Consider the following 56,394-nt stretch of genomic DNA (forward strand, 5'->3'; position numbering starts at 1 on the left):
CGTCGGGGAACGCCAGGCGGTGCTCGGACGGGGAGAACTGGACGTCGATGCCCGGCTTGTTGCCCCGGGGGTCGAGCAGGACCCACCGGTCGTCCACCAGGGCGGCGGTGAGGCCGTGCAGGAAGCCGGACGACTCCTGGTAGCACAGGCCCGCCTGGACGCCTCCCGCGCGCAGCAGGGCGACGTAGGCATGGGCCTTGGCGTAGCAGAGGCCGGTCCGCTGCTCCAGGACGTCGGAGGCCCGCCAGACGACGCGCGGGTCGCCGCCGTCCATCGAGTGGACGACCTTGTCGCGGACGTGGTCGAACGCGGCGTGGGCGTAGGCGATGTCGTCGCCGGTGCGCAGCTCGGCGGCGATCGACTGGACGAGCGGGTGCTCGATGTCGATCGCCTCGGACGCGCCGAGGTAGTCCCAGGGGTCGGCGGCGAAGTCCATCACAGGCCGAGCAGCGTCTCGATGCCGAGGGTGAGGCGGTCCAGCTCGGGGACCTTGCGGACGGCGAGCAGCACGCCCGGCATGAACGACTCGCGGTTCATCGCGTCGTGCCGGATCGTGAACAGCTCGCCGTGGCCGCCGAGGACGACCTCCTGGTGGGCGACGGCGCCGGACATGCGGACCGCGTGCACGCGCACGCCGTCCACGTCGGCGCCGCGGGCGCCCGCGACCTCGGAGACGGTGGCGTCCGGGGACGCGCCCACCCCGGCCTCCGCGCGGGCGGCGGCGACCAGCTCGGCGGTGCGGTAGGCGGTGCCGGACGGGGCGTCGGCCTTGTTCGGGTGGTGCGTCTCGACGATCTCGACGGACTCGAAGAACGGCGCGGCCTGCTGGGCGAAGTGCATCATCAGGACCGCGCCGATCCCGAAGTTCGGGGCGATGAGGACGTTCCCCGACGAGTCGTCGGTCAGCCAGGAGCGGACCGTGTCGAGGCGGGAGGGGTCGAACCCGGTGGTGCCGACGACGGCGTGCAGGCCGCGCTCCACGCACCACTTGAGGTTGTCCATGACGACGCCGGGGTGGGTGAAGTCGACGACGACCTCGGCGGCGGTGAGCGCGTCGAGCGCGTCGCCCTGGTCGACGGCCGCGACGAGCTCCATGTCGCCGGCCCCCTGCACGGCACGGCACACCTCGGCGCCCATCCGGCCCTGCGCGCCCAGCACCCCGACCTTTGTCACGTGTTCCTCCCGGTTGGCGTCCCGCCCGAGCCTATCGTCAGAAGCGCTTGCCCAGCTCGTGCGCCTCGGCGTGGGCGGCGCGGCGCCCGGTCTCGGCGTCGGCCGTGGCGAGGTTGGGGCGGAACTCGACGGTGTCGAGGTCGGTGACCCCCGTCCAGCGCAGCCAGCCCTCCAGGAAAGGTGCCTGGTGGTCGCGGCCGAACGCTGGCGGGCGGCCCTCCCCGTAGACCGCGCTCGTGTACACGATGGCGGCCCTCTTGCCGTGGAGGAGCCCGCTGTAGCCCTTCTCCGGGTCGAACGCGAACACCCAGCCGGGCTGGGAGACCACGTCGATGAACTGCTTGAGGACGTACGGCACGCTGGAGTTCCACATCGGGACGCTGAACAGGTAGCGGTCGTAGGAGTCGTAGCGCTCGAAGGCGGCGCGGGCGGCCCGCCACGCGGCGGCCTGGTCGCCGGACGGGTCGCCTCCGGCGAGCACGGTCATCTTGGCGCCGGCGCCGGCCGGGCCGAACGCGGGGAGGGTGCCGTCCCACAGGTCGAAGTGGTCGACGGTGTCGCCGTGGACCTCGCGGTAGGCGTCCAGGAACGACTCCGCGATCGCCAGGGACTCGGACTCGGCGCCTCGGGGGGACGCGGAGATGTGCAGCAGGCGGGACATGAGGGGGTTCCTCTCGACGGAAAGCATACGGACCGCAGTCCGGTTACCCCGAGAACGGTAACGGACTCCGGTCCGGTTAACAAGCCTCCGTCAGTCGTCGGCGACGAACAGGTTGAGCAGCCAGCTCACGACGCCGATGATGATCCCTCCCCAGAACGCCGGCCAGAACCACTCCACATGGAAGGGCAGCCCGAGCTCGCCCGCGATCCAGCTCGTCAGCATGAGCAGCCCCGCGTTCACCAGCAGCGCGAACAGCCCGAGCGTCAGCACGTAGAAGGCGCAGCCCAGCACCTGGATCACGGGCTTCAGCACGGCGTTGACCACACCGAAGATCACGGCGACGCCCAGCAGCGTGAGCACGCGCTCGGTCGTGCTCCCCGCGGTGAGCTCGACGCCGTCGAGCGCCGCCTCCGCGACCCACAGCGCGATCGCGGCGATGACCACCCTGATGAGGATCTTCACGCGGCCCGGTCTACCCCGGGCGCGCCGATCCCTAACGGATCACGCGGCCCTCGCGAGTCACGAGGGTCGCGCGGGTCACGAGGGTCACGCGCTGAAGTCGCGGTCGCCGACCGGGCCGATCACGGTGAGGGCCTGCGGGCCCGCCAGCACCTCGCGGGCGATGGCGCGGACGTCGTCGAGGGTCACGGCCTCGATGCGGGCCAGCACCTCGTCCACCGGCAGCAGCGACTCGTAGACCAGCTCGCTCTTGCCGATGCGGCTCATGCGGGAGCCGGTGTCCTCCAGGCCGAGGACCATGGCGCCGCGCAGCTGCCCCTTCCCGCGCTCCAGCTCCTCGGCGGTCAGGCACTCCTCGGCGGCCCGGCCCAGCTCGTCCCGGCAGATCGACAGGACCTCCTCGGCCTTGGCGGGCTGGCAGCCCGCGTAGACGCCGAAGATGCCGGAGTCGGCGTACTGCGCGGTGTAGCTGTAGACCGAGTAGGCGAGGCCCCGCTTCTCCCGGATCTCCTGGAACAGGCGGGACGACATGCCGCCGCCGAGCGCGGCGTTCAGCACGCCGAGCGCGAACCGGCGGTCGTCGGTGCGCGACACCCCGGCGCCGCCGAGGATGATGTGCGCCTGCTCGGTGTCCTTGTCGATCACCACGCTGCGCGGGTCGACCGGCGCGGGCGTCCCGTCCAGGCGCGGCGCGGCGGGCTCGGCGTCACCGGTCAGGTGCTCGGCGAACGCCTCCGACACCAGCCGCACGACCTCGTCGTGGTCGATGTTCCCGGCGACCGACACCACCAGCTTGGACGGGACGTAGTGCTCCCGGTAGTAGCCGTGGATGCGGTCCCGCGACAGGGCGTTGATCGAGTCCTCGCTGCCGAGGATGGGGCGGCCGAGCGGGGTGTCGCCGTACAGCGCGGTGGAGAACTCGTCGTGGATGAGGTCGCCGGGGTCGTCGTCGCGCATGTGGATCTCTTCGAGGATCACCCCGCGCTCGGCCTCGACGTCCTCGGGCCGGTTGACCGAGTCGGCCACCATGTCCGACACGACGTCCACGGCGAGCGGCAGGTCGGCGTCCAGCACCCGCGCGTAGTAGCAGGTGTACTCCTTGGCGGTGAACGCGTTGAGGTCGCCGCCGACCGCGTCGACCGCCGCGGAGATCTCCAGCGCCGACCGCCGCCGCGTCCCCTTGAACAGCACGTGCTCCAGGTAGTGGCTGGCCCCCGCGTCGGCGGGCGCCTCGTCGCGGGAACCGACCGCCGACCAGATCCCGAACGCGGCGGACCGCACGGTCGGCATCGTCTCGGTGATGATCCGCAGCCCGCCGGGCAGCACGGTGCGGCGCACCGCGCCGGCCCCGTCGGTGTGGATCGTGGTGGTGGTGCCGGGCTCCTGCGCCCGCGCCGGCAGCGTCACGTGTCGCTCACATTCCGGTCGATGGAAGGTCGGAGAAAGCGGCCGACCGGCACGCCCCCGCCGAGGGCGTGCCGGTCGGTCGTCGCACGGGTCAGGAGTTGCGCTGGCCGGACTCGTCACCGCGGCGGGTGCGGCGGCGGCGCGGGCGGCCGCCGCCCTCGTCGCGGCGCTCCCGGCGCTCGCCGGAGTCGCCGTCGTCCGCGGCGGCCGGGGCCTCGCCGTCACCGGCGTCGCCCTTCTCCGCGGCCTCCCGCTCGACCACCTCGACCGGCACCAGCGACAGCTTGCCGCGCTGGTCGATCTCGGTGACCTCGACCTGGATCTTCTCGCCGACGCCCATCACGTCCTCGACGTTCTCGATCCGGGCGCCGCCGTGCAGCTTGCGGATCTGCGAGACGTGCAGCAGGCCGTCCTTGCCGGGCAGCAGCGACACGAACGCGCCGAACGTGGTGGTCTTGACGACGGTGCCGAGGAACCGCTCGCCGACCTCCGGCATGTGCGGGTTCGCGATCGAGTTGATCGCCTGCCGGGCCGCCTCGGCGGACGGGCCGTCGGTGGCGCCGACGTAGATGGTGCCGTCGTCCTCGATCGTGATGTCGGCGCCGGTGTCGTCCTGGATCGAGTTGATCATCTTGCCCTTGGGGCCGATGACCTCGCCGATCTTGTCGACCGGGACCTTGATCGTGATGATCCGCGGCGCGTTCGGGCTCATCTCGGCGGGCGCCTCGATGGCCTCCTGCATCACGTCCAGGATCGCCAGGCGGGCGCCCTTGGCCTGCTTCAGCGCGGCGGCCAGCACCGAGGCGGGGATGCCGTCGAGCTTGGTGTCGAGCTGCAGCGCGGTGATCAGGTCGCGGGTGCCGGCGACCTTGAAGTCCATGTCGCCGAACGCGTCCTCGGCGCCGAGGATGTCGGTGAGCGTGACGTACTCGTCGCCCTCGTTGATCAGGCCCATCGCGATGCCCGCCACCATCTGCTTGAGCGGGACGCCCGCGTCCAGCAGCGACATGGTGGACGCGCAGACCGAGCCCATCGAGGTGGAGCCGTTGGAGCCGAGCGCCTCCGACACCTGCCGGATCGCGTACGGGAACTCCTCGCGCGACGGCAGCACCGGGATCAGCGCCCGCTCGGCGAGCGCGCCGTGCCCGATCTCGCGCCGCTTCGGCGAGCCGACCCGGCCGGTCTCACCGGTGGAGTACGGCGGGAAGTTGTAGTTGTGCATGTAGCGCTTGGTGCGCTCGGGGTTCAGCGTGTCGATCGTCTGCTCCATGCGGAGCATGTTCAGCGTCGTCACGCCGAGGATCTGGGTCTCGCCGCGCTCGAACAGCGCCGAGCCGTGCACGCGCGGGACGACGTGCGCCTCCGCGGTGAGCTGGCGGATGTCCTTCAGCCCGCGGCCGTCCATGCGCAGCCCCTCGCGGATGACCCGCTCGCGGACCAGCTTCTTGGTGACGGCGCGGTAGGCGGCGGAGATCTCCTTCTCGCGCCCCTCGAACTGCTCGGCGAGCTTCTCGGCGGCGGCCGCCTTGATCTCGTCGAGCCGGGTCTCGCGCTCCTGCTTGCCGGCGATGGTGAGCGCCTGCGCCAGGTCGCCGCTGACGGCGTCGGTGACGGCGGTGAGCACGTCGTCCTGGTAGTCCAGGAAGATCGGGTACTCGGCGGTCTCCTTGGCCGCGACGGCCGCGAGGTCGCTCTGCGCCTTGCAGAGCACCTTGATGAACGGCTTGGCCGCCTCCAGGCCCTCGGCGACGGTCTCCTCCGTCGGGGCGGTGGCGCCCTCGCCGACCAGCTTGAGCGTGTCGCGGGTGGACTCCGCCTCGACCATCATGATCGCGACGTCGCCGTCCGCCAGCACGCGGCCGGCGACGACCATGTCGAAGGTGGCGCGCTCCAGCTCGGGGTGGGTGGGGAAGCCGACCCACTGGCCGTCGATCAGCGCGACGCGGACGCCGCCGATCGGGCCGGAGAACGGCAGCCCGGCCAGCTGGGTGGACATCGAGGCGGCGTTGATCGCCACGACGTCGTACAGGTGGTCGGGGTGCAGCGCCATGATCGTCTCGACGATCTGGATCTCGTTGCGCAGGCCCTTGGTGAACGACGGGCGCAGCGGCCGGTCGATCAGCCGGCAGGTGAGGATCGCGTCCTCGGAGGGCCGGCCCTCGCGGCGGAAGAACGAGCCGGGGATGCGCCCGGCCGCGTACATCCGCTCCTCGACGTCCACGGTCAGCGGGAAGAAGTCCAGGTTGTCCTTGGGCTTCTTGGACGCGGTGGTCGCCGACAGCACCATCGTCTCGTCGTCGAGGTAGGCGACGGCCGAGCCGGCCGCCTGCCGGGCCAGCCGGCCCGTCTCGAAGCGGATGGTACGGGTGCCGAAGGTGCCGTTGTCGATCACGGCCTCGGTGCTCTGCGCTCCGTCGATGCGCACGGCTTCTGTCACGGGAAACCTCCTCAGGGTTCCATGTCGGTCCTCGCGGCCGTTTCCCGTGGCTTGTCACGCTGCCGGTCTTCGATCGAAGCACCCGGATCGAGACCCCCGCCGATGCGGCGGAACGGATCCGGAAGCCACTACCGAGGACCGGCCCGCACCAGCGGTGTCCGCGAGGCTTGTCTGCAGTTGTGCGGCCGGGGCCTGGGCGGGCCCGGCGGCCGGGTACCGGTCGGCGGCCGCCGACCGGTAAAAGGAAGGGAGTGGCCCGCGCGGGCCACTCCCTCAGCGTGCTAGCGGCGCAGGCCGAGTCGCTCGATCAGCTGCCGGTAGCGGTTGATGTCCTTGTTGCTCAGGTACTTCAGGAGGCGGCGGCGACGGCCGACCAGCAGCAGCAGTCCGCGGCGGCTGTGGTGGTCGTGCTTGTGCTCCTTGAGGTGCTCGGTCAGATCGTTGATGCGGCGCGTCAGCAGCGCGACCTGGACCTCCGGGGATCCGGTGTCACCCTCAGTGGTCGCGTACTCGGCGATGATCTGGTTCTTCGTGGCGGTGTCGAGCGACACGTGGCTCCTTCGATGGGATCGTCACCCGCAGATCCGGGCCCGGAGGGCGCACGGGTCCGCATGGTGCGTTTCAGAGGGTGGCAAGCCGCATGAGGGTGCAGCTCGCCGCGCCGGGGCCCTTCCCGGCGACTATTCACCGTACCATGCCGGAAACCCGCGCCGTCACGAAGCGAGAACCGGTGTTGTCGCAGGGTACGCGGCGGAAACGCGGGCTCCGCCCGGGTCACTCGGAGGTGATCTCCCTGGCGCGGTCCACGTCCCGGCGCATCTCCTCGATCAGCGCGTCGATCGAGTCGAACTTCAGGGTGTCGCGGATGCGGGCGGTGAAGTCCACGGCCATGTGCTCGCCGTACAGGGCGAGGTCGTCGCGGTCCAGCGCGTACGCCTCGACGGTCCGCTCCCCCGCGCCCTCGAACGTCGGGTTCGTCCCGATGGAGATCGCGGCGGGCCAGCGGAAGTCCGGGTAGCGCTCGGAGTCGCAGACCAGCCAGCCGCCGTAGACGCCGTCGGCCGGGATCGCGGTGTTCGCCGCCGTCTCCAGGTTCGCCGTCGGGAACCCGAGCGCGCGGCCGCGCCGGTGGCCGCGCACCACGATGCCCTCCACGCGGTGCGGCCGGCCGAGCGCCTGCGCCGCCGCCCCGACGTCGCCCGCGTCGAGCCGGCCCCGGATGTAGGTGGAGGAGATCGTGCCGCCGTTCGCCACGAGCGGCATGCCCTCGGCGGTGAAGTCGTACTTCTCGCCGAGCTCGCGCAGCAGCGCGACGTCGCCCTTGGCCTTGTGGCCGAAGCGGAAGTCCTCGCCGACGATCACGTGGGCGGCGTGCAGCCGGTCGACCAGGACCGACTGCACGAACTCGTCCGGCGGCACCTTGGACAGCTCAAGGGTGAACGGGACGACCGCGACCGCGTCCGTGCCGAGCCCCTCCAGCAGTTCCACGCGCCGCCGGGTGGTGGCGAGCAGCGGCGGATGGGTTCCCGGCCGGACGACCTCGTCGGGGTGCGGGTCGAACGTGATGACCACCGAGCGCAGGCCGCGGCGCCGGGCCTCCTCGGCCGCGGCGCCGACGATCCGCTGATGGCCGCGGTGCACCCCGTCGAACACCCCGATGGTGATCACTGAACGGCCCCAGTCCGCGGGAACCTCGTCGAGGCCATTCCAACGCCGCACCATTCTCTCCCTGCGTAGGGCATGCCTGCCGGTATTCTCCTGCCGCCCTCAAGAGTGCCATGACGGGGGCCGCGAGGTCGCACCCAGGGGTACCCGTCAGCCGGACTGGTAGACGACCAGCGACACCGCGATGTACTGCAGGACGTAGGCGGCGAGCGTGCAGGCGTGGAACACCTCGTGGAAGCCGAACCAGCGCGGCGACGGGTCGGGGCGGCGCAGCCCGTAGACGACGCCTCCGACGCTGTAGCAGATCCCGCCGGCCGCGACCAGCACGCACGCGGCGGTGCCGGCGCCGTCCAGGAACTGCGGCAGGAAGAACACCGCGACCCAGCCGAGGACGATGTAGAGGGTGACATAGAGGGCGCGCGGGGCGCCGATCCAGGCGGTGCGGAAGACGACGCCCGCGACGGCGCCCGTCCAGACGGTGATGAGGACGGCGAGCCGCACGCCGCCGTCCAGGGCGACGACCGCGAAGGGGGTGTACGTCCCCGCGATGATCAGGTAGATGTTGGCATGGTCGAACCGGCGCAGCACCTCGATCAGCCGGTGCGACTGCTGCCGGTGGTACGTCCCCGAGATCCCGAACAGCATCCCCGATGTCGCCACGTACACCGCCGACGCGAGCCGCGCGTGGACGCTCGGGCCGAGCGCCACCAGCACGAGCCCGGCGACCAGCACCGCGGGGAACGCGCCGAGGTGCAGCCAGCCGCGCAGCCGCGGCCGGGTGGGGGACGCCACCGGGGGGTGGTCCTTCACAGTGGTCACGGACACCTCCTGCCTCAGTAACTTACGCTCTCGTAGGTTACGCGCCCGTAGGTTTTCGCGCAGCACTTTCACCCGGTGATGCGCACCACGGGTGTATTGCCCGGGTCCGGGTCGAGGTAGAGCGCGTACGGGTAAAGGCCAGAAGGCGAGAAGGGTCGTTCCAGGTGGGTCAGGGGACGAAGACGGCGAGGGGCTTGGCCTGCCCGCCCTGCTCCTCGACGAGGGCGAGCAGCGTCCCGTCCGGCGCGAAGACGCCCACCGGCCCCGGGCCCAGCCCGGCCGCCGGCAGCCGCCCGCCGTGCGCGATCCTGCGGGCGTCGTCGGCCGAGACGTCCCGGCGCGGGAACACCGCGGCGACCGCCTCGCCCATCGGCAGGATCTCCGGCTTCTCCGCGAACTGGTCGAGGGTCCGCGCCATGGCCAGGTCGTAGGGCCCGACCCGGGTGCGGCGCAGCGCCGTCAGGTGGCCGCCGCAGCCGAGGGACGCGCCGAGGTCGCGGGCCAGCGCCCGGATGTAGGTGCCGGACGAGCAGGCGACCGACGCGTCCACGTCGATCAGGTCGCCCGCGCGCCGCACGTCGGTGACCGCGAACGAGTGCACGGTCACGGGCCGGGCCGCGAGCGCCACGTCCTCGCCCTTGCGTGCCATCTTGTAGGCCCGCTCGCCGTTCACCTTGATCGCGCTGACCTGCGGCGGGACCTGCTGGATCGGCCCGGTCAGCGCCGCGACGCCCGCGCGCAGCGCCTCGTCGGCCAGGGACGCGGCGGACGCCGTCGCGGTGATCTCGCCCTCCGCGTCGTCGGTGTTGGTCGACTGCCCCAGGCGGATCGTCGCGTCGTACCCCTTCTCCGTCAGCGCGAGGTGGCCGAGGAGGCGGGTGGCCTTGCCGACGCCGAGCACGAGCACGCCCGTCGCCATCGGGTCGAGCGTGCCCGCGTGCCCGACCCGGCGGGTCTTCGCCAGCCGCCGCATCTTCCCGACGACGTCGTGCGACGTCCAGCCGGCGGGCTTGTCCACGATGACGAGTCCCGAGTTGTCCACGCGCGCTCCGAAAGGTCAGTCGTCGAGGTCACCGGGCACGCGCAGCGCCGCGCGCAGCCGGTCGATGATGGCGGCGGGCTCCCCGCCCATGGTGAACGCGGCGGCCGTGCTGTGCCCGCCGCCGCCGAGCTCCACGCAGGCGCGGCCGACGTCGATCGCGCCCTTGGAGCGGGTGGAGACGTACCACTCGCCCCGGTCGTTCTCCTTGCACACCACCGCGACCTCGGCCTCGTCGGTGCGCCTGAGCTGGTCGATGACCCCTTCGAGCTGGTCGTACTCGACGTCGCGGGCGGCCCGGTCGGAGCGGGCGATCGTCGTCCAGACCAGGCCGAGGCCGGCGGCCGCGTCGCGCTCCAGCCGGGCCCGCGCCAGCGCGCCCGCGAGCACCTGCAGGTAGCCGAACGGGGCCCGGTCCCACAGCTCGCGGCTGACCGCGTCGGGCCGGACGCCCGCCGTCAGCAGCCGTCCCGCGAGGTTGTGCACCTCCGGGGTCGTGCACGGGTACTTGAACGACCCGGTGTCGCTGGCGAGCCCCGCGTACAGGCCCTGCGCGATGTCGCGGTCGAGCGGGACGCCGAGCCGGCGGATCAGCTCCTCGACCAGCACCGCGGTGGCCGCGGCGTCCGGGTCGACGAGCCGCACGCCGCCGAAGCCGGTGTTGGACGCGTGGTGGTCGACGACGACCAGCGCGCCGGCCCGGTCGGCGTGCCCGGCGAGGCCGCCGAGCCGCGCCCGGCCGGCCGCGTCCAGGGAGATCATCAGCTCCGGGGCGGCGGGCACCCGGGCGGGCTCCACCAGCAGTTCCTGCCCCGGCAGGAAGCGCAGGATCGCCGGGACCGTGAACGGCTCCCCGAACGAGGCCACGCACCGCTTGCCGAGCGCGCGGAGCGCCTGCGCGAGCGCCAGCATGGAGCCGAGCGCGTCGCCGTCCGGCGCCACATGGCAGACGAGGCAGATCTCCTCCGCCGCGCGGATCAGCTGGATCGCGCGGTCCCACTCCAGGTCGGCGGCCGGTGCGGCGGGGGCGGCCGGTGCGGCGGGGCCGCGCACTCCGCCGCCCCCGCCGCGCGGCACGATGTCATGGCCGCCCGCGGCGTGGCCGTCCGCGTCGTGCAGCCGGCACTCCTCCGGCCCCCCGGAGGCCGCGGCCTCCGCGCGGCCCTCGGGGCCGTTCACGAGGACGGGGGCCGGGAACGGCCGTCCTCGTCGTCGGCGTCCTCGTCGAGGTCGTCGTCGGCGGCGGGCTCCCGGTACGGGTTCGCCTCACCGGCCGGGGACGCGTCCTGCGCGGCGCGCGCGACCTCGGCGTCCCTCGCGCGGGCCTTGGCCAGCAGGTCGTCGATGTGGGCCGCGTTCTCCATCAGGGAGTCCATGACGAAGGTGATGCTGGGCGTGTGCCGGACGCCCGTCTTCCTGCCCACCTCCGACCTGATGACGCCCTTCGCGCTCTCCAGCGCGGCGGCCGTCTCGGCGCGCTCGCCGTCCGACCCGTACACCGTGTAGTAGACGGTCGCGTCGCGCAGGTCGTTGGTGATGCGGGTGTCCGTCACGGTCACGAAGCCGAGCCGCGGATCCTTGATCCGCCTCTCCAGCATCTCGGCCACGATCTGCTGGATGCGGTCGGCGAGCTTGCGCGCCCGAGCTGCGTCCACCATGATCGCACTCCCTTTCTATGGTCTGCCGACCCCTCTGTGGTCCGGCGCCGGCACCGAAGTTCCATTGTGGGGGCACTCCCCCACCCCCCGACCGGGAAGACCGAACGCCGTCCTCCACCCGGACGGCGGTCCGTACCGGACGCCGTCCGGTTCATTGTGGGGGACGACCCCCACACCCCGAACGGGGACTGAACGTCGTCCTCCACTCCGCCGGCGCTCCGTTGCGGACGCCGTTCAGTCCTCGTCGTGGAAGATCCGCTGGCGGGCGGACAGCAGTTCGATCTCCGGCCGTCCGGCCACCAGGCGTTCGCACTGGTCGAGCACCTGGGTGCAGTTGGCGGCCGAGCCCGAGACCACCGCCACCCCGATCTCCGCCCTGCGGTGCAGGTCGTTGCCGCCGGTCTCGGCGACGGCCACCGCCGGGAAGTGCTTGTGCACCTCGGCGATGATGGGCCGGACGACGGACCGCTTCTGCTTCAGCGAGCGGACGTCCCCCAGCAGCAGGTCGAGTGTCAGCGCACCCACGTACACCTGGTCGATCACCTCGGGATCTGTCTGGTTGGAACGACGGGGATCACCCGCCGTGTTCCCTGCCGCGCCGCCGGACGGCGGACGGGCCGGACATGCAGGACGCCAGGCTAGAAGATCCGCCTGGCGTCCTGTCATCCGATTTAACGATCACATCGGCGACGAGCCGGCCGCCGCCCGGCCCGCGCCCGGAGGGGCGGGGCCGGGCGGACGGGCCGCCGGGCCTCAGACGCGGGGCTTCTCCCGCATCTCGAAGCACTCGATGACGTCGCCGAGCTTGATGTCGTTGTAACCGACGCCGATGCCGCACTCGAAGCCCTCGCGGACTTCGGTCGCGTCGTCCTTGAAGCGGCGCAGCGACGACACCGTGAGGTTGTCGGCGACCACGACGCCGTCGCGGACGAGGCGGGCCTTGGCGTTGCGCTGGATGATCCCCGAGGTGACCATCGAGCCGGCCACGTTGCCGATCCGCGGCACCTTGAAGATCTCGCGGACCTCCGCGGTGCCGAGCTGGACCTCCTCGAACTCCGGCTTGAGCATGCCCTTGAGGGCCGCCTCGATCTCCTCGATCGCCTGGTAGATGATCGAGTAGTACCGGATGTCGACGCCCTCGCGGTCGGCCAGCTCCTGCGCGTTGCGCTCCGGCCGCACGTTGAAGCCGATGATGACCGCGCCCTCCTCGGACGCCAGCGACAGGTTGACGTCGTCCTGCGTGATCGCGCCGACACCGCGGCGGATGATCCGCAGGCTGACCTCGTCGCCCACGTCGATCTTGAGGAGCGAGTCCTCCAGCGCCTCGACGGAACCCGACACGTCGCCCTTGAGGATGAGCAGCAGCTCCTGCCGCTTGCCCTCCTGGAAGTCCTTGAACAGTTCTTCCAGGGAGCTGCTCTTGCGACTCTTGAGCAGCTCGGCGTTGCGCTTGCGCGCCACCCGCTTGTCGGCGATCTGCCGGGCGATCCGGTCGTCGTCGACGACCAGGAAGTTGTCGCCCGCGCCGGGCACGGCCGCGAGGCCGAGCACCATCACCGGACGGGACGGGCCCGCCTCCTCGAGGTTGTTGCCGTTCTCGTCGAGCATCGCCCGGACGCGGCCGTTGGCCACGCCGCAGACGATCGAGTCGCCGACCCGGAGCGTGCCGCGCTGCACCAGCACGGTCGCCACGGCACCCCGGCCCTTGTCCAGGTGGGCCTCGATGGCCGAGCCCTGAGCGGGCATGTCGGGGTTGGCCTTCAGGTCGAGCTCGGCGTCGGCGGTCAGGATGATCGCCTCCAGCAGCCCGTCGATGTTGGTGCCCTGCTTGGCGGACACGTCGACGAACTGCGTCGAACCGCCGAACTCCTCGGCGACCAGGCCGTACTCGGTCAGCTGCGCGCGCACCCGGTTCGGGTCCGCGCCCTCGACGTCGATCTTGTTGACCGCGACGACGATCGGGACCCCGGCCGCGGTGGCGTGGTCGATCGCCTCGGTGGTCTGCGGCTTGACGCCGTCGTCCGCGGCGACCACCAGCACCACCAGGTCGGTGGTGTCGGCACCGCGGGCGCGCATGGCGGTGAACGCCTCGTGACCCGGGGTGTCGATGAAGGTGATCTTGCGGTCCTCGCCGTCGACCTCGGTCTCGACCTGGTAGGCGCCGATGTGCTGGGTGATGCCGCCGGCCTCGCCCGCCTGCACGTTGGCGTGCCGGACGGCGTCCAGCAGCTTGGTCTTACCGTGGTCGACGTGGCCCATGACGGTGACCACCGGAGGACGCGACTGGAGGTTCTCCTCGCCGCCCTCGTCCTCGCCGTACTCGATGTCGAACGACTCGAGCAGCGCGCGGTCCTCGTCCTCGGGGCTGACGACCTGGACGTCGAAGTCCAGCTCGAGCCCGAGCGCCATGAGGTCGTCGGGGTCGACCGACTGGGTCGCGGTGACCATCTTGCCGAGATGCATCATGATCGCGACGAGCGACGCCGGGTTGGCGCCGATCTTCTCGGCGAAGTCGGTCAGGGTCGCGCCCTGCGGCAGCCGGATCGTCTTGCCGTTGCCGCGGGGAGCCGAGACGCCGCCGGCGGCGGGCGCCTGCATGTTCTCGAACTCTTGACGACGCGCGCGCTTCGACTTGCGCCCGCGGGCCGGCCGGCCCCCGGGACGTCCGAACGCGCCCTGCGTGCCGCCGCGGCCGCGACCGCCGCCACCCGGGCGGGGACCGCCGAAGCCGCCGCCGGGACGACCGCCGCCGCCCGCGCGGGGGCCGCCGAAGCCGCCGCCACCACCGCCGGGACGACCGCCGCCACCGGGACCGCGACCGCCGCCACCGGGACGACCGCCGCCGCCACCCGGGCCGCGACCGCCGCCACCGCCGCCGGGACCACCGCGCCCGGGGGCGCCGGCGGGCCGCGAGGACGGCATGTTCATCGGGCTCGGCCGCGGGCCGCCCGGCCGGGGCGGCATGCTGCCCGGGCTGGGCCGCGGGCCGCCCGCACCGGGCGCGCCGCTGCGGCCGCCGGGACGCGGGCCGCCGGCGGGGCCGCCGCCGGGACGGTCACCGCCCGGACGGTCGCCGCCCGGACGCGGACCGGGACGCGGGCCCGGCTTGGGCGCCTGGCCCATGCCGGTGTTGGTCGAGCTGAACGGGTTGTTGCCCGGACGCGGCCGGCCGCCGCCTCCGCCGCCCTGGCGCGGGCCGGGACGCGGGCCCGGCTTGGGCGCGCGGGGACCCGGCTTCGGGCCGCCGGGGGCGCGGGTGCCCGCGCCGTTGCCGGCCGCGGGACCGCCGGTCGCGGGACCCGCCGCGGGCGGGGCGCTCGGCGCCTGCGCCGCGGGCGCGTTCACCGGCGTGCTCGGCGCCGGCGGGACGGGCGGGCGCGGGCCCGGCTTGGGCATGCCGCCCTGGCCCGGACCGCTCTGGCCGCCGGGACCGCCCGGGCCCGGCTTGGGCGCGGGCGGGCGCGGCGCGGCGGGCCGGGGGGCCTGCGGGCGCGCGCCCTGTCCGTCGGAGGCGCCGCCGGGCGGACCCGGACGCGGCGCGGCGGGACGCGGACCCGAAGGTCGCTTCTGCGCGCCCCGATTGTCCCCCTGCTTGGAGGACGAAGAAGAATTTGAGAAGGCTTCCTTCAGCCTGCGTTCGACCGGCGCCTCGATCGTGGAGGACGCCGACCGTACGAACTCGCCCATCTCCTTGAGCTTGGCCATGACGACCTTGCTCTCAACACCGAACTCCTTGGCGAGTTCGTAAACCCGGACCTTCGCCACTGCACTCCCTACTCGGTCCGGGGGTGCGGCCTCCGGACCGTCGCTAACTTGCCGTACTCATCGCGGCGTGCTCATCGAGCGCTCATAGCAATCTCGACCTGCTTCCGACTAGACGTCGCTTTCACTTCGGCCATCCTGCTGCCGCGCGGCGTGCACCGCAAGCCGTGCCCGCAGCGCACCACCGTCGAGCGGCCCCGGCAGGCGGAACGCCCGCGGGAACGCCCGACGCCGCTCTGCGAGCTCGAGACACCCCAGGTCGGGGTGCAGATGCGCACCCCGTCCCGGCAGCCGCCCGCGAGGATCGGGGACGATGACGCCCTCGACCACCACCAGGCGCAGCAAGCCGGACTTGGCCGTGCGAACCCGGCAGCCCACACACGTGCGAACAGGGGCCGCCCGGCCACGTTTCATGAGTCTACCGCGCCGAGGCGTCCGCGGGGCCTGTCGCATGCTCTCCTGACGTAGAAGATCCGGTTTGGCCGGGCTCGGCGGGTTCCGCGGGGGGCCGCACCGGCTCGGTGTCGGACCTGATGTCGATCCGCCAGCCGGTCAGCCGGGCGGCGAGCCGCGCGTTCTGCCCCTCCTTGCCGATGGCGAGGGACAGCTGGTAGTCGGGGACGATCACCCGGGCGACCCGGGCGTCGGCGTCGATGACCTCGACATGGGAAACCCGCGCGGGCGACAGCGCATTCCCGACGAGCTCCGCGGGGTCGTCCGACCAGTCGACGATGTCGATCTTCTCGCCGTGCAGCTCGGCCATCACGTTGCGGACCCGGCCGCCGAGCGGGCCGATGCACGCGCCCTTGGCGTTCACGCCGGACTTGCGCGAGCGCACCGCGATCTTGGTGCGGTGGCCGGCCTCGCGGGCGATCGCGGCGATCTCCACGGTGCCGTCGGCGATCTCCGGGACCTCCAGCGCGAACAGCTTGCGGACGAGGTTCGGGTGCGTGCGCGACAGCTGCACCGACGGGCCCCGGTGGCCCTTGCGGACCTGCACCACGTAGGCGCGCAGCCGCTCGCCGTGCTCGTAGCGCTCACCGGGCACCTGCTCCTGCGGGGGCAGGACGGCCTCGATGCGGCCGAGGTCGACCAGCACGTTGCGCGGGTCCTTGCCCTGCTGGATGATGCCGCTGACGATGTCGCCCTCGCGGCCGGCGTACTCGCCGAAGGTCAGCTCGTCCTCGGCGTCGCGCAGCCGCTGCAGGATCACCTGCTTGGCGGTGGTCGCCGCGATGCGGCCGAAACCGGTCGGGGTGTCGTCGTACTCGCGGAGGTCGTTGCCCTCCTCGTCGGTCTCGGTCGCCCAGACGGTCACGTGCCCGCTCTGCCGGTCCAGCTCGACGCGCGCCTTCGGCGCCGCGCCCTCCGTCCGGTGGTAGGCGATCAGCAGGGCGTCTTCGATGGCCTTGACGGCCACGTCGAGCGAGATGTCCTTCTCGCTCTCCAGGCCCCGCAGGGCGGTCATGTCGATGTCCACGAGGTTCCCCCCTCTAGTCCGGCTCAGCCGGAGAACGCTTATCGTCGGCCGTCCGCTCCAGGGGTTTGAACTCCACCTGGACCCGGCCGCGCCCCAGCTCGTCCAGGCCGAACCTGCGCCGCGCGGTCTGCGTCCCGGCGCCCTTGCCGCGCCGCTTCTGGACGACGTCGATCTCGACGGCGGCGTCGTCGGCCGCTACCACGCGGCCCTCGACCTGCCCGCCCTCGGCCAGCGGCGCGACGACCAGCCGGCCGACGGCGCGGCGCCAGTGCCGCGGCTCGGTGAGGGGTCGGTCGACGCCGGGCGAGGTCACCTCCAGCACGTAGGGCGAGGTCCCCATCACGTCGGACTCGTCGAGCAGCCGGGAGGCAGCCTCGCTCACCCGGGCGACGGCGTCGAGGTCGACCCCGCCGTCCCCGTCCACCACGATCTTCACGAGGCGGCGGCGCCCGGCCGGGCGGACGTCGACCTCCTCCAGGTCGAGGCCGATCTCGGCCACGGCGGGTTCCACCAGCCGGGTCAGCCGGTCGATGGCCGTGTCGCGCGCGGGACGCGCGGAGGCGTCGGCGCGCCTGCCGGGACCGCGCCCGCCCTGAGCGCGGCCACCGCTGGACTCGACGCTCATGGGCCCTCCTCGTGTTCCCTCTGTTGTCACGTCTGCGATCGCGGATGTCACCGTTCGTCCGTCGACACCTCAAGGGTATCGACAGCCGGGGACCGCGTCGGTCTTTCCGGCGGCTCACCGGCGCGGCGGATATGGAATGCTTGAGCTGGCCCGATGGACGCGTCCGTATACCGCGACCGCGACGGGCCTCCACCACCGTGCCACCGGGTGAGGAGACTCCCTTGCCGAACGCCCTGCCGCGCTCGCCCGAGGAGGCGATGTCGCGGCGCGCGCTGCTGCGGCGGGGGGCCGTGCTGGGCGGGGCGATCGGCGGGAGCGCCCTGCTCCTGCCGGGGCTGGCGGGCTGCGCGGCGGAGTCGTCGGCGTCGTCCCCGGCCGGGCGCACCGGCGTCGCGGTGCTCGTCGGCGCGATCGCGTCCGAGCAGCACCTGATCGCGGCCTACGAGGCGGCGCGGTCATCGGGTGCGGTGCCGGCCGGCCGGCTCGATCCGGTCCTCGCGCACCACCGCCGGCACCTGGAGGTCCTGAAGAGGCACTACGTGCCGGGCTCGGGCGACAGGGCGGGCGAGGGCGGCGCGATGCCGTCCGCCAGTCCCGCTCCCCCGGTCCCCGCCGGCTCCGCGCAGGCGCTCGCCTTCCTGCGCGACGCGGAGGAGGACGCGGCGCGCGCGCGGACGGCCGACGCCGCCAAGGTAAGCCCCGCGCTGGCGCAGCTGCTCGCCAGCATCGGCGCCTGCGAAGCGGGCCATGCCAGGACGGTCAGGGGCGGGGTCCCGGCCGTCCGCTCCAGGTCCGATGCCGAAGCCTTGCGGACGGCGCTGTCGGCCGAGCACGCGGCCGTGTACGGGTACGGGGTGCTCGGGGCCCGGCTGCGCGGCACGCTGCGGCAGACCGCGAAGGACATGTGGAACGGCCACCGGGCCCAGCGCGACGAGCTGGCCTCGATCCTGTCCGGCGACCCGGACCCGGCGGCGGCCGCCTACCGGCTGCCCGTCCGGGTCACCGACGCGCGCAGCGCCGCGCGGCTCGCGGCGGCGCTGGAGGACGACCTCGCCGCCGCCTACGTCGGCCTCGCCGGCCTCTCCGCCCCCGACCTGCGGGCGTTCGCCGCCGACAGCGCGCAGCGGGCGATGGCGCGGTCGGCCCGGTGGCGGGCGCGGGCGGGCGCCGCGGCGCCGCCGGACGCGTTCCCCGGGCTGCCGCCCGCGGGCCTCGCGCCCCGCCCCGAACCGGGTGAGTGATCTTCCGCACGGCGGGAACGAAGCGCGGCACCGATCGCGTTGGTCCCGGTAGAGGGGACTACTCGGGGGAGGAGCCCAGACGTGACCACGACTCCGACGGAGGGCGGGCGCAGCGCCCTCGACGAGCTGCGGGACGCCTACCACGAACAGCTGAACCGGCTCGCGGCCGAGCGCGACGCCGCGCGGCGGCAGGCGCGCATCGCCCAGGCGCAGGCGGACGTGGCGCGGGCCGACCTCGCGAGCCTCACGGCCCGGGTGCACGAGCTGCTGGCCGCCGCCGCGCGGCACCTCCCGGACCTGCCCGCCGCCGAGGGCCGCCCGGACGAGCGCGCGCGGGCGCTGCCCGCCGCGCCGGACGCTCCCGCCGCACCAGACGCTCCCGCCGACGACCCGGCGCCTTCGGACCGTCCCGCGCGGGCCGCCTGACCGGGGAGGAGCGGCCCGTCCAAGGGCCGCGCGGAGACCGCCGGGCCATCGTCCCGGCGGTCTCCGCTCCGACCTTCCAATAGGGTTCTGCGAATGACCGCGTACGGCCTCCTCGTCACCCCTTCGCACAACCGCGTCTACGCCCAGGCCGCCGCCGACTTGCTCAAGGCGGAGCTGACGGTGTTCAGCGAACGGGCCCTGGGCGGGCGCCTGGGCGACATCCGCGAGACGGCCATGGGCGGCGTCCCCTACGTGACGTTCTCCGCCGACGAGCTGACGGAGCAGGACGTCCGCCTCCTGTCGAACCTGTCGGGTCTCTACGCGCTGTTCCAGATCGAGGGCGAGCTGCTCCGGCCGGTCGCGCTCCAGCCCCTCGACCTGTTCGGCAGCGACCTGCTGACCATCCAGAAGTACTCCGGCAAGACGAACGAGTACTTCACCAAGCTGCTACTGAACGTCACCGCGATGGCGATGGACTCGCCCATGGACCTGGTGACCGGCCGCCCCCGCGTCCTGGATCCCATGTGCGGGCGGGGCACCACCCTCAACCAGGCGATGATGTACGGCCTGGACGCCGCCGGCATCGACATCGACGCCAAGGACTTCGACGCCTACGCGGCCTTCATCAAGACCTGGCTGAAGAACAACCGGGTCAAGCACCAGGCCGAGACGGCCAACATCCGGCGCGAGAAGGCCGTCCTCGGGCGCCGCCTCCACGTGACGTTCGGGGCGTCCAAGGAGCGCTACAAGAGCGGCGAGACGATGGAGATCACGGTCGTGAACGCCGACTCCGTGGGCGCCGGCAAGTTCTTCCGCCCCGCCTCGTTCGACCTGATCGTCACGGACGCCCCGTACGGCGTCCAGCACGGCAGCCGCCCCAAGGGCGCGCAGCCGGGCCGCAAGGGCAAGCCGCAGCTGTCACGCAGCCCCGTCGACCTGCTGGCCGCCGCCGTCCCCGAATGGGCGCGGCTGCTGCGCCCGGGGGGCGCCATCGGGATCTCCTGGAACACCTTCGTCGGCCGCCGCGAGCAACTCGCCGACATCCTCCGCACCGCCGGCCTGGACGTCCAGGACTCCGACGCTTACCAGAGCTTCCGCCACCGCGTGGACCAGGCCATCACCCGCGACCTGATCGTGGCGCGCCGCCCCTGACCCCCGAAGCGTCTGAGCTCCGCCTGTTGCTCCGCTCCCGGCGCCGGTCAGGCTTACCAGCGCTCTACGTGCGGGAGCAGTTCGTCCAGGGTGTGGATCAGGGCGTCGGGGGGTGTGAGGCCGGGGCGCTGGAAGGCGTGGGTGGTCTGGTGCCAGAGCTGGACGGCGCGCAGGCCGGCCGACTTGGCGCCGTGGATGTCGTCGTAGGGGCGGTCGCCGACGAAGACGCAGGACGCGGGGTCGGTGGCGCCGACGGCGTCCATGGCGGCGCGGAACGCCTCGGCGTGCGGCTTCGTCCAGGGGATCTCGCTGGAGTAGACGGCGCCGTCGAGCATGCCGAGGACGTCGTCGCGGGCGAAGACGCGCTCGTGCCACTCGCGGGTCCAGATGGTGTTGGACAGGACGCCGATCTTGATGCCGCGCTCGCGGAGGGCGTGGAAGAGGCCGGGGACGGCGGGGTCGGTGTGGGTGTGCGGGGTCCAGGTCTCGAAGTGCGCCGCGAGGAGGTCCTCGGTGGGCTCCACCCCGGCCATCTCGAACGCCTCGGCGAGCGTGGCGCTGCGGTGCTCCTCGGTGCCGCGGCGCCACAGCTCCAGCTCGGCCTCGGCGAGCGCGGCGGCGGCCTTCTCGACGGCGTCCGGCGGCAGGTGGGCGGAGCAGATCGCGCGCCACATGTCGGTGAGGTCGAGGTCGTGCCACGGGGTCAGGGTGCCGCCCCAGTCGAAGATCACAGCTTGTACGCCCATGACCGGATCGTAACCATCCGAGCGCGATCGACGATCACCGTTTACGCTGTGGATCACCCCGGAGGGCGCGACCGGGCCGCCGTCGTCCGTCTTGGAGCCCGTCATGCGCAGACCCCTGCTCGCCGCCCTCCTGACCGCGGGCCTCACCACCGCCGGCCTCGCGGCCCCCGCGGCGGCCGCCCCGATCCCCGACGGCCCGGGGAAGGGCTTCGTCCCGGCGTACGTGGGCGGGCCGGCGACGCCGCGGCCGCTCGCCGGGCGGCCTGTTCCGGCCAACCCGCACCAGGGGCCGGTGGGGACGTCGTCGATGCACGCCGACAGCTACGCGTCCGACACCTACCCGTTCCCAGGGCCGCTCGGCCGCGATCCCGAGGTGCTCAACGAGGCCAAGGGCGGCGGCCTGCCGGGGCTGTGCTCCACGGTGACGTTCGCGCGGCGGACGGGCCTGATCGTCGCGCAGTGCACGCGCGGGCAGAACTTCGTCCTGCGACTGATCGACCCGAAGACGCTCAAGGACCTGGCGACCTACGACCTGCCGCCGCGGCCGTCGACCGTCCAGGCCGTGTTCTCGCTGAGCCTCGACAAGGTGCTCACCGACACGTCGGGCGGCGCGTACTACTACCTGGACCCGCAGGACCGCGCCGTCCTGGCGGATTCGGCCTTCCACCTGCGCCGGTTCGCGCACGAGAAGGGGCCGGACGGCACGTGGCGCTTCACGGTGACCGACGACTGGGACCTGAGCGGCCACCTGCCCCATGACTGCGCCACGTGGACGAATCCGTGGCCGAAGGGCGAATGCGACCCGATCACCGCGGTCGGGCCCGACTGGGACGGCCTGATCTGGTGGATCACCCGGAACGGGCGGGTCGGCACGGTGGACCCGGAGTCGGGCACCGTCCGGATGACGCGGCTCACCGGGGAGAGCATCCAGAACTCCTTCGCCGCGGGCGAGGACGGCGTCTCCATCGTCTCCGACCACGCGCTGTACCAGATGCGGGCCGACGCGAGCGGCATGCCCACGGTCGTGTGGCGCCAGCCCTATGACAGAGGTACCGGACGCAAGCCCGGCCAGATCGACCAGGGTTCGGGGACGACTCCCACGTTCTTCGGTGACGGCTACGTGGCCATCACCGACAACGCCGACGACCGCATGCACGTCATCGTCCGGCGCAGGGACGACGGTGAACTCGTCTGCCAGATCCCCGTGTTCGGCAGCGGGGCCAGCGCGACGGACAACTCCCTCATCGGCTACGGGAACAGCCTGTTCGTCGAGAACAACTACGGCTACCGCAACTTCTTCGAGCTTCCGCCGGGAGGGTCGTCGGTGGGCGGGGTGAGCCGCGTGGATGTGAAGTCCGATGGGAAGGGCTGCGAGACCGTCTGGACGAGCCAGGAGCGCTCGCCGTCCACCGTGCCCAAGGTGTCGGTGCCCAACGGGCTGCTGTACCTGTACACGAAGGAGCCCCGCCGGGATCTCATCGACGCCTGGTACCTGACCGCGGTGGACGTCCACACGGGCAAGACCGCCTACAAGGTGCTCACGGGCACGGGCAAGTGGTTCGACAACAACTGGGCGCCCATCACGATCGGTCCGGACGGGAGCGCGTACATCGGCGTCATCGGCGGGCTCGTCGCGGTCCGCGACCGCGGGTAGGGCGGTCCGCGACCGCGGACAGAGCCGTCCGCGATCACGAGTAGGGCTCCGGTCAGCGGGGATACCGGTTCGATCAGGTGAAAACCAGACGAACCGGGAGGGAATGATGAGGGCACGCAGGCCCGGTGAGTCGCGCGACTTCCGCGACGACATCGACGACATGGGCGACAACGATCAGGACGAGGAGATCGGCCTGACCGAGGAGTACGTGACCGACCCGCCCGACGACCTGGTGATCGAGGAGCCCGAGCAGAGCAGGGACGGGCTCGGCATCACCGAGTACGAGCGGCAGGCCGCGCGGGACGGCGACGACGAGCGCCCCCACCCGGACACCGCCGCCGAGTCCGACGCCGTCAACCCGACGCGGCGGCCCTGACCGCGCGTCCGCGCGCCCGCGGGCCGCGGCCGCCGGTGACGCGTGTGGCAGGGGTCTCTTTGCGGTTCGTTTCCGGACCCGGGGGAATGTCATAGGCGGGCCATAGGTTGCGCATTGCGGGCGAGCTTGCGAGGTGACCGGGACATGCATGAGACAGTCACGGCACCGGTCCGCCCTCCGGGCGACGCCGAGCCCCCGCCGGCCGACATCAGGCCCCTTTCGGCCAGCGCCGCGCCCCTTTCGGCCAGCGCCGGGCCCCTTTCGGCCAGCGCCGGGCCCCTTTCGGCCGACGCCGAGTCCCCGTTCCCGCTCCCCGGCGGGCATGACGACCGAGCGGCGCCGCGCCCGTGGTGGCGGCGCAAAGCGGGTCTCCTCGTCCAGTGGGCGCTGGTCCTGGGCGCGCTCGCCGCCTTCCCCCTCTACCGCGACGAACTGCCCGACCTCGGCGCCATCTGGTCGGCCGCCGCGCACGCCGATCCGGGCTGGCTCACGATGGTCGTGCTGGCCGTGGCCGGGTCGATGGGCGCGTTCGCCCGGCTGCAGCGCCGGCTGCTGCGCGTCGGCGGGCTGCGCATGCCGCTGCGCCGCGCGTTCGCGATCACCTACGCGGGCAACGCGCTGTCCACGACGCTTCCGGCGGGCCCCGCGGTGAGCGTCGTCTACACGTTCCGGCAGTTCCGCCGCGGCGGTGCGTCGGCGCCGCTCGCCACGGCGGTGATCCTGGCCGGCGGCGTCATCACCACCTCCGCGTACTCGCTGGTGGGCCTGCTGGCGCTGCTCGCCGACCCGCACGCCCGCGGGCCGGCGCTGACCGCGCTGGCCGTCCCGCTCGTCCTCGCGGTGCTGCTCGTCCCGGCGCTGCGGCGGCCGCGGGCCCGCGCCGTGCTCACGGCGCCGCTGCGCCGCGCCCACCGCTGGGCGCTGGCCCATCCGCGGATCGCCCCGTACGCCGAGCGGCTGGCCGGCGTCCGCGACGTGCTGCGCCCGACCCGCCGCGACTGGGCCGCGCTCGCCGCGCTCGCCCTGCTGAACTGGGTGTTCGACATCCTCGCGCTGCTGGCGGCGGCGAACGCGGTCGGCATCGAGGTCTCCCCGAACGGGGTCGCCCTCACCTACTTCGCCGCGCAGGCCGCGGGCAGCGCGCTGCCGCTGCTGCCGGGCGGCCTCGGCGCGATCGAGGGCAGCATGGCCGCGTCCCTGGTGGCGTTCGGCGCGGCCCTCTCCCCCGCCGCGGCGGCCGTCGGCCTGTACCGCCTGGTGTCCTACTGGGCCGTCGTCGCCGTCGGGTGGCTGGCGTGGGCGACCCTGCACGAGCACGCCCGCCTCGGCGCGCGGCTCAAGTCGCGGCTCGCCGCCGCCGGCGGCCTCCTGATGGACGGCATGATGGCGTTCGCGTTCGTCACCCCGTACACCACGGTGCCCCTGCACGCGCCGGAGGCGCGGCGCCCCTAGCGGGGTCTCAGACGGGGCTGTCCTCGGGGGCCCGCAGCCTGGTCAGCACCTGGACGGGGTCGGAGAGCACCTCTGCGAAGGCGAACTCGGCGGCCCCGACGAGGGTGGTGTCGTCGCCGAGCGCGGCCGTGCGGAGCTTGACCTTCTCGCGGGGCGCGGCGAGCGCGCCGGTGGCGAGGACGCTGCGGATCTGCGCGGCGGCGCCGAGGTAGATGTCGCGGAGCGTCCCGCCGAAGACGATCATGCCGGGGTTGAACACGTTGACGAGGCTGGCCACGCCGAGGCCGAGCCAGGTGCCGACCCGCTGCAGCGCCTCCCGCGCCGCGATGTCGCCCGCGTCGGCGGACGCGAGGACGGCGCGGACCGCGTCCCGGCCCGCCTGCCCGGGGTGCTCCGCCTGGCCGGCGTGGTCCAGCAGGGCCCGCTCGCCGACCTCGGCCTCCAGGCAGCCCTTCGAGCCGCACGCGCAGCGCCGTCCGCCCGGGTTGATGATCATGTGGCCGATCTCGCCGCCGAACCCCTCGTCGCCGCCGAGCAGCCGGCCGTGCGCGATGATGCCGCCGCCGACGCCGACGTCGCCGTGCAGGTAGATGAGGTTGTCGCAGTTCACCCCGGCGCCGCGCTCGTGCTCGGCGAGGGCGCCGAGGTTGGCGTCGTTGCAGACCGAGACGGGGATGCCGAGGCCGAGGCGGCGCGACAGCGCGTCCCCGAGCCGCAGGTCGCCGACGTCGAGGTTCGGGCCGAACATGATGGTGTCGTCGGCGCGGCGGACGGTGCCGGGGAACCCGAGGGCGGCGCCGACGCAGACGGCGTCCCGCTCGGCCTTGCGGACCAGCGCGCGGGCGCCCGCGACGAGCACGCCGAGCAGGTCGGCGGGGTCGGAGTCGCGGGCGCGCACGCCCTCCCGGCGGTCGAGCACGACGCCGCCGAGGCCGACGCGGGCGACGACGAGCCGGTCGACGCCGACCTCGAACGCCAGCACGTACACGCGGGTCGACTCCGGCCGGACGACGAGGGAGGGCCGCCCGGCGCGCCGGCCGGGCCCGCGCGGCAGTTCCTCGCGGACGAGCCCGGCCGCGGTGAGGTCGGACGTCAGCGCCATGATCGTGCTGCGGTTGAGGCCGAGCGACTCGGCCAGCGTCGCCCGCGACGCCGGGCCGCGCAGGTGCACGAAGCGCAGCAGGGTTCCGAGGTTGTGCCGCCGGACGTCCTCCTGCGACGGGCCCGCCTTCATCATCGGTGCGGCCCCGGCTCTCCCCCGGTGCCCGAGGTGATCAGCTCGACGACCTGCCGGTGGGTGACGTCGGCGGTCCTGACCTGGGCCACCATCCGGCCGAGGTAGAGCGCGGCGATCCGGTCGGAGATCGCGAAGACGTCGTTCATGTTGTGCGAGATCAGCACCACCGCGAGGCCCTTGTCGGCGAGCCGCCGGACGAACTCCAGCACCTGCTGGCTCTGCGCGATGCCGAGCGCGGCGGACGGCTCGTCCAGCACGACGACCTTGGCGTCCTGCAGGACGGCGCGGGCGATGGCGACGATCTGCCGCTGCCCGCCCGACAGCGTGGCGACCCGGCGGCGGACCGAGCCGAGCGTGCGGACGGCGAGCCCCGACAGCGCGGTGCGCGCCGTCTCCTCCATCAGGTCCTCGTCGAGGACGGGGCCGCTGCGCCGCTCCCGGCCGAGGTAGAGGTTCTGCACGATGTCGAGGTTCTCGCAGAGCGCGAGGTCCTGGTGGACGATCTCGATGCCGAGCCGGGCCGCGGCGCGCGGGCTGCCGATCCGCACCGGCTCGCCCTCGAACCGGTACTCGCCCCTGTCGAACGCGTGGATGCCGCCGATGCAGTTGACCAGCGTGGACTTGCCGGCGCCGTTGTCGCCGACCAGTGCGGTGATCTCGCCGGGGTAGGCGGAGAACGAGACGTCGTGCAGAACCTTCACGGAACCGAAGCTCTTCTCGATGCCGCGCAGGTCGATGGCTGGCGTCACTGACATGCCGAGGGGCTCCCACCGTGCCACACCGCCGCCGCGCGCCAGGCGGTCGTGATCCGTGAGCGTATCAGCAGCGGTCATGGCGGACGTACCGGCGGATTCCCCGCGCGGCCACGCCTGGGAGCCGATGGCGCGGGCCACCGGCTCCCAGGCGTCCCCGGCCGCGTTCACCGGGTCACCGCTTCCACGGGGTCACCGCGCCCGCGGGCTCATCGCCCGGCGGCCGTGCGCCGCCGCCTGGCCAGCGCGTCCATGGTGGCGGCGAGCAGGAGCACCACCCCGGTGATGAGGAAGCTCAGGTACGCCTTGGTGCCGAGCAGACCGAGCCCGTTCTCGATGATCGCGATGACGAGCCCGCCGAGGACGGCGTCGCGGGCCTTGCCGCGGCCGCCGAACAGGCTCGTCCCGCCGATGACGGCGGCGCCGACCGCGTACAGCAGCGTGTTGCCCGCGCCCGCGTTGACGGCGACCGAGTTGAGCCGGGACGCCGCCACGATGCCGCTGACCGCCGCCAGCCCGGAGCCGATCATGAAGACGGAGATCCGGATGCGGACGACGTTGATGCCGGCGCGGCGCGCGGCCTCGGCGTTGCCGCCGACGGCGTAGATGTGCCGGCCGTAGGCGGTGCGGCCCAGCACGAACGTGCAGACGATCAGCAGGATGCCGACCAGCAGGACGCCCCACGGGATGCCGCCGAGCGTGATCAGCGGGCTCGGGGCGCGGTCCTGGCTGAGCACGAACGTGCTGATCAGCAGTGCGGCGGCGACGACGCCGGACTGGGCGAGCACGAACTCCAGCGGCTTGGAGTGCAGCTCGCGGACGCGCTGCCGGCGCCAGCGCAGCACCTGCGTCGCGGCGTAGCCGACGGAGCAGGCGACGGCGAGCGTCCAGCCGAGCCAGATCGGCATGTTCTTGGTGGCGATCGCCACGATGACCTCGTCGCGGACGGGCACGGTGCCGCCCTCGCCGATCAGCCGCAGCGTGATGCCCTGGAGGCCGAGGAAGAACGCGAGCGTGACGACGAACGACGGTATTCGCAGTACGGAGACGAGCCAGCCGATCACGGTGCCGATGAGGACGCCGGTCGCCACCGCGCTGATGATCGCGACGTACCAGGGTTGGCCGCCGTCCACCAGGATCTTGGCCATGACGGCGGCGGACAGGCCGCTCGCCACGCCCGCGGCCAGGTCGATCTCGCCCACCAGCAGGACGAACACCAGGCCCATCGCGAGGATCGTGATGGGCAGCGCCTGGGTGGACAGGTTCGCGATGTTCGCCTTGCTGAGGAAGGTGTCGGGCTTCAGCGCGGTGAACAGGATGACGAGGGAGATCAGGCCGAGGATGGCGGGGAGCGCGCCGAGCTCGCCGGCCTTGATCTTGTTCCAGTAGTCCAGCGCCGCCGACCTCATGTCGTGCTCGCGCCGGTCGGTCGCGAAGTCCGCGTCCGCCAGCGTCATGGCGGTGTCCTTCGGAGTCGGGATGTCGGTGGACACGTGGTCCCCCCTCAGATGCTCTCTGCGGCGGTCGTCGGCGCGAGGCCGAGATCACCGGAACGGCCGGCGGTGATGAGTTCCACGACCTGGCCGTGGGTGACCTCGGAGCGGGCGACGTCCGCGGCGACGCGGCCGAGGTACAGCGCGGTGATGCGGTCGGCCACCTCGAAGACGTCGTTCATGTTGTGCGAGATCAGCACGACGGCGTGGCCGCTGTCGGCGAGGCGCCGGACGAGGTTGAGCACCTGCTGGGTCTGGGCGACGCCGAGCGCGGCGGTGGGCTCGTCCAGGATGACGACCTTGGACTCCCACAGCGCGGCCTTGGCGATGGCGACCGTCTGCCGCTGCCCGCCGGACAGGCTCGACACCTGCTGGCGGACGGACTTGACGGTGCGGACCGACAGCCGTGCGAGGACCTCCCGGGCGGACTCCTCCATCGACGCCTCGTCCAGGATGAGGCCGTGCTTGCGCTCGCGGCCGAGGAACATGTTCTGCACGATGTCGAGGTTGTCGGCGAGCGCGAGGTCCTGGTAGACGACCTCGATGCCGAGGTCGGCCGCGGCGCGCGGCCCGTCGATCGTCACCGGGCGCCCGTCGAACTCGATCTGCCCCGAGTCGATCGGGTGGATCCCGGCGATGCACTTGATCAGGGTCGACTTGCCCGCTCCGTTGTCGCCGACGAGGGCCATGACCTCGCCGAGCCGCAGCGTGAAGTCCACGTCGTGCAGGACGTGGACGGCACCGAAGCTCTTGTTGAGCCCGGTCAGGCGGAGGACGGGGTCTCCGTTTTCAGCCACGTGGTTCCTTCCACTGTCTGTCGCGCGCCCGTGGCGGGCCCCCGGCGCCCCGGGCTTCCGGGTGCCCGGGACGCCCTCAGCGGGTGGGGCCCGCCACGAGGTCGGCGGGGGTCGTTACTGGACCGTGATGCCGGCGGCCTCGCACTTGGCCGCGTACGCCCCCTTGCAGAGGTCGGCCGCCTTGACCGAGCCGTCGTCGACGACCTTCTTGACGTTCTCCTTGGTGATGCCGATCGGCTCCAGCAGCACCGACGGGACGTCGCGCTTGCCGATCGGGTCGTGCTCGGTGGCGGTGGTCTCGCCCTTCTCGCCCTTGATGAGGGAGACGGCCAGCTTCACCGCCGCGTCGGCCTCCAGCTTGGACGGCTTGTAGACCGACGTGCACTGGGTGCCGTCGAGGATGTTCTGCAGGCCCTGCACGGTGGCATCCTGACCGGTGACCGGGACCTTGCCCGCGCGCTGGTTCTTCTTCAGGATCGAGATCACCGCGTTGCCGAGGTTGTCGTTCGCGGCGAGCACACCGTCGATCTTGCCCTTCTGCTCGGTCCACATCTGCTCGAAGAGCGTGGCGGCCTTCTCGGCCTCCCACTCCGGAACGGGCTGCTCGGCGACCTTCTTGTAGGTGGAGACCTTGTCGAGCACGTTGTGCGAGCCCTTGGCGAAGAGGGTCGCGTTGTTGTCGGAGGGCGAGCCGTTGAGGTAGACGATGTTGGCGTCCTTCTCGCCCAGGCACTTCTGCAGGCCGGCGGCCATCGTCTCGCCGACCTTCACGTTGTCGAAGGAGACGTAGTAGTCGGCGACGCCGCCCAGGGTGAGCCGGTCGTAGTCGATGGTCTTGACGCCCTGCGCCTGCGCCTTGCGCTGCACGGCGGCGGCGGAGTTGGAGTCGAGGCCGGTGACGAGCAGGACGGTGACGCCGCTCGTCAGCATCTGGTCGGCGATGGTCTGGAACCGCTGCGCGGAGCCTTCGGCGTTCTGGATGTCGCTCTGGATGCCGGCGGCCTTGAAGGCCTGCTCGAGGTAGGGGCGGTCGAAGTTCTCCCACCGCGCGGACGAGGCCGTGTCGGGCAGGATCACGCCGACCTTGCCCTTCGCCGCGTCTCCGCCGGAGTCGTTGCCGTCGTCCCCGCACGCGGTGAGGCTGAGCGCCGCGGCCGTCGTGAGGGCCATCAGGCCGAGGATGCCCTTGCGCATTGCCCGGGTCCTTTCTGGGGGGCGGCCGCCGTGCCGCGGCCGGGTCTTCCGACCCGGTGAGCGAGATCACACGTCCACCGGGGTGAATGTTGTGTCCCGCAACTTATGTCGCGCTTGTCCGTCACGCCAGACCTGTCGGCATGTTGATTTGTTGTCGGCGGTAACAATCACGTAACACGAGATCAACATGGGTGGGACGAGGGGTGGCCCGGGCATGGCGGCGCCCCGGCGCGGGCGCCCGCCGGGCACGGGCGGGCGAGGCGGCGCCCGCGAAATGTTTCGCGGCTCAACATTCACCCAGCGCCCCGCCGAGCAGGGTTCTAGGGCAGGCGGAAGCGCCGGACCTCCCTGAAAGCGCACGACGCGCGGGCACGGCGCAGGGCTCACGGGCACGGCGCGCGGGCTTACGGGCGCAGCGCAGGGCACGGCGCGGGGCCGCGCGTCAGCGCGCGGCGGAGAACCGGTGCGTAGGAAGAATCAGCGGGCGGCGAGGACCACGGCGACGCGGTCGGCCGCGGTGGTGACGTCGTCGGCGGCGGCGATGCGCTCCGACCACGACCACCAGTACCACCAGCCGTCGGCGCCCTGCTCGGCCATGATGTTCTCGGTGAGCGCGGCCGCGTCCGGGTTCAGGACGTGCAGGCTCGGCGACTGGCCGCGGGGCAGCGTGAGCCGTACCCGGAGGCCGCGTTTGACCAGCTCGCCCCCGAGCTCTTCCAGATATTCGATCCGCGTCTTCGACGGCGCGGCCGTTCCCGTATCGTCAGGCGTCATCCTTGCTTCCTCACGGACTCCGCGCGGCCCGACGTGTACGGTACTCACCCTCCCGCTTCACCGGCCCGGGTGCAAGCACATCGCCAGGTCAGCGCGGTGCGGCACCGGGACGGGCGGCGGGGGCGGCCCGCGTTCGGAGGTCCCGGGGACCCTATCCGGGATATCTTGCGCGTAGTACATGAACCGGGAACATGGGGGCGACAATGACGGTGGGCGCGGGTGCCCAGCCAGGAGCCGGCCCGGCCGCCGCGCCGGCGGGCGGCCTCGGACGGGGCGCGCGGACGTGGCACCGGTTCCACTACGCGGTCGGCGTGTTCCTCCTCGCCTACGGGGTGGCGGTCCTGGCCAGCGGCGTGCTGCTGTGGGGCGACCGGGTGGACGAGGCCGAGGGCTACTTCGGCTCCGGCCCGGCGAGCGGCGTCGTCGTCGCCGTCAAGGCCGTCGAGGCGCTCCTGCTGCTCTGCGCGGCGGCGGGCGTGGCGCTGCGCCGCGACATGCTGTTCGTGCCGCCGCTGGCGGGCTGGATGGCCGGGTTCGCGATGTTCGCCGTCCTGGACGTGTTCACCGGCCGGTGGGGCGGCCTGATCCAGCACCTGCTCTACCTGGCGGCGTTCGTCGTGCTGCTGTTCCTGTCGTACGGGCTGAGCGCGAAGGCCCAGCTCGCCGGCATGCGCACGGCGGCCGAGCCCGGCTCCTCCCCCGTCGGGCCGCGCGGGCTCACCCGCACGCAGGAGTTCGCCCTCCAGGCGATCGACCGCGCCGTCGCGCTGACCGGCCCGCGCCCGCGTCCCGTCCCGCCGCCGGCGCAGCCGTCGCCGTCCCAGCCGTCGCCCCAGCAGGCACCCCGGCAGGCGCCGTCGCAGCAGGCCCAGCCGCCCGCCGAGCAGCACGACTGATCTTGGCAGATCTTGCCGTTGGTGCCGCCCGCACCCGATGTCACGTTGTGGCTCATGAGAGCCCGAGAACTGGCGTTGCCCGTGGTGGTGGCGGCGTCCCTCGCGGTGCCCGCGGCGCTCGCGGCACCCGCATCGGCACGGCCCGCCGCCCCCGCGGCGGCCTGTGACCCGACCCAGACCTCACCGGTCTACCGGGGCAGGGTCCCCGCACCGGAGCAGGTCCTCGGCTTCGAGCTCGGCGAGCGGCCGGTCAGCGCCGCCGAGTCCGACGCCTACCTGGAGGCGGTCGCCGCCAAGAGCGAGCGCGTCGTGTCCGGGACGCTCGCCACGTCCGCGCAGGGGCGCCCGCTCAAGTACGCGATCGCGGGACGTCCCGCGCTGCTGTCCAAGGCGGGGCTGGCCAAGGTGCGGCGGGAGGCCGCGCGGCTGCGCGACCCGCGCACGCCGGAGGCGCTCGCCGAGCGGATCACCGAGCGCGGCGTCCCGATCCTGTGGGTCAGCGGCAACGTCCACGGCGACGAGCCGAGCGGCACCGACGCGGCGCTGAAGGTGCTGCGCGACCTCGGCGACCGCCGGGACTGCGCCGCGACGGCGATCCTCGACAACGCGCTCGTCGTCGTCCTGCCGACGCAGAACCCGGACGGGCGCGAGCTGAACACCCGCCAGAACGCCTACGGGTTCGACATGAACCGCGACTGGTTCGCGCGCACCCAGCCGGAGACCGACGGCAAGCTGGCGATGCTGAACCAGTACCCGCCGGCCCTCTACATCGACGCGCACGAGATGGGCGGGACGTCGTACTTCTTCCCGCCTAACGCCGACCCGATCTACCACGAGACGCCCGAGCAGGCCGTCGGCTGGATCAACGACCTGTACGGCGCGGCGATGGCCGCCGAGTTCACGCGGCAGGGCATCGACTTCTTCAACCGCGACGTCTACGACCTCTTCTACCAGGGCTACGGGGACTCGGTCCCGACCAGCGCGTTCCACGCCGCCGGGATGACGTTCGAGAAGGGCGACGGGAGCCCGTACCCGGAGCGGGTGAAGGAGCAGTACCTCACCCAGTGGGTGACGCTGTCGGCCGCCGCCCGCAACCGGCACCGCGTCCTGACGGAGTGGCGCCAGATGACGGTGGACGCCCACGCCCAGGGCAAGGCCGGGAAGCTGGAGCCCAACCAGATCTACAACCCGCCGAACACGATCGACCGTCCGGTGCCCGACCGGAAGGTGCGGAGCTACTTCCTGCGGGACGACGACCCGGCCAAGCGCGCCGAGGTCCGGCAGATCGTGCGGCGGCTTCAGCGCATGGGCGTGCAGGTCAAGAAGCTCGTCCGGCCGCTGGCCGTCCCGGACTTCAAGGCGTACGGGCACGCCGAGGCCAAGACGACCCTCCCTGCGGGCACGTACTGGATCTCGATGGCGCAGGGCCAGAAGCACTGGATCCAGGCCATGCTCAACGAGGACTCCTACACGCCGTTCCCGTACTTCTACGACGTGACGGCGTGGAGCCTGCCGCTGCTGGGCAACGTGGCCGGCGGGTCGTCCGGGGCCGTGCTGCGGCCGAGCGCCGTGCCGGTGCCGCCGCTGCCCGCGCCGCGTCCCGGCCATGACGGGAAGGCGCCGAAGCTCGGCATCCTGCAGCTGTCGGCGACGTCGTCGTCCGCGCGCCAGTCGGCGGGCTGGCTGCGGCACCGCCTCGACCGCGACTGGAAGCTGCCGTTCACCCTGCTCACCCCGGCGGACGTCGCGGCGGGCAGGCTCGGCGGCATCGAGGTCCTCGTCACGCCGGACGGCCCGGCGTCGTCCGCCTACACCGCGCTCGGCGACACGGGCCGGGCCGCGCTCCAGCGGTGGACGCGCGACGGCGGCCGCTACATCGGCTGGCAGGGCGGGACGCAGCTCGCCGCGCGGCTCGGCCTGACGACCGCGACGCTGGCCGAACCCACGTCCGACATCCCCGGCACGCTGTTCCGGGTGAAGGTGGACGGGTCGAGCCCGCTGGCGAAGGGCGTCGGCCCGGCGGCGTGGAACTTCACCTCCTACGACCTGATGATGAACGCCTCCAGCGGCGTCGCCGCGGCGTACCCGCCGGCGGACTCGCCCGACTGGTTCGTCTCCGGGTTCGAGCGGGGCGCGGCCGAGCTGGGCGGCACCGCCGCGGTCGTCGACCAGCCCGTCGGCGCGGGCCGCTCCGTGCTGTTCGCGGCGGAGCCGAACTTCCGCGCGTTCAGCGACGGGACGGCCAAGCTGCTCTACAACGCGATCCTCGGCCCCGACCCGGCGGTGGCCGCGGCGCCGCAGGGCACGGCGAAGGCGGTGCGGGAGGCGGCCGAGCTTCCGTCCTACGAGTCGCCGATCCGCGTGTCGGTGAAGGCGGCGGACGCCGCGAAGGCCGCGTCCGTGCTGCGGTCGCTCGGCGCGGCATGGGCCGAGACCCGCGCCGGCGGGACGGTCCACTACGTGATCGACAACCCGCGGGGCCTGCCGGTGGACCACCACCCGTTCGCCGGGCGCCTGCCGTCCCTCATCCGCGCGGCGGGCATCGCGCCCGTCGCCGTCACCCTGCCCTGACCGGCGGCGCGGCGTGCCGGCAGGCCCGGCACGCCGCGCCCCAGGGCGCTACTTGCGGACGATCCACGCGATCGCGGTCATCGTCCCCGGCGGGACCTCGGTGAACCCGCCGTCGCGCACCGCGACCGCCGCCTTCTTCACGCAGTCGCGCCACGGGACGTCCCGGGCCAGCCGGACGGCCGCACCCGCCTCCACCCACGCCGCCACGTCCTTGCGGCGGCCCTGGCGGAGCAGCAGCTGCGCGGCGTGCCCGCACTGCGCGGCGGCCTTCCCCGTCGTGATCGTCACGTCCGGGTTGAGGGCGATCGCCGCGTACGGCGGCTCCGGCGCCGGCTCCGGCTCGCCGTCCGCGAGGTCGAGGCCCGCGACCTGCAGCTTCGCCAGCTGCGGCGGGACGTCCGACACCGGGCCCGGCGGGAACGCCCGCACCTGCGCGCCCGCGTGCTCGACGGTGACGCCGGGCAGCGCCGCCGCCTCCGGCCAGCGCACGCCCCGCGCCCGCCGCGTCACCTTCCGTATCCGCCGGGACTCCCATTCGCGCACGGCGTCCCGCCATTCGCCCTCGACCGCGCGGGGGTCGGTGAGCAGCCGGACGACGGCGGTCGCCGCCGCCTCGCAGACCGCGCCGTGCCCCGGCGGATCGGCCTTCTCGGCGCGTACCACCAACTGCATCGCCCAGGGCGGATCATCGAGAGGGTCGTAGTCAGGTCGCACCCGTGGAGTATTCCAAACCCGATCCGGCTTTCCCCGGTCGGATGTGGGTAATGCAACTCTTACCGTCCCCCGGACGTCGTTCAGGTACGGGAGGTCTCCGGTGACCAGTGGCTCGTGGAGTGATTCCATACCGGGTATCGGGACGTACTTCGTCGGCATCGACATCGCCCCCGGCCGCTACAGATGCGACGACGGCAAGGGCGGCTGGTGGGTCCGCTTCACCGGGCCCGGCGGGGGCGACCCGGTCGGCTCGTGGCCGCTGCCCGCCGGCCCGACCGAGATCGAGATCGCGCGGACCGACTTCGCGTTCGAGACGCACGTCTCCACGGTCTGGCGCCGGGTGGCGCCGCCGCGCGCCCCCGAGGACGGCTCCCCCGCCGAGCCGCGCCCGGTCGCCGACCCCACCCTGCGCGCCGAACTCGACACGATCGTCGACCGCCGCCGCCCGCTGCTGTGGCTGGCGCCGCTGACCGTGCTCGCCCTCGGCCTGCTCGGCTCGCCGCTGCTCGGCTCGCTGTGGCTGATCGGCCTCGGCATGCTCGCGGTGCTGGTCGCGCTCGGCACCCCGTCGGTGTCGCTGGACCTGCGCCGCGCCCGCGAGCTGGAGCGGCGCCGCGACCGCTACCTCATGCCCGACGACCTCGACGGCGACGGCCGGGCGCTGCTGGCCCGCGTCCAGGCGGCGATCGACGCCGTCCGCGACTCCGCGGTGAACCGCGAGGGCCTGCTGGACGCGGTGGACAACGCGGTCACCCTGCCCCGGCAGGAGTGGGAGATCGCCCAGGTCCTCGCCAAGCAGTCGAAGCTGCGCGCCGACCACGCCGAGATGGCCGGGGAGACGACGCTGCCCGAGGTGGAGGCGGCGCTCCGCCCGCTGCGCGAGAAGCTGGACATCTCCATCGCGGCGGTGACCCGCCGCGTGGAGGCCCTCGAACGCTACGCCGAGCGCGCCAGGGCGGCGGACGAGGTCCTGCGCGCCCAGCGCCACCTGGAGACGATCGCCGAGAAGGCCCACGAGTACGACGAGCTGCTGGCCTCGACCGTCCGCGACGACCTGGCCCTCCCGGCGATCGAGCGGCTCACGGAGCAGGGCGACGAGCTCCTGCGCACCCTCCGCGACCGCCTCACCAAGGCCGCCGAGGCCGCCACCGAACTCCCGCCCCCGCACTGACTCCGGCGCTCCGCCATCGGGACCGTCCCTTCTTCGGACGGTCCCACTCGTTTCTTTCGGAAATCCCATTCTGCCTTCCTGCTTATACCGTGGACAGATATGGGCGGCACTCGTCCGCGAATGACGCCCATACCAACAATGGGACTAAGGTGATGCGCGAAAGTTCGCGGACATCTGCGGGAAGGTCTCATGATGGACGACGGCGCCGGCCGGCCGAGCCCTGTCATCGACAAGACGCGACCGCATCAGGCGCGGTTGTGGAACCACTGGCTCGGCGGCAAGGACACCTATCCGGTGGACCGCGAGATCGGCGACAGGATCGCGGCGGTGTATCCGGAGATCGCGGACGTGGCGCGCCAGTCGCGGGCGCTGCTGGTCCGCGTCGTGCATTTCATGACCGGCCTCGGCGTCCGCCAGTTCCTCGACATCGGGACGGGACTGCCCGCCGTCGACAACACTCATGAGGTGGCGCAGCGCGACGTCCCCGAAGCGCGGGTGGTGTACGTCGACAACGACCCGCTGGTGGTGGCGCACGCGCGGGCGCTGCTGAAGAGCGTCCCGGGCGGCGCGTGCTCCTACATCGAGGCCGACATCCGCAAGCCCGAGGAGATCCTCCGGGCGGCCGGGGCCGTGCTCGACTTCAGCGAGCCCGTCGGGCTGCTGCTGCTCGGCATCGTCGGCAACATCGCCGACGAGGACGACCCGCCCGGCATCGTCCGGCGGCTGGTGGACGCGCTGCCGTCCGGCAGCCTCGTGGCGATCAACGACGGGACGAACGTGCTCGGCCTGGACGAGTGGACGCCCGCCGAGGCCACGGCCCGGGGCGAGGCGCTCCGGCTGTGCGCGGAGGCCGGCACCGTGCCGTACCACGCGCGGACGCCGGAGTACATCGAGGCGCTGTTCGAGGGCCTGGAGCTGCTGGAGCCGGGCGTGGTGTCGACGCCGCTGTGGCGGCCCGACTTCCCCCAGGCCGGCGAGCCACGGCCGATCGACTCGTTCGGCGGCGTCGCCCGCAAGCCCTAGCCGCCCTGGCCGCCTTGGCCGCCCGCGGGCCCTGGCCGCCCGCGGGCCCTAGAAGATCTCGTCCAGGTGGTGGCGGAGGACGCGCATCGCGGACTCGGGGCTCCGCCGCCCCGCCAGGACGCTCGTGCCGAGGCCGTGGGCGAGCGCGAGCACCCGCGCCGCCTCCATGGCCGGGTCCTCGCATGTGCCGGCGAGGATCCGCGCGAGGCGTTCCTCCAGGCGGTCGGGGCCGTCCACGAAGGGCTGCTCCGCGAGCGACGGCTCGGTCTGCGCGAGCACGGCGTAGGACGTCCAGACCTGGTGGAACAGGCGGCTCTCCTGGTCGGTCGGCAGCGCCTCGGCGAGCAGCGCCTCGACGGTCTCGCGCGGTGACGGGTCGTCCAGGCCGGCTAGGCGGGCCGCCCAGCGTTCGTGGCTCTGCCGTTCGAGCCGCTCCAGCGCCGCGTTCATGAGCCGCGCCTTGGTCTCGAAGTAGTACTGGACGAGCCGCAGCGAGACTCCGGCCTCGGCCGCGACCGAGCGCATGGTGACGGCGTGCAGGCCGTCGCGCCCGGCGACGCGGACGAGCCCCTCGATGATCTGCGTGCGGCGGGCGTCGTGGTCGGCGGTCCTCGGCATGCCCTTATGATACCGATGTATCATAATGATACGTCCGTACCAGAGGAGCCTCATGACGCCGCGGCAGCGAGCCGTGCTCGCCCTGGCGTGCGCCGCCCAGTTCATGGTCGTGCTGGACGTGTCGGTGGTGAACGTCGCACTGCCGTCCATCCAGGCGGACCTGCGCTTCGCGCCCGCCGACCTCCAGTGGGTCGTCAACGCCTACGCCCTCCCCTTCGCCGGGCTGCTGCTCCTCGGCGGCCGGCTCGCCGACGTCCACGGGCTGCGCCGCGTGTTCGTCGCGGGGCTGGCCCTGTTCACGCTGGCGAGCCTGGCCGGCGGGCTCGCCGCCGGGCCGGGCCCGCTCGTCGCGGCGCGCGCCTTCCAGGGCGTCGGCGCCGCCCTCCTGGCCCCCGCGACGCTGACCGTCCTGACCACGGCGTTCGGCGAGGACGTCCGGCCCCGCGCGCTCGCCGCGTGGACGGCCGTCGGCCTCGCGGGCGGGACGGCCGGCAACCTCGTCGGCGGCGTGCTCACCGACGCGCTGTCGTGGCGCTGGATCCTGCTCGTCAACGTCCCGATCGGCGTCCTCGCGCTGCTCCCCGCGCGGCTGATCGGGAACGCGAGGGGCGGGCGGCGGCGGCTGGACGTGCCGGGCGCCGTGCTGGCCACCGCGGGCGTCGCATCGCTCACCTACGGCGTCACGCGCGGCTGGAACGCGCCCGCGCTGGCCGCCGGGGCCGCCGCGCTGGCGGCGTTCGCGTTCCAGCAGACGCGGGCCCGGACACCGCTGCTGCCGCTCGGTCTGCTGCGGCTCCGCGCGGTCGCGGCCGGGAACGCGGCGATGCTGCTCGCCGGGGCGTGCCTGAATCCGATGTGGTACTTCCTGGCGCTGTCGATGCAGGACGTCCTGCGTCTGAGCGCCCTGGAGACGGGGCTCGGCTTCCTCCCGCACACGCTGCTGACCATGGCCGTCGCGCTGCGCGTCACGCCCCGCCTGATGGGGCGGATGTCCGACCGCGCGCTGATCGCGATCGGGTCGCTGATCGCCGCGGCGGGGTTCCTCTGGCAGAGCCGCCTGTCCCCCGGCGGCACCTACCTGACGGACGTCCTCGGCCCCGCGGTCCTCATCTCGGTGGGCGGCGGGCTGCTCAACACCCCGATCACCAACGCCGTCACCGCCGGCGTCCCCGGGGAGGACGCCGGCGCCGCGTCCGGCCTGATGAACACGACGAAGCAGGCGGGAGCCGCGCTGGGCCTCGCCGTGCTGGTCGCCGCGACCTCCGGCTACGCCGACGCGTTCGCGGTGATGGCGGGCCTCCTGGTGGCGACGGCCGCGGTCGCGGGCGCCCTGCCCGGACGCCCCGGAGCACAAGGCGAGGTCACGGGCCCGGCGCCGCGCGTCAGCCGGCCAGAGCCCTGACCTGGTCGGGCCCGGTGAAGACCTCGGCGCGCATGCCGGCCTCGCGGGCGGCGCGGACGTTGCGCTCGGTGTCGTCGAAGAACAGGACGTCGCCGGGCTTGACGCCGAGGCGCTCGGCGCAGATCTCGTAGGCGCGCGGGTCGGGCTTCGCGACGCCGATGTGGCAGGAGTAGACGAGCGCGTCGAAGCGGTCGAGCAGCGCGCCGTGCCGCGCCTCGAAGCGCGGCACCAGGTCGCCGATGATGTTGGAGAGCAGGCCGAGCGTGCGGCCCGAGTCGGCCAGCTCGCCGACGAGCGCCACCATGGCGTCGTCCACGTCCGTCCAGCTGTCGAGGTCGGCCTCGACCAGCGCGGGGACGTCGGGGAACGACACGCCGAGGCGGGACGCGACCTCCGCCCAGTAGGCCGCGCTCTCCTGCCCGGCGTCGTAGGCGGGGCGGCAGGCCCAGTAGGCGGCCCAGAACGCGGGGCCGGGCGCCCCTGCGAGCCCTTCGATCCGCCGGATCGCCTCAGGGGTCTGGGTTCGGGCGATCACTCCGTACAGGTCGAACACGATCACATCGGCCATGGACCCGAGCCTATGCGGCCCGCCGCGGATCCCCGCGTCCGCAGACGTAGCAAGCGCTTGGTATTGGCCGTAACCTGGGGCGGCGGCGCAATCGAGCAAGCGGTTGGGCGGGCACGGCATAATGAGAGGGTGACGACCACGAGCGCTAAGTCCGGACGATCCCGAACCCGTGCCACGGGCGAGGGCGGTTCCCGCCGCCGTGGCAGGGGCTCGCCCGCCTTGGCGTCGGAACGTCGCGAGCACCTCGTCAGACTCGCCGCCGAACTCTTCGCGGAAAAGGGCTTCCAGGCCACCACCGTCCGCAACATCGCCGACGAGGCGGGCATCCTGTCCGGCAGCCTCTACCACCACTTCGACTCCAAGGAGTCGATCGTGGACGAGATCCTGTCCGGCTTCTTCGACGAGATCATGGCCTCCTACCAGTCGGTGATCGCCGAGGGCCGCAACCCGCGCGACACCATCGCCGGGCTCGTCCGCGTCGCGTTCGGCACGCTGGAGCCGCACCGCGCCGCCATCACGGTGATGCAGAACGACTGGAACTACCTCAAGGGCATGGACCGGTTCGCCTATCTGATCAAGTCCGAGGACGAGGTCGAGAAGATGTGGGTGGACACGCTCCAGGCCGGCCAGGAGGAGGGGCTGTTCCGGCACGACCTCGACCCGAAGCTCACCTACCGGATGATCCGCGACACCGTGTGGGTCGCGGTCCGCTGGTTCCGGCCGGGCGGCCGCCTGAACGCCCAGGGCTTGGCGGAGCACTATCTCAAGGTGATGTTCGACGGCATCAACCTGCACTAGACGGTTCGGGCCGGGCCGCACCGCGTCCTGCTTCGGGCACCGCCGCCGTGGTCGCCTCGGCGACGCTCGGGGCTCGCGGACGGGCGCCGACGGCCGCTGACGGCTGCCTCCGAGCGGGCCTCGTGGCGAGCGTCGCGGCGGCGCCGTCCTCTGCTGTCGCCGCCCGGTTCCGGTCGGCCGTCCGGCCGGCGGCGGCGTGCGGATCTCCCCGAATACATCCGTTCAAGCACATCCGGCGCGGTATCCCACTGTGGGCGGTCGCCAACCCCCATAGTGTGCTTAGTCACAAATTGCCGAGTAGGGGTGACGCATTGGTCCGTGGGGACGCTGTTACTGGAGACATCTACGGGGGGAGGGCGGCATGACGGCTCAACGGGGCGCCTCGGGCCGCGACGAGCCCACGCCCGCGGCCATGCGCGCCGCCACCGCGCGCGGCCTCCAGGAGCAGTTTCCGGGAGTGCGCGTCTGGTTCGGCGAGGCGACCGGGTCGTGGTGGGCGATGGTTCCGCTGCGTGACGGACCGCGGCTGCTGGAGGCGGCGACGCCGCAGCAGCTCCGCGACGAGATCATGAATTTCCGGCACCGGGGGTGACCGCGGTATGCCGCCCGCCGGGAACGGGGCGCGATCCGTTCCCAGCGGGCGTCTCTGCTGAAACTAACCCGAAAACCATTCAGGCACAAGCGCTTGCTCGGTTTTACTCTGCGTCACGGCTCGTACTGGATCGCGGCGCGCTCGGCCGTGATCGGGGTGATGAACGCGTCCACCACCGCGCGGTGGTCGGGGTGGTCGCGGTAGGCGAGGTAGGCGTCGCGGTCGGCGAAGTCCGCGACGATGACGAACTCGTAGGCGCCCGGGTTCACGCCCGCGTCGGCGCCGACGCTGAAGGCCGCTATCTCCGGGATGCGGCCGGGCAGCTCGCGCAGCTTCGCCGCGACCTCGTCCTGCTGGGAGGTCGTCGTGCCCTCGACCCACTTGAACATCGCCACATGACGGAAACCACTCATGCGGGAAAACTACCGGCCGGCCGCGCCGGCGTCCGGGCGGACGCGGCGGCCGACCCTCAGCGGGGGCCGCTCAGAAGCGGCCGAGTTCCGCGGCCGTGATCGCGCCCAGCTCCCAGCACGCCTCCAGGTCGGCCTTGCCGGGCTCGCCCGTCACCACCACCGGTGGCTGGACGGCCTTCCACCGCAGCCCGGTGGTGATGGAGTCGAGCGCGCGCAGGGCGCCGGTCGCGTCGTTGTTGCCGTGCAGGTACGCCCCGAACGGGCGCCGGACGGTCTCCTCCAGGCACGGGTAGTAGACCTGGTCGAAGAAGTGCTTGAGCGCCCCTGAGAGGTAGCCCAGATTGACCGGCGTGCCGAGCAGGTAGCCGTCCGCCTCCAGGACGTCCACGGCCGTCGCCGCCAGCGCCGCGCGGGACACGACCTCCACGTCCTCGATCTCGTCGGTGGACGCCCCCGCGCGCACCGCCTCGTACATCGCCTGCACGGACGGTGACGGTGTGTGATGGACGAGCAGCAACCTCTTCATCACCACGAGCCTATAGACACGGTTCGCGGCCTCCCGGCGGGGGAGACCGGCCATTCCGGGGCGGCCGCGCGAGCCGTAGGCTGCGGTTGAGGGATGAAGAACGTCCGGCCCGGGGAATGAGTTCCAAAGGATCTTGGTTGGGGGCTCAGCGGAGGTGTCCTTCGTGGAACCAGGGAAATCGGCCGCGCCCGCGTCGGCCCGGCCCGTCTGGCCGCTGGCGGCGGCCGCGGCGCTCGTCGCCGTGCTCATCGCGGTGCCCGCGCTGCACGACACGCCGGCATGGCTCGGCCGGCTGTCGCGGATCGTCACCGGCAGCCCCCTCGCCCCCGCGCACGCCATCGCGATCGCGCTCGCGCTCGCCCTCGTCGCCCGCGGCGTCCTGCTGCGCCGCCGCGCCGCCTGGTACGGCCTCGCGGTGCTGGTCGTCCTCGGCCTGCTCGCCGTCGTCACCGGCGAGGACCCGCTGTGGCGGCTGCCGCTGCTCGGCGCCGTCCTCGGCGCATTGTGGCTGGAGCGCGAACGGTTCCCGGTGCGCCCGCACCAGGAGCGCGTCCGCACCGCGGTGAAGACGGGCGCGTTCCTGGTGATCGCCGCGATCGCCGGCTCGCTGCTGTTCGGCGGCGTGTCGGTCCGGTCGGTCGGCGCCGTCGCCGCCGGGCTCGGCGCCACCGGCGCGCCGCTGGACGGCGCGTCCTGGCTGCCCGGCGTGCTCGGCCTCGCGGGCGCCGCCGGGCTGCTCGTCCTGGTCACCACGCTGCTCGCGGCCGACCCCGCGCCGCCGCCCGGCGACGAGGGCGAGCGCCGCCGCGTCGCGGGCCTCGTCGCGCATCCCGGGTCGGACACGCTGGCCCCGTTCGCGCTGCGCCGCGACAAGGCGTACGTGTTCAGCGCGGACGGCCGGGCCGCGATCGGCTACCGCGTCCTGTTCGGCGTCGCGGTGGCGGGCGGCGACCCGGTCGGCGACGCCGGCTCGCACTCCGACGCCGTCCGCGCGTTCCTCGCGATGTGCCGGACGACGGGCTGGCGCCCGGCCGTCCTCGGCGCGAGCGACGAGCTGCTGCCCGCCTGGGGGCCGTGTCGCACGATCGGGTTCGGCGACGAGGTCGTCGTCCACCCCGCGGAGTTCACGCTGGCCGGGCGGCGGATGCGCAACGTCCGGCAGGCGGTGAAGCGCACCGAGAACGCGGGCGTCACGACGCGGATCGTCCCGGAGCGGGAGCTGACGCCCGCGCTGCGCGAGCGGCTGCTGGACGTCGCGTCCCGCTCCCTCGGCGGGGCGGCCGAGCGCGGGTTCTCCATGAACCTCGACGAGCTGCTCACCGGCTACCACCCGGGGGCCGTCGTCGCGATCGCCTACGGCGAGGACAAGGAGCCCATCGCGTTCCAGCGCTACGTCGCCGCCGGGCAGGGCATCAGCCTCGACGCGATGCGCCGCAGCCCCGGCGGCCCGAACGGCGTCAACGAGCGCCTCATCGTCGAGATGATCGAATACGCGGCCGAGCACGGCCACGGCGTCGTCTCGCTGAACTTCGCGGCGTTCCGCGAGCTGCTCGACAACGACGAGCGCGGCCTGCTGGAGAAGGCCGGCTACCAGGCCCTGCACCTGCTGGACCCCTGGATCGCCGTCGAGTCGCTGTACCTGTTCAACAAGAAGTTCCGGCCGTCCTACAAGCCGCGCAACGTGGCGTTCCGCTCGTGGTTCGACATCGTCCAGCTGGCCGCCGCCCTGCTCACGCTGGAGTTCGGCCGCACCGGCGCGGCGCGTCCGGCCGCGGAGCCCGTGACGCAGCCCGTGCACCACCTCGGCCGCTGACGCGCGCCGGGCTCGGGCGCGGGCGCTCCCTCGGCGGGGAATCCTAGAACGTGATTCTATGGAGTCCCCGTGGAGAGGAATGCGGCATGAGCACTGTGGTGCAGGGGCACTGCGATCCGGCGTTCGCCGGCGTCCGGGAGGTGTTCGAGCAGAACTTCGCCGAGGGCCGCGAGCTCGGCGCCGCCGTCGCCGTGTACGCGGGCGACCGCAAGGTCGTCGACCTGTGGGGCGGCACCGCCGACCGCCGCACCGGGCGCGCGTGGCTGCCCGACACCCCCTGCTTCGGCTTCTCCTGCACCAAGGCGGTCACGGCCGCCGCCGCGATGCTGCTCGCCGAGCGCGGCGCCTACGACGTGGACGGCCCGGTCACGGACTGGTGGCCTGAGTTCGGTGCCGCGGGCAAGGACGGCGCCACCGCCGCTCACCTGCTGTCGCACCAGGTGGGGCTGCCCGCGTTCGCGCGCCCGGTGTCGGCCGAGGAGGCCGCGGACCCCGCCGCGCTCGCGTCGCGGCTGGCCGCGCAGGAGCCGGAGTGGAAGCCCGGCTCGGCGCACGGCTACCACGCGCTGACCTACGGCTGGCTCGCCGGCGAGATCGTCCGGCGGCACAGCGGCCGGACGGTCGGCGCGTTCGTCAAGGACGAGTTCGCCGGCGGCCTCGACCTGTGGATCGGCGCCCCCGACGACGTGATCGAGCGCGCCGCGAAGCTGTCGGCGGGACGGCGCGGCGCCGCCGACACGCCCCGCACCGCGGACCGCGGCCTGCTGACCCGGCTCGCCGCCGCGTACGGCGACCCGGACAGCGCGATGAACCGGTCGCTCGGCAACCCCAGCCCGGGCAAGGGCGGCTTCAACAACCCCGTCGTGCTGCGCGCGGGCTGGCCGTCCGCCGGGATGCTCGCCACCGCGCCCGCGTTCGCCGCGTTCTACCGCGACCTCGTGGCGGGCCGCGTCCTGCGGCCGGACACGCTGCGCGAGGCGATGCGCCCGCGCGTCAGCGGCCCGGACCGGACGCTGCTCATCGACAGCGCGTTCGGGCTCGGCTTCATGCGCCCGGCCCAGACGTACTACGTCCCGAAGGCGGCGCGGGCGACGGCGTTCGGGCACACCGGCGCGGGCGGGTCCATCGGCCTCGGCGACCCGGACGCCGGGCTCGCGCTCGCCTACCTGCCGAACCTGATGGGCGACCAGGCGACCGGCGACCTGCGCGCCTTCCGGCTGACCGAGGCGGCGTACGCGTCCCTGTCCTGAGGCCGCGCTGCCCGCGCCGCCGGCGGGCGGTAGCGTCCGGGGCATGGTGGTACGGGAACTGCACGACTGGCCGGCCACGGCCGCGGAGGCCGAGGCGATCCAGGACCGGCTGCGCCCGCTGCTGGAACTGGACGTCCCCGGCCCGGCCGCGCCGCGCACGGTCGCGGGGCTGGACGTCTCCTACGCCGGCGACGGCGGCGGCACCGGGACGCGGCTCGCCGCCGCCGCGGTCGTCCTGGACGCCGCCACCCTGGAGGTGCTGGAGGAGTCGGTGGCCGTCGGCACCGCCGCATTCCCCTACGTCCCGGGCCTGTTCGCGTTCCGCGAGCTGCCGACCCTGCTGGAGGCGCTGCGCGGCCTCACGACCATGCCCGACCTGCTGGTCTGCGACGGGTTCGGGATCGCGCACCCCCGCCGGTTCGGGCTCGCGTGCCACCTCGGCGTGCTGACCGGGCTGCCGTCCATCGGGGTCGGCAAGACCGCCTTCGTCGGCTCCTACGAGCAGCCGGGCGCGCGGCGCGGCGACGCGAGCCCGCTGGTGGACGGCGGCGAGGTCGTGGGGCGGGTGCTGCGCACGCGGGACGGCGTGAAACCGGTGTTCGTGTCCGTCGGGCACCGCGTCGACCTCGACACGGCGTGCCGCCGCGTCCTGGCCCTCACCCCCGAGTACCGGCTGCCGGAGACCACCCGCCGGGCCGACCGGCTGTCCCGGGACGCGCTGGCCCGGCACGGCGACGGGTAGCGCGTCCGCCCTGGAAGGTGGCAGGCTCGTCCCCAACGCAAGGCGGTGACCACCGCAGGTCATCCGCCAGATCGCTGGACGGTGCCCATGGACACCCGCCCGATGCGGGCCGACGCCCGCCGCAACTACGAACGGCTCATCACGACCGCCCGGACCGCGTTCATGGAGCACGGCACGGGCGCCTCCCTCGACGACATCGCCAAGCGCGCCGGGGTCGGGTCCGGGACGCTGTACCGGCACTTCCCGACACGCGACGCGCTGCTGCACGCCGTGCTGCGGGAGCGGATCGACGGGCTCCTCGCGCACGCCGACGAACTGCTCTCCGACCCCGACCCGGCCGGCGCGGAGGCCGCCCTCGGCCGCTGGCTGCGCACCTACCTCGCGGGCGCGGCGACCCCGCGCGGCACCTCGACCGTGATCATCGAGGCGATGTCGGCGGAGTGGGCCGACACCGGCCTCGGCGCCGCCGCGGCGGCGATCTGCGACGCGCTCGGCCGGCTGCTGGCGCGGGCGCAGCGGGCGGGGGCGGTCCGCGCCGAGCTCGACCCGCGCGACCTGCTCCGGCTCACCAACGCGATCGGGGTGGCGTCCGAGCGCACCCCCGACCCGGCCGCGTACGCCGACCGGATGCTGACCCTGCTCTTCACCGGGCTGCGCGCCTGACGCCCGGGGCCGCCTTGTTCCGTTGACCAAGCGTTCGCTAGGTTAGCCGCAGGCTTACGGGCGACGAGGAGCGTTGATGGGTCAGCTGGACGGCAAGGTGGCGCTGATCACCGGTGGTGCGCGCGGGATGGGCAAGTCGCACGTCCGCCGGTTCCTGGACGAGGGGGCCAAGGTCGTGTTCGGCGACGTCCTGGAGGAGGAGGGCGCCAAGCTCGCCGCCGACCTCGGCGACGCCGCTCGCTTCGTCCGGATGGACGTCACGTCGCCGGACGACTGGCAGACCGCCGTCGAGACCGCGACGTCCGCGTTCGGCGCGCTGAACGTCCTGGTCAACAACGCCGGGATCATCCGGCACAAGACCATCGAGGACATGGGCCTCGACGAGTTCCGGCAGATCCTCGACGTGAACCTCGTCGGCCAGTGGCTCGGCGTGAAGTCGGTGACCGCGCCGATGCGCGAGGCCGGTGGCGGCTCGATCGTCAACGTGTCGTCCACCGAGGGGTTCATCGGCGCGTCCGGCCTCGCCGCCTACAGCGCCAGCAAGTTCGGCGTCCGCGGCCTCACCAAGTCCGCCGCGCGCGAGCTCGGCGAGTACGGCATCCGGGTGAACTCCATCCACCCCGGCGGCGTCGTCACCCCGCTGTTCATGCAGGACGACATCATCGCGGCCAAGGCCGACAGCGCCGACGCGTTCCTGAACTCCCTCCCCCTCGGCCGCATGGCCAAGTCCAAGGAGGTCTCGGGCCTGGTCGTCTACCTGGCGTCGGACGACTCGTCCTACTGCACCGGCAGCGAGGTCCTGGTCGACGGCGGCATGCTGACGGGCGCGGGCTACTGAGAGACGGGCCGCCCGGAGGCGGCCCACCTCCCCTACGGACGCCGCTCGGTCCACCCCTCGACGGCCTCCAGCTGCGCGGCCAGCGAGATGAGCGTCGCCTCGTCGGAGTCGTGCCCGAGCAGCTGCGCCCCGATCGGCAGACCGCGCTTGGTCAACCCGGCCGGGACGTTCACTCCCGGCCACCCGAGCACATTCCACGTCCACGCGTAAGGGCAGGCCGCGGCGACCCCCGACTGCGTCTTCTGGTAGCCGGCCCCGTCGAACGCACCCACCCGCAGCGGCGGCTGCGCGGTAGTGGGCGTCAGCACGACATCGGCGATCTGGAAGATGCGCCCGACCTTCCGCCGCAGATGGGGGTCCATCTTCTTCGCCAGCGGCAGCAGCCGCTTCCCGACGACGCGTCCGATGCGCGCCTCGACCTCCGTCCGGGGTTCGGGCCGCGGATTCGGCAGCGAGTCCAGCCAGTCGGCGACGCCGGCCGTCCCGCGCGGAATGAGCCCGAGCCCGACCAGCCCGTAGTCGGGATCGGCCGGGAACACCTTGTGCCCGAGATCGGTCAGCCTCCGGGCCAGCCGCTCGACCGCCGCCCGAATCTCCGGATCGAGCTTCCCGCTGACGCCGAACGCCGTCCGGAAGGAAATGGCGATCCTGAGCCGCCCCGGCTCTCGCCGAGCGGCCTCCACGAAAGGCGTCGTGGGCGGATCGACCTGATAGACATCGTCCGGGTGGCTTCCGCTCAGCACATCAAGCATCAGAGCGGCGTCCTCGACGCTCCGCGCCAGCGGCCCCCAAACGGTGATCCCGTTGAACGGATCGGTCTGCGGATACCCCGAAACCCTCCCCCGCTGCGGCTTGATGCCGACGAGCCCCGTCCACGCCGCCGGGATCCGGATCGACCCGGCCCCGTCGGAGCCGACCGCCGCCGCGACCATCCCCGCCGCCACGGCCGCCGCCGAACCCCCCGACGACCCGCCCGGCGTGTAGTCGGGATTCCACGGATTCCGCGCGCACCCGTACTCGGGCGACTCGCTGAACGGCCACAGCCCGAGCTCGCACGTCGTCGTCTTCCCGACGATGACGGCCCCGGCCGCCCGCAGCCGCCGCACCACCTCCGCGTCCCGCACCGCCGGCCGGTGGTCCCCGGCGACCGCGAACGGCGTGGTCTCCCCCGCCAGGTCGGTGTCGTCCTTGATGGCCACGGGCACCCCGAGCAGCGGCAGCCGCTCGCCCTCCGCGAGCCGCTTGTCGGCCGCCAGCGCCTCCTGCGCCGCGGCCTCCGCCCGCACCACCCGGAACGCCCCGAGCGACTCCTTGCGCCCGATGCACTCCAGGCTCTCCTCGACCAGTTCGCTGGAGGAGACGTCCCCCCGCGCCAGCGCCGCCGCCTGCCCCGCCAACCCCAACACGCGACCTCCCGGTATCGTTCGTTCGAACGAACGATACTGAACGCGCACGACGTAGGGAAGACTGTGCACCGATGAGCGCCCGCGACGAGATCCTCCAGGCCACCCTCCGCCTCATCGGCGAGCGAGGGATCGGCGCCGTGACCAACCGTGCCGTGGCCCGCGCGGCCGGCGTCTCCCTCGGCTCCCTGACCTACCACTTCCCGAGCCAGGAGGACCTCCTCCGCGAGGCCCTGCACACCTTCGTGGAGCAGGAGATAGCCCGCATCACGGCCTACGCCACGGCCCTCGCCGACTCCGGCGTGGCCCCGGCCCAGGCCCCCGACCAGGTCGAGAAGGCGATCCTCGACTTCACCGACGGCCCCGAGCAGATCGCGAACCTCGAACTCCACCTGCACGCCGCCCGCGACCCGGGCCTCCGCGAGACCTCGAAGCGCTCCGTCGCCGCCTACGACGACCTGGCCACCGCCGTCCTCACGGCCCTCGGCATCCCGGACGCAGAACGCCACGCCCCCGCGATCGTCGCCATGCTCTACGGCCTCGCCATCCGCCGCCTCGCCACCGGCGACCCCTCCGGCACCGCCGACGCGTTCCGCCTCCTCCTCCTGGGCGCCCTCCCCCGCTGAAACGGCTTCTGGCCCGCACGGCCCCAGAGCGGGGTTACGGGGCCGTGCGGGCCAGAAACCTGTCTCAATCAGGAACCTCAGTCGGAACCTCAGCCGACGCTCGCTTCGCTCTCCGCCTGTGCACCTCCGCCGTCTCTTAGTTCTGACACCCGCAACGCTAGGCCCCCCACCCCCGCAACAGAACGCCCTTAAGCCTCACTTAGGGAAGGGCTCACCCACTCTTATTTAGAGCCCGTCCGAAGCCGTCCGGGAAAGTCGTACAGAGAGCCGCTCACCTGCAAAAACGGCGGAAGGAGCTCAGGGGAACAGTCCAGTACAGTCGAGCGCTGTCGGCTTGACCCGACCTGTGTTGGCTCCCGAGATTGGCTCCCCTAGCTCCCTCCCTCTCCGCAGGGAGGAGGCCACCCCATGGCCCTCGAAATCACCGAAGCAACGATGACCGCGACGGTAAACGGCGAGGTCATCGCCACCGGAAAGCGCGTAGGGGACGTCTGGCACGTCACCACATGGCCGCGCCTACTCGACCGCAACTCCGCAATCACGGCCCTGTCTCTAGCCGAACGCGTCATCACCCACGGCGAGGACGACCCGTGCAGCATGGAGTGGCGTAGGGAGCTGGCACGTGACTGACCGCCTCATCTGGATCACTACTGCGCTCGCCGTGGTGGCGGTGGCCGCCGTGGCAGCCGTCATCTCGTACCGCCACGCCTACGAACTCGTCCACTCCCACGGCGAGGCTGGCCCCACGGCGCGCCTCGTCCCGTTCACCGTGGACGGCCTCATCTGGGCAGCGTCCATGGTGATCCTGGATGCAAGCCGCCGGAAGCAACCCGCACCACCACTGGCGAAGTGGAGTCTCGCCGTAGGCATCGTGGCGACGGTAGGCGCCAACGTGGCGCACGGCGCCTCTCACGGCCCCGTCGGCGCGATAGTCAGCGCATGGCCGGCACTCGCCCTCGTAGGCTCCTTCGAACTCCTGATGACCCTCACACGCGCCGCAGCCAGCTCAGACCTCGTCCCGAACGAGGGACGCACCAAACTGGTACAGCCGCGCACCAAAGTGGAGCAGACACCGGAACAGGCAGTGCTGAACGAGTACAGAGCAAGCTTGCGGGGCCCTGGCCGCCCGCTCTCCCAGCGCTACCTAGCCGAGAAACATGGCATCGACCGGCGCAAGGTCAAACAGATCATTACCGCTTCGGAGCACTCGACCCCAACCTGAGCCGCGATAGCCCCAGTCACGCCCATGACTGGGGCTATCCGCCTCCCGTTACTTAAACAGGAGTTCCATGACCCGCACTCACTCAGGCAGTGGCCAGTGCGGGGGACGCACCGACAACCTTATACAGGCCCAATCAAACGAGAAGCACCCTGCCAAGCGCTATAGACTTGACCCGCGGTAGGCGACAACACCCTACGACAGGACAAGGCCCCCCGATGAACCTCGATGGGACAGTAAACGTAAGCGTGAAACTTTCCTGGCAATTTATAGGTGATATAACGCTAGACATTGACGACAACATCACTTTCCCGTCGATGCGTTCAATTTACAACAGGGGTGGCGTATATCGCATCGTTGGGAGGCGGCCAGTCCATGCCACGGGCACCTCCGAGCAACCTTCTCGCTGGTGGCTCTACATTGGCCAATCAGGCAATATTCAAGCTCGCATGAATAAGTATCGCAATCCAAGTCCGGACCAGAAAACAAATGTCCGAATAAACAGTGCGCTACGCTTCGAGTTGGAGCGGGGCACGGAAGTGGCATTGTTTATAGCCCACAGGATGGAAATCAAGGTTGGTCGACAGTGGATGAACCTTGACACTGGCAGCACGACACAGAGAACCCTGGCCGAGTGTGCAGCACTCATCCAAACCTACCAAACCGAAAATCTACTCGATGTTGATTTGCTAAACAGAGGTCTAGACGATTCGGTCGACCGTGAATTCAAAGATATCCCCTGGCCACATTGACAACCTCTTCCGCCGAAATGGGCTAGCATAAACCTGCTGTACGCACGTTCAGGAAAATGCGGCGGCGGTTGACCATATGCGCTCGAAGCTCTCCAGGTAGGTGCTGGACATATCGCCGTCTCCGGATCTGCGGAGTTGCAGGACGGGGGCATGGGACGCTGCGATCCCGTAGGCGTGGGGGTTGATCAGAAGATTGTCATCGGCGCGGTAGATGGAGTTGTAGAGCACGGTGTCATGGAGCCGGATCTCAGCGCCGTCCACGTCCCGCAGAGCCCGGTAGCGTACGAGGGCGTTGCGGATCATTGCGGCCATGGACTCGCCTACGCCCTCGTCACTGCCGCGCTCTAGCAATGCATGTCCCGTCCGGGTCACCGAGCAGGATGCGCACGGAGACGCCGTCACATGCCCTCTCGGCGAGCGCGCGCATGATGCCCATGTCCCCGGCGAAGAGTCCGGCGTAGGCCAGAATGCCGATCTCGTACCGCGCACTTTGAAAGAGCCTTTGCCATACAGGACAAGGGACGGCCCACCGGTGCGGGTAGGTCGCTAGGACGCCGATCGTCGGTGACGCCGTCCGAACGTCCGCCATGGCGAGCTGCGGCCACAGCTCCGCCTCGTCCCGTCCGACGAGGGACACGATTCTCGTCCGGTGGCGCGGGTACGGCACGCGTCCAGCGGCTCATCGGTGGACGATCTTGGGGTCCACTCTCAACCGGGCCGCAATGCCGGCTTCGGTCAGCACGCGTCCCCTGCGCCCCCTTATTCGGGATCTTGTCGAGAGGCAGTCCAGGTCAGTCGCATCCCGAGTCGCTCACCTGCAAGAACAAGGGATGGAACCCAAGACCCAGTCCGGCACAGTTGGCCCGTTGCCCCCACCGAAGGGCGTTGGCTCCCGGTTCTATCCCCAGACTCCTCCCCCTCAGAAGGGAGGAGGCCACCCCGTGCCGTAGAAATCACCGAGGCCAAGATGACCGCCGCAGCAAACGGCAATTCATAGCCCACGGCCGCTCGCTCCCGGCCACCTGGCAAGTCGTCACTTGGCAAATCCCTCGGGAGCGCATCGAGCGATCACAGCCCTCACGCTCGCCTACCACCTAACCGCCCACATCGAAGAAAGTCCTCATGGAGCTGCCTGAGGCTACAAACCAGCCACCACCTGCTTGCGTTCGAAATCACGACCGCACTTACCACCACCGCAGTCTAATAGTGGTGGCGATTCACGGATGCACACATCAAAGCTAAGCGCTAAGTCCTATCAGCAACTGAGATACGTCCACTGAAGCCCCGCCGTTGATTGTCGCGATGGCAAGCGAACCAGTTTTACCGTCAATCAAAACGTCACCATCTCCTCTGACTTCAAATGCAGTAGATTTGTCAGATACTGTGGCGAGCGCTATGCCATGAGTCTTCGCGAAGTTGATAGCACCGACCTGATATGGAGCCGTTGCAAACATAACGGCCTTATGGGCACCCACACTTTGTTTCTTCTGGTTCAGAACTTGCACCAACTCGCGCTTTATTGGGTTCTTATGCTTTTTGGCCTCCACCAGTACCAGGAAAGACATGCCCATGAGTTCATACCTGATCGTGGCGTCAAAGTCATAAGTGCCGTCGGCTGCTTCTATGACTTCGTGCAACCTGACTTCGATATTGTCCACCAGCGATTCGGCTGCCATAAACTCTCGACAGACGAATTTCTCAAAATCTGCGGGAGTGACATCCGCGAGAGGTCGCCGATATGTCACATCGGAGGCAGTAGGTTCATCAGACATTCTTGTAATCACTCAAATCGATGATATATATGGCACTTCTACTCAGAATCCCGTCATACTCTAACTCTCGGTAGGCAATTTCAACCTCCGATTGAACCTGATGCGAGGCTGCTCATTACATTGCGCAATGCTTCACAGAGTTTAAGGGCATCACTACGTGTCATAGCCTTGGGGTGCCATTCCAAGAAGAACTCAAACTCGCCCCGCTGACCAGGGTGACGCAGCGCGCCGTACGTAGTTCGATAGGGAGCGATGGCATTGTCAATCCAACGATTAAGGATGCCCCGCATCTTTTCGTTGGAAGTATTCTCAAGGGAGACTCGTTGAGTCGGCTTAAAATGCATGTACAGATAATTACTCGTAGCCGACTTGCGCGAATGCGCCCCCTCTCTCCATTGTGGGGCTATTTCCCAACTACCTGCTGCGTTGGCAAAAGACGTGATCTCGCCCTGTGGAGGGTACCCCATCATCTGATAGAAAACTTCCTCCAGGTAACGCTGAGTGCCAATGCTGCCATCCTGATCAGTATGGCTGAGATCTTGATTTATCCGGCCAAGCCTCTCGATGATAACCGCGAAGTCCTGGATTCTATCTTCTGGCGAGAATTGTACGCAGTCTCGATAGAGATCAATCGTCGCCTTCGCCGCCCCCACAGGACACGATTGGGCCAAGGTTTGATTGAGACGATCAACATTGTTGTTAATATTGATCGGCTCCGGATCGTCATTGACAAAGCTGAAATACATCAATTGTCCGAATGAATAAACATCCAAGGCTGGGGTTCTACTTCTCGCTGCCTTGGGATTAAAAGCAACATATTGCTCGGGTGCGGCATAATACACAACACCCATAGCGGTCTTTGTGGCTTTCTGCGTCTGGGTACTAAACCAGGCGAGATCGAAGTCCGTTAGATAAGGCCAATAGATACCGTCCGGCCCGTACTCGCAAACGATATTTTCCGGCTTTATATCCCTATGGATTACATTATGCAAATGGGCGTGCTGTATCGCCTCTGTGCATTTAAGGAGCAGAACAACAATTTCACTGGGCTCCATGAATCGGCCGATAGCGAGATCTCTCAGATTATCGCCATCAATATAATCCATGACGAATCCTGGCGGGCAATCACTGTAGTCATGAACATTTACTATGCGGGGGTGATTAAGCATCCGCATAGCGTCGTAACCGTTCTTGAAACGCCTGACCTTCTCCCTGTCAGACAGTTCACTCGCGTGAAATAGCTTATATGCGAGCTTCCTGTCATCATCACACTTCAGTCGCCACACTTTACCAAAACCGCCGGCGCCTATCTGCTTATCCAGGAGGCCCCAACGTGTCTTGGTCCCCGGCTCTACAACGCCCAGTTCGCTCTGGAAACGAAGTAGCGTAGCCTTGCAACTTCTAAACTCCTCTCGTTGGGAGAGGCCTTGAATTTGCTCTTTGCGCGCAAACCAGTCGCTGATTGCCTCCAGTCTCCGGCAAGCCGCGGAGTAACCTTCCGTCCGCCAGTTAACATCCGCCGACCGAAGCTTATTATATTGATTGAGATGGTCTCGGGCCTCGCGTTCAATGAGCGCATATTCTTGTTCGGGTCTAGGAGGTGAGAGCACTGGGGTAAATCCAGTTCCCATTATCACTCGACCTCTTACTCGGCCGCCAAAAACAGGCTCTTGCCGAAGGCCGTCTACTGACGCCATTTCTCGCGAAACTACTTCATAGAGACTGTGTACTGTGACATCTCCGACATGATCGGCCGCATAGCCCAGTAGCGCATGCAGCAGGTAGTAGGTGAAGATGCCGTGCCCTAAATTGGAACTCTCCAGAGCCTTTTGCTCCGGCGCGCATGCCGCAATTACTACAGCTGATGGATCGGACTGGCGAACGACTGCTTGAACGTCAGAGTTGGAGATTTGGCGCGTAGAAAGAGGCCCATTTGTTCCGCTAGCAGCCGTGCCAGAGTGGCAACAGTCTAGGATAATGATTACTTGCGTCGAGGATTCTTCTGGCGACTCGGCAACACTCATTAGAGTGGCGAGATTTACCCCCTCATCGAAGTCTTGATTGTCATGAGTCACCAGGAACGCGCCTATATCGTTGATGACACCATGTCCGGCAAAATAGAAAAGAATCTTCTCGGCGCCAGAGTTCTTCGCCTCTAGCAACCACCTCAATATCGCTGCCTTAGTGACCTGCTCATCAAGAAATAAATCAACTTTGAAATCATACTCGGCAAAGGTGAGAACTTCAGCGACTTCCTCAGCATCGTTGACGCAGTCTCTGAGTGCAGGCCAACGGCCCCCGTATGAGCTCACTCCAGCAACGAGAGCAATCTTTCGACCCACTATGCCACCCCTGTCCTTGCGCACCAAAAGTTATGGTACTGGGTCAACCAGCGGGTTCGTTGGCTGTTGCGGCGGTTTCGGCCAGATTAGGCCGCACAGCTGGCGCCTACAAGGACGCCCTGGGCCGGTGAAGAGGTCCCGCGCATCTCGCGGGGCTCTTGGACTGGCCTGGGTGCCGTACTCGTGGTCTCCGGCCCGTCAAGTCCTCCGAACGTGACCTCATACGAGACGGCGCCCATGGTCCTTCAACCGCCCAGCGAGGCCGACGCCAGTAACGATGGCATCTCCGACTTGAGTCCGTCCGGCTTGTGATTGGCCATGCTGGGCGCTCACCTGGGGGGCACAGGTTCTCCGTCGACCCCACCGCGAAGGGCCTGCGGGTTCGACCGCCACCTGTAGGCGAGGGAGTGTCCTCCATGCTGACCTAGGGCGAGACCATGACGACGCTCAGCCGTCGCGTATTCGGCATCGCCGACATGGCCGTGGACGCGTTGCGCAGCCCCAGGACGCAACAAGCGGCGGAGCCTCAAGGCCGGCGGAGCCTACCGGGAACACGGCCTCGTGTTCTGCCACGAGGACGGGCGACCATACGCCGCGCAACACGACACCGGTACTGCTTCACCAAGGTGCTCAAGGCAACGGACCTCGGCCATGTGAAGGTGCCCGCCCAATCTGCGGCACGCGTTCGCCTTCATGTTGAGTGCTCGCGACCTGCCCAAAGAGGAGATCATCATCCTCGTCGGGCACTCCGGCACGTAGATCATCGAGACCGTCTACCGCCACCAGCTCAAGTCCGAGATCCGCGACGGTGCCGAGCACTGAACGGCATCTTCGCGAGCAACACCGCAAAGTCGGTGTCGGCGTGTGACTCCCGTGTTGACTTTCCCAGACTCCCAACAGACTCAGCACGCTCCTCTGCCTGTGGCGCCGCAGGATCCGCCCCCGTACCTCACTTGGGAACCCGCTGCACCGCGCTTATTCGGGGGGGTGCGGGAGGGGTGGCGGGCGTAGGAAAAGAAGAGTCTTCGTTACGTTGCGTCTCTCATATGTCACTCTGGGTTATGTTCTGACTGCATGTCGGACGAACATGGAGGGGTTAGATGCGCGTAGGGACGAAAGTCGGTGCGGGGCTGGTGGCGGGCATGCTCGCCGCGGGGACGCTGAGCGTCGCGACGGCCGCCCAGGCGGAGCCGCCGCCGCAGC

The 56,394-nt window shown here is 71.2% G+C and carries 56 protein-coding genes (2 of these 56 cut by a window edge); 23 read left to right on the top strand and 33 right to left on the bottom strand.

The window, feature by feature from the left end:
- From ACGFI1_RS03985 to rimP, 17 genes are all read right to left on the bottom strand, one after another.
- Positions 1 to 436 carry the 5' portion of a transglutaminase-like domain-containing protein gene (locus tag ACGFI1_RS03985; RefSeq protein WP_392782675.1) on the bottom strand. 101 nt of this gene lie to the left of the window's left edge, so 436 of the gene's 537 nt are visible here — the first part of the coding sequence; the start codon lies at positions 434 to 436; its stop codon lies off the left edge, out of view.
- Entirely contained in the window at positions 436 to 1,173 is a 738-nt protein-coding gene (dapB, locus tag ACGFI1_RS03990; RefSeq protein WP_364553815.1) for a 4-hydroxy-tetrahydrodipicolinate reductase, read from the bottom strand. Before dapB ends, ACGFI1_RS03985 begins: the two co-directional genes overlap by 1 nt.
- Before the next feature lie 37 nt (positions 1,174 to 1,210).
- Positions 1,211 to 1,834 (bottom strand): FMN-dependent NADH-azoreductase, encoded by a 624-nt coding sequence (locus ACGFI1_RS03995; RefSeq protein ID WP_392782678.1) that lies wholly within the window; start codon positions 1,832 to 1,834, stop codon positions 1,211 to 1,213.
- 90 nt (positions 1,835 to 1,924) lie between these two features.
- A complete protein-coding gene (locus ACGFI1_RS04000; RefSeq protein WP_387067654.1) occupies positions 1,925 to 2,296 on the bottom strand; it encodes a phage holin family protein in 372 nt (123 codons plus the stop codon).
- Between the two features lie 84 nt (positions 2,297 to 2,380).
- Positions 2,381 to 3,700, bottom strand: coding sequence for a M16 family metallopeptidase (locus tag ACGFI1_RS04005; protein ID WP_138633459.1), 1,320 nt, complete (start codon positions 3,698 to 3,700; stop codon positions 2,381 to 2,383).
- Between the two features lie 91 nt (positions 3,701 to 3,791).
- Entirely contained in the window at positions 3,792 to 6,119 is a 2,328-nt protein-coding gene (locus ACGFI1_RS04010) for a polyribonucleotide nucleotidyltransferase (protein WP_387067984.1), read from the bottom strand.
- Positions 6,120 to 6,418: 299 nt separating this feature from the next.
- Positions 6,419 to 6,688, bottom strand: a complete 270-nt coding sequence (rpsO, locus tag ACGFI1_RS04015; RefSeq protein WP_021599383.1) for a 30S ribosomal protein S15 — start codon at positions 6,686 to 6,688, stop codon at positions 6,419 to 6,421.
- Positions 6,689 to 6,911: 223 nt separating this feature from the next.
- Entirely contained in the window at positions 6,912 to 7,856 is a 945-nt protein-coding gene (locus ACGFI1_RS04020; RefSeq protein WP_392782683.1) for a bifunctional riboflavin kinase/FAD synthetase, read from the bottom strand.
- A gap of 96 nt (positions 7,857 to 7,952) precedes the next feature.
- Positions 7,953 to 8,621 (bottom strand): PAQR family membrane homeostasis protein TrhA, encoded by a 669-nt coding sequence (gene trhA, locus ACGFI1_RS04025; protein WP_240807142.1) that lies wholly within the window; start codon positions 8,619 to 8,621, stop codon positions 7,953 to 7,955.
- 169 nt (positions 8,622 to 8,790) lie between these two features.
- Positions 8,791 to 9,663, bottom strand: a complete 873-nt coding sequence (truB, locus tag ACGFI1_RS04030) for a tRNA pseudouridine(55) synthase TruB (RefSeq protein WP_392782687.1) — start codon at positions 9,661 to 9,663, stop codon at positions 8,791 to 8,793.
- A 15-nt stretch (positions 9,664 to 9,678) separates the two neighbouring features.
- Entirely contained in the window at positions 9,679 to 10,839 is a 1,161-nt protein-coding gene (locus ACGFI1_RS04035) for a DHH family phosphoesterase (protein ID WP_386867137.1), read from the bottom strand.
- Positions 10,836 to 11,318: a 30S ribosome-binding factor RbfA gene (gene rbfA, locus ACGFI1_RS04040; protein WP_138633469.1), complete on the bottom strand. Its 483-nt coding sequence runs from the start codon at positions 11,316 to 11,318 to the stop codon at positions 10,836 to 10,838. The genes ACGFI1_RS04035 and rbfA overlap by 4 nt, the downstream gene beginning before the upstream one ends.
- 234 nt (positions 11,319 to 11,552) lie before the next feature.
- On the bottom strand, positions 11,553 to 11,861 hold the full coding sequence (locus ACGFI1_RS04045; protein WP_254715152.1) for a DUF503 domain-containing protein: 309 nt from the start codon (positions 11,859 to 11,861) through the stop codon (positions 11,553 to 11,555).
- A gap of 210 nt (positions 11,862 to 12,071) precedes the next feature.
- On the bottom strand, positions 12,072 to 15,083 hold the full coding sequence (infB, locus tag ACGFI1_RS04050; RefSeq protein ID WP_392782692.1) for a translation initiation factor IF-2: 3,012 nt from the start codon (positions 15,081 to 15,083) through the stop codon (positions 12,072 to 12,074).
- 108 nt (positions 15,084 to 15,191) lie between these two features.
- Positions 15,192 to 15,533: a YlxR family protein gene (locus ACGFI1_RS04055; protein ID WP_338072529.1), complete on the bottom strand. Its 342-nt coding sequence runs from the start codon at positions 15,531 to 15,533 to the stop codon at positions 15,192 to 15,194.
- Positions 15,499 to 16,548, bottom strand: coding sequence for a transcription termination factor NusA (nusA, locus tag ACGFI1_RS04060; protein WP_387067986.1), 1,050 nt, complete (start codon positions 16,546 to 16,548; stop codon positions 15,499 to 15,501). Before nusA ends, ACGFI1_RS04055 begins: the two co-directional genes overlap by 35 nt.
- 25 nt (positions 16,549 to 16,573) lie before the next feature.
- On the bottom strand, positions 16,574 to 17,185 hold the full coding sequence (gene rimP / locus ACGFI1_RS04065) for a ribosome maturation factor RimP (protein ID WP_138633479.1): 612 nt from the start codon (positions 17,183 to 17,185) through the stop codon (positions 16,574 to 16,576).
- A 221-nt stretch (positions 17,186 to 17,406) separates the two neighbouring features.
- Between rimP and ACGFI1_RS04070 the strand changes: the two genes are divergently transcribed.
- The 3 genes from ACGFI1_RS04070 to ACGFI1_RS04080 all read left to right on the top strand — a co-directional run bounded on the left by ACGFI1_RS04070 (position 17,407) and on the right by ACGFI1_RS04080 (position 20,004).
- Entirely contained in the window at positions 17,407 to 18,426 is a 1,020-nt protein-coding gene (locus tag ACGFI1_RS04070; protein ID WP_392782697.1) for a DUF4439 domain-containing protein, read from the top strand.
- An 81-nt stretch (positions 18,427 to 18,507) separates the two neighbouring features.
- The gene (locus tag ACGFI1_RS04075; protein WP_392782700.1) at positions 18,508 to 18,852 is read left to right on the top strand and encodes a hypothetical protein; all 345 of its coding nucleotides are present in this window, start codon (positions 18,508 to 18,510) and stop codon (positions 18,850 to 18,852) included.
- A gap of 93 nt (positions 18,853 to 18,945) precedes the next feature.
- Entirely contained in the window at positions 18,946 to 20,004 is a 1,059-nt protein-coding gene (locus ACGFI1_RS04080) for a TRM11 family SAM-dependent methyltransferase (RefSeq protein ID WP_392782703.1), read from the top strand.
- 53 nt (positions 20,005 to 20,057) lie between these two features.
- Here ACGFI1_RS04080 and ACGFI1_RS04085 read toward each other — a convergent pair whose 3' ends face one another.
- The gene (locus ACGFI1_RS04085) at positions 20,058 to 20,750 is read right to left on the bottom strand and encodes an HAD family hydrolase (RefSeq protein WP_386867147.1); all 693 of its coding nucleotides are present in this window, start codon (positions 20,748 to 20,750) and stop codon (positions 20,058 to 20,060) included.
- A 103-nt stretch (positions 20,751 to 20,853) separates the two neighbouring features.
- Between ACGFI1_RS04085 and ACGFI1_RS04090 the strand changes: the two genes are divergently transcribed.
- The 3 genes from ACGFI1_RS04090 (at position 20,854) to ACGFI1_RS04100 (ending at position 24,232) form a co-directional block, all read left to right on the top strand.
- Complete coding sequence (locus tag ACGFI1_RS04090) at positions 20,854 to 22,404, top strand: hypothetical protein (RefSeq protein WP_392782709.1); 1,551 nt, start codon at positions 20,854 to 20,856, stop codon at positions 22,402 to 22,404.
- Between the two features lie 106 nt (positions 22,405 to 22,510).
- Positions 22,511 to 22,780 carry a hypothetical protein gene (locus ACGFI1_RS04095; protein ID WP_387067669.1) on the top strand — a complete coding sequence of 90 codons (270 nt, stop codon included), beginning with the start codon at positions 22,511 to 22,513 and terminating at the stop codon, positions 22,778 to 22,780.
- Positions 22,781 to 22,924: 144 nt separating this feature from the next.
- Positions 22,925 to 24,232, top strand: coding sequence for a lysylphosphatidylglycerol synthase transmembrane domain-containing protein (locus ACGFI1_RS04100; RefSeq protein ID WP_392782712.1), 1,308 nt, complete (start codon positions 22,925 to 22,927; stop codon positions 24,230 to 24,232).
- A gap of 7 nt (positions 24,233 to 24,239) precedes the next feature.
- Here ACGFI1_RS04100 and ACGFI1_RS04105 read toward each other — a convergent pair whose 3' ends face one another.
- The 6 genes from ACGFI1_RS04105 to ACGFI1_RS04130 all read right to left on the bottom strand — a co-directional run bounded on the left by ACGFI1_RS04105 (position 24,240) and on the right by ACGFI1_RS04130 (position 30,479).
- Entirely contained in the window at positions 24,240 to 25,466 is a 1,227-nt protein-coding gene (locus ACGFI1_RS04105) for an ROK family transcriptional regulator (protein WP_138639975.1), read from the bottom strand.
- Entirely contained in the window at positions 25,466 to 26,224 is a 759-nt protein-coding gene (locus tag ACGFI1_RS04110) for an ATP-binding cassette domain-containing protein (RefSeq protein WP_138639967.1), read from the bottom strand. The genes ACGFI1_RS04105 and ACGFI1_RS04110 overlap by 1 nt, the downstream gene beginning before the upstream one ends.
- A 206-nt stretch (positions 26,225 to 26,430) precedes the next feature.
- A complete protein-coding gene (locus ACGFI1_RS04115; RefSeq protein ID WP_240808339.1) occupies positions 26,431 to 27,714 on the bottom strand; it encodes a sugar ABC transporter permease in 1,284 nt (427 codons plus the stop codon).
- Positions 27,715 to 27,725: 11 nt separating this feature from the next.
- Positions 27,726 to 28,511, bottom strand: coding sequence for an ATP-binding cassette domain-containing protein (locus tag ACGFI1_RS04120; RefSeq protein WP_138639966.1), 786 nt, complete (start codon positions 28,509 to 28,511; stop codon positions 27,726 to 27,728).
- Between the two features lie 114 nt (positions 28,512 to 28,625).
- Complete coding sequence (locus ACGFI1_RS04125) at positions 28,626 to 29,705, bottom strand: sugar ABC transporter substrate-binding protein (protein WP_386867155.1); 1,080 nt, start codon at positions 29,703 to 29,705, stop codon at positions 28,626 to 28,628.
- Positions 29,706 to 30,182: 477 nt separating this feature from the next.
- Positions 30,183 to 30,479 (bottom strand): hypothetical protein, encoded by a 297-nt coding sequence (locus ACGFI1_RS04130; RefSeq protein ID WP_301175984.1) that lies wholly within the window; start codon positions 30,477 to 30,479, stop codon positions 30,183 to 30,185.
- A gap of 203 nt (positions 30,480 to 30,682) precedes the next feature.
- Between ACGFI1_RS04130 and ACGFI1_RS04135 the strand changes: the two genes are divergently transcribed.
- Both ACGFI1_RS04135 and ACGFI1_RS04140 read left to right on the top strand, forming a co-directional pair.
- Positions 30,683 to 31,375 carry a hypothetical protein gene (locus ACGFI1_RS04135; RefSeq protein WP_364550877.1) on the top strand — a complete coding sequence of 231 codons (693 nt, stop codon included), beginning with the start codon at positions 30,683 to 30,685 and terminating at the stop codon, positions 31,373 to 31,375.
- 54 nt (positions 31,376 to 31,429) lie between these two features.
- Positions 31,430 to 33,946: a M14 family zinc carboxypeptidase gene (locus ACGFI1_RS04140; RefSeq protein WP_392782718.1), complete on the top strand. Its 2,517-nt coding sequence runs from the start codon at positions 31,430 to 31,432 to the stop codon at positions 33,944 to 33,946.
- A gap of 48 nt (positions 33,947 to 33,994) precedes the next feature.
- Here the strand turns inward: ACGFI1_RS04140 and ACGFI1_RS04145 are convergent, their stop codons facing one another.
- Complete coding sequence (locus tag ACGFI1_RS04145; RefSeq protein ID WP_392737334.1) at positions 33,995 to 34,618, bottom strand: hypothetical protein; 624 nt, start codon at positions 34,616 to 34,618, stop codon at positions 33,995 to 33,997.
- Positions 34,619 to 34,760: 142 nt separating this feature from the next.
- On the opposite strand from ACGFI1_RS04145, the gene ACGFI1_RS04150 reads away from it, so the two are divergent.
- Together ACGFI1_RS04150 and ACGFI1_RS04155 are read left to right on the top strand one after the other, a co-directional pair.
- A complete protein-coding gene (locus ACGFI1_RS04150) occupies positions 34,761 to 35,831 on the top strand; it encodes a hypothetical protein (RefSeq protein ID WP_138638266.1) in 1,071 nt (356 codons plus the stop codon).
- A gap of 192 nt (positions 35,832 to 36,023) precedes the next feature.
- On the top strand, positions 36,024 to 36,854 hold the full coding sequence (locus tag ACGFI1_RS04155; protein WP_392783230.1) for an SAM-dependent methyltransferase: 831 nt from the start codon (positions 36,024 to 36,026) through the stop codon (positions 36,852 to 36,854).
- A gap of 48 nt (positions 36,855 to 36,902) precedes the next feature.
- Here the strand turns inward: ACGFI1_RS04155 and ACGFI1_RS04160 are convergent, their stop codons facing one another.
- On the bottom strand, positions 36,903 to 37,472 hold the full coding sequence (locus tag ACGFI1_RS04160) for a TetR/AcrR family transcriptional regulator (protein ID WP_138638267.1): 570 nt from the start codon (positions 37,470 to 37,472) through the stop codon (positions 36,903 to 36,905).
- Between the two features lie 52 nt (positions 37,473 to 37,524).
- Between ACGFI1_RS04160 and ACGFI1_RS04165 the strand changes: the two genes are divergently transcribed.
- A complete protein-coding gene (locus ACGFI1_RS04165) occupies positions 37,525 to 38,874 on the top strand; it encodes an MFS transporter (RefSeq protein ID WP_392782723.1) in 1,350 nt (449 codons plus the stop codon).
- Here ACGFI1_RS04165 and ACGFI1_RS04170 read toward each other — a convergent pair.
- Positions 38,855 to 39,442 (bottom strand): HAD family hydrolase, encoded by a 588-nt coding sequence (locus tag ACGFI1_RS04170; RefSeq protein ID WP_392782726.1) that lies wholly within the window; start codon positions 39,440 to 39,442, stop codon positions 38,855 to 38,857. The genes ACGFI1_RS04165 and ACGFI1_RS04170 overlap by 20 nt on opposite strands.
- Positions 39,443 to 39,571: 129 nt before the next feature.
- Between ACGFI1_RS04170 and ACGFI1_RS04175 the strand changes: the two genes are divergently transcribed.
- Together ACGFI1_RS04175 and ACGFI1_RS04180 are read left to right on the top strand one after the other, a co-directional pair.
- The gene (locus ACGFI1_RS04175; RefSeq protein WP_138638270.1) at positions 39,572 to 40,240 is read left to right on the top strand and encodes a TetR/AcrR family transcriptional regulator; all 669 of its coding nucleotides are present in this window, start codon (positions 39,572 to 39,574) and stop codon (positions 40,238 to 40,240) included.
- Between the two features lie 361 nt (positions 40,241 to 40,601).
- Complete coding sequence (locus ACGFI1_RS04180; RefSeq protein WP_138638271.1) at positions 40,602 to 40,832, top strand: hypothetical protein; 231 nt, start codon at positions 40,602 to 40,604, stop codon at positions 40,830 to 40,832.
- A gap of 113 nt (positions 40,833 to 40,945) precedes the next feature.
- Here the strand turns inward: ACGFI1_RS04180 and ACGFI1_RS04185 are convergent, their stop codons facing one another.
- Both ACGFI1_RS04185 and ACGFI1_RS04190 read right to left on the bottom strand, forming a co-directional pair.
- A complete protein-coding gene (locus ACGFI1_RS04185; RefSeq protein ID WP_138638272.1) occupies positions 40,946 to 41,245 on the bottom strand; it encodes a Dabb family protein in 300 nt (99 codons plus the stop codon).
- A gap of 70 nt (positions 41,246 to 41,315) precedes the next feature.
- On the bottom strand, positions 41,316 to 41,771 hold the full coding sequence (locus tag ACGFI1_RS04190) for a flavodoxin family protein (protein ID WP_392782729.1): 456 nt from the start codon (positions 41,769 to 41,771) through the stop codon (positions 41,316 to 41,318).
- A 163-nt stretch (positions 41,772 to 41,934) separates the two neighbouring features.
- Here ACGFI1_RS04190 and ACGFI1_RS04195 point away from each other — a divergent pair, with 163 nt between their 5' ends.
- From ACGFI1_RS04195 to ACGFI1_RS04215, 5 genes are all read left to right on the top strand, one after another.
- Positions 41,935 to 43,584 carry a bifunctional lysylphosphatidylglycerol flippase/synthetase MprF gene (locus tag ACGFI1_RS04195; RefSeq protein ID WP_392737322.1) on the top strand — a complete coding sequence of 550 codons (1,650 nt, stop codon included), beginning with the start codon at positions 41,935 to 41,937 and terminating at the stop codon, positions 43,582 to 43,584.
- An 86-nt stretch (positions 43,585 to 43,670) separates the two neighbouring features.
- Positions 43,671 to 44,834 (top strand): serine hydrolase domain-containing protein, encoded by a 1,164-nt coding sequence (locus tag ACGFI1_RS04200; RefSeq protein WP_386867169.1) that lies wholly within the window; start codon positions 43,671 to 43,673, stop codon positions 44,832 to 44,834.
- Between the two features lie 43 nt (positions 44,835 to 44,877).
- Positions 44,878 to 45,576, top strand: coding sequence for a deoxyribonuclease V (gene nfi / locus ACGFI1_RS04205; protein ID WP_392782735.1), 699 nt, complete (start codon positions 44,878 to 44,880; stop codon positions 45,574 to 45,576).
- An 87-nt stretch (positions 45,577 to 45,663) separates the two neighbouring features.
- The gene (locus tag ACGFI1_RS04210; RefSeq protein ID WP_386867172.1) at positions 45,664 to 46,239 is read left to right on the top strand and encodes a TetR/AcrR family transcriptional regulator; all 576 of its coding nucleotides are present in this window, start codon (positions 45,664 to 45,666) and stop codon (positions 46,237 to 46,239) included.
- Positions 46,240 to 46,315: 76 nt separating this feature from the next.
- Positions 46,316 to 47,077, top strand: a complete 762-nt coding sequence (locus ACGFI1_RS04215; protein WP_138638277.1) for a glucose 1-dehydrogenase — start codon at positions 46,316 to 46,318, stop codon at positions 47,075 to 47,077.
- A gap of 32 nt (positions 47,078 to 47,109) precedes the next feature.
- Here ACGFI1_RS04215 and ACGFI1_RS04220 read toward each other — a convergent pair whose 3' ends face one another.
- Positions 47,110 to 48,483, bottom strand: coding sequence for an amidase (locus ACGFI1_RS04220; RefSeq protein ID WP_392782738.1), 1,374 nt, complete (start codon positions 48,481 to 48,483; stop codon positions 47,110 to 47,112).
- Positions 48,484 to 48,554: 71 nt separating this feature from the next.
- Here ACGFI1_RS04220 and ACGFI1_RS04225 point away from each other — a divergent pair, with 71 nt between their 5' ends.
- The 4 genes from ACGFI1_RS04225 to ACGFI1_RS04240 all read left to right on the top strand — a co-directional run bounded on the left by ACGFI1_RS04225 (position 48,555) and on the right by ACGFI1_RS04240 (position 51,077).
- A complete protein-coding gene (locus ACGFI1_RS04225; RefSeq protein WP_386867178.1) occupies positions 48,555 to 49,106 on the top strand; it encodes a TetR/AcrR family transcriptional regulator in 552 nt (183 codons plus the stop codon).
- Positions 49,107 to 49,514: 408 nt separating this feature from the next.
- A complete protein-coding gene (locus tag ACGFI1_RS04230) occupies positions 49,515 to 49,736 on the top strand; it encodes a hypothetical protein (protein ID WP_392782742.1) in 222 nt (73 codons plus the stop codon).
- Positions 49,729 to 50,328, top strand: coding sequence for a DUF2637 domain-containing protein (locus ACGFI1_RS04235; RefSeq protein ID WP_392782744.1), 600 nt, complete (start codon positions 49,729 to 49,731; stop codon positions 50,326 to 50,328). The genes ACGFI1_RS04230 and ACGFI1_RS04235 overlap by 8 nt, the downstream gene beginning before the upstream one ends.
- Positions 50,329 to 50,543: 215 nt before the next feature.
- Positions 50,544 to 51,077, top strand: a complete 534-nt coding sequence (locus tag ACGFI1_RS04240) for a hypothetical protein (RefSeq protein ID WP_392782747.1) — start codon at positions 50,544 to 50,546, stop codon at positions 51,075 to 51,077.
- 48 nt (positions 51,078 to 51,125) lie between these two features.
- Here the strand turns inward: ACGFI1_RS04240 and ACGFI1_RS04245 are convergent, their stop codons facing one another.
- The 3 genes from ACGFI1_RS04245 to ACGFI1_RS04255 form a co-directional block, all read right to left on the bottom strand.
- Complete coding sequence (locus ACGFI1_RS04245) at positions 51,126 to 51,389, bottom strand: hypothetical protein (RefSeq protein ID WP_392782752.1); 264 nt, start codon at positions 51,387 to 51,389, stop codon at positions 51,126 to 51,128.
- 926 nt (positions 51,390 to 52,315) lie between these two features.
- Positions 52,316 to 52,861 carry a restriction endonuclease gene (locus ACGFI1_RS04250; RefSeq protein WP_392782755.1) on the bottom strand — a complete coding sequence of 182 codons (546 nt, stop codon included), beginning with the start codon at positions 52,859 to 52,861 and terminating at the stop codon, positions 52,316 to 52,318.
- 68 nt (positions 52,862 to 52,929) lie between these two features.
- A complete protein-coding gene (locus ACGFI1_RS04255) occupies positions 52,930 to 55,215 on the bottom strand; it encodes a protein kinase domain-containing protein (RefSeq protein WP_392782758.1) in 2,286 nt (761 codons plus the stop codon).
- Positions 55,216 to 56,291: 1,076 nt separating this feature from the next.
- Here ACGFI1_RS04255 and ACGFI1_RS04260 point away from each other — a divergent pair.
- A protein-coding gene (locus ACGFI1_RS04260; protein ID WP_392782761.1) for a hypothetical protein crosses the window boundary here: on the top strand, positions 56,292 to 56,394 show its start. Its footprint extends 353 nt past the window's final position; the window shows 103 of its 456 coding nt (coding positions 1-103); it begins with the start codon at positions 56,292 to 56,294; its stop codon lies beyond the right edge, outside the window.

It is taken from the genome of Actinomadura geliboluensis (assembly GCF_043197915.1).
Lineage (GTDB): Bacteria > Actinomycetota > Actinomycetes > Streptosporangiales > Streptosporangiaceae > Spirillospora > Spirillospora geliboluensis.

Coding starts and splice junctions, on each gene's coding strand:
- ACGFI1_RS04230 (WP_392782742.1), top strand. CDS start 49,515: ATGGCCCTCGAAATCACCGAAGCAACGATGACCGCGACGGTAAACGGC.
- ACGFI1_RS04055 (WP_338072529.1), bottom strand. CDS start 15,533: ATGCGACAGGCCCCGCGGACGCCTCGGCGCGGTAGACTCATGAAACGT.
- ACGFI1_RS04105 (WP_138639975.1), bottom strand. CDS start 25,466: ATGAAGGCGGGCCCGTCGCAGGAGGACGTCCGGCGGCACAACCTCGGA.
- ACGFI1_RS04140 (WP_392782718.1), top strand. CDS start 31,430: ATGAGAGCCCGAGAACTGGCGTTGCCCGTGGTGGTGGCGGCGTCCCTC.
- rimP (WP_138633479.1), bottom strand. CDS start 17,185: ATGAGCGTCGAGTCCAGCGGTGGCCGCGCTCAGGGCGGGCGCGGTCCC.
- ACGFI1_RS03995 (WP_392782678.1), bottom strand. CDS start 1,834: ATGTCCCGCCTGCTGCACATCTCCGCGTCCCCCCGAGGCGCCGAGTCC.
- ACGFI1_RS04200 (WP_386867169.1), top strand. CDS start 43,671: ATGAGCACTGTGGTGCAGGGGCACTGCGATCCGGCGTTCGCCGGCGTC.
- ACGFI1_RS04110 (WP_138639967.1), bottom strand. CDS start 26,224: ATGTCAGTGACGCCAGCCATCGACCTGCGCGGCATCGAGAAGAGCTTC.
- ACGFI1_RS04170 (WP_392782726.1), bottom strand. CDS start 39,442: ATGGCCGATGTGATCGTGTTCGACCTGTACGGAGTGATCGCCCGAACC.
- ACGFI1_RS04085 (WP_386867147.1), bottom strand. CDS start 20,750: ATGGGCGTACAAGCTGTGATCTTCGACTGGGGCGGCACCCTGACCCCG.
- ACGFI1_RS04130 (WP_301175984.1), bottom strand. CDS start 30,479: ATGACGCCTGACGATACGGGAACGGCCGCGCCGTCGAAGACGCGGATC.
- ACGFI1_RS04100 (WP_392782712.1), top strand. CDS start 22,925: ATGCATGAGACAGTCACGGCACCGGTCCGCCCTCCGGGCGACGCCGAG.
- ACGFI1_RS04160 (WP_138638267.1), bottom strand. CDS start 37,472: ATGCCGAGGACCGCCGACCACGACGCCCGCCGCACGCAGATCATCGAG.
- ACGFI1_RS04190 (WP_392782729.1), bottom strand. CDS start 41,771: ATGAAGAGGTTGCTGCTCGTCCATCACACACCGTCACCGTCCGTGCAG.
- ACGFI1_RS04185 (WP_138638272.1), bottom strand. CDS start 41,245: ATGAGTGGTTTCCGTCATGTGGCGATGTTCAAGTGGGTCGAGGGCACG.
- nfi (WP_392782735.1), top strand. CDS start 44,878: ATGGTGGTACGGGAACTGCACGACTGGCCGGCCACGGCCGCGGAGGCC.
- ACGFI1_RS04155 (WP_392783230.1), top strand. CDS start 36,024: ATGGACGACGGCGCCGGCCGGCCGAGCCCTGTCATCGACAAGACGCGA.
- ACGFI1_RS04225 (WP_386867178.1), top strand. CDS start 48,555: ATGAGCGCCCGCGACGAGATCCTCCAGGCCACCCTCCGCCTCATCGGC.
- ACGFI1_RS04080 (WP_392782703.1), top strand. CDS start 18,946: ATGACCGCGTACGGCCTCCTCGTCACCCCTTCGCACAACCGCGTCTAC.
- rbfA (WP_138633469.1), bottom strand. CDS start 11,318: ATGGTGGACGCAGCTCGGGCGCGCAAGCTCGCCGACCGCATCCAGCAG.
- nusA (WP_387067986.1), bottom strand. CDS start 16,548: ATGACCGCCCTGCGGGGCCTGGAGAGCGAGAAGGACATCTCGCTCGAC.
- ACGFI1_RS04135 (WP_364550877.1), top strand. CDS start 30,683: ATGACGGTGGGCGCGGGTGCCCAGCCAGGAGCCGGCCCGGCCGCCGCG.
- ACGFI1_RS04210 (WP_386867172.1), top strand. CDS start 45,664: ATGGACACCCGCCCGATGCGGGCCGACGCCCGCCGCAACTACGAACGG.
- ACGFI1_RS04215 (WP_138638277.1), top strand. CDS start 46,316: ATGGGTCAGCTGGACGGCAAGGTGGCGCTGATCACCGGTGGTGCGCGC.
- ACGFI1_RS04245 (WP_392782752.1), bottom strand. CDS start 51,389: ATGGCCGCAATGATCCGCAACGCCCTCGTACGCTACCGGGCTCTGCGG.
- ACGFI1_RS04180 (WP_138638271.1), top strand. CDS start 40,602: ATGACGGCTCAACGGGGCGCCTCGGGCCGCGACGAGCCCACGCCCGCG.
- ACGFI1_RS04165 (WP_392782723.1), top strand. CDS start 37,525: ATGACGCCGCGGCAGCGAGCCGTGCTCGCCCTGGCGTGCGCCGCCCAG.
- ACGFI1_RS04090 (WP_392782709.1), top strand. CDS start 20,854: ATGCGCAGACCCCTGCTCGCCGCCCTCCTGACCGCGGGCCTCACCACC.
- ACGFI1_RS04145 (WP_392737334.1), bottom strand. CDS start 34,618: ATGCAGTTGGTGGTACGCGCCGAGAAGGCCGATCCGCCGGGGCACGGC.
- ACGFI1_RS04240 (WP_392782747.1), top strand. CDS start 50,544: ATGAACCTCGATGGGACAGTAAACGTAAGCGTGAAACTTTCCTGGCAA.
- ACGFI1_RS04095 (WP_387067669.1), top strand. CDS start 22,511: ATGAGGGCACGCAGGCCCGGTGAGTCGCGCGACTTCCGCGACGACATC.
- ACGFI1_RS04125 (WP_386867155.1), bottom strand. CDS start 29,705: ATGCGCAAGGGCATCCTCGGCCTGATGGCCCTCACGACGGCCGCGGCG.